Source organism: Marinobacterium maritimum, assembly GCF_039523155.1.
Taxonomy (GTDB): Bacteria; Pseudomonadota; Gammaproteobacteria; order Pseudomonadales; family Balneatricaceae; genus Marinobacterium; species Marinobacterium maritimum.
This window is the reverse complement of sequence record NZ_BAAAET010000008.1, coordinates 57,357-100,329: the sequence shown is the minus strand read 5'-3', so window position 1 is coordinate 100,329 and position 42,973 is coordinate 57,357. Positions and strand designations below refer to the sequence as shown.

General features: G+C 58.5%; 44 protein-coding genes, 2 tRNA genes, 1 other RNA gene and 1 pseudogene (1 of these 48 running past the window's edge). 12 read left to right on the top strand and 36 right to left on the bottom strand.

The window, feature by feature from the left end:
• The 11 genes and pseudogenes from ABD013_RS18170 to ABD013_RS18120 form a co-directional block, all read right to left on the bottom strand.
• Window positions 1-181 (bottom strand): annotated as a pseudogene (locus ABD013_RS18170) (acetaldehyde dehydrogenase (acetylating)); the annotation flags it as partial.
• 15 nt (window positions 182-196) lie between these two features.
• Window positions 197-2,035: a feruloyl-CoA synthase gene (locus ABD013_RS18165; RefSeq protein WP_343809087.1), complete on the bottom strand. Its 1,839-nt coding sequence runs from the start codon at window positions 2,033-2,035 to the stop codon at window positions 197-199.
• Window positions 2,036-2,072: 37 nt separating this feature from the next.
• On the bottom strand, window positions 2,073-2,855 hold the full coding sequence (locus ABD013_RS18160) for a 2-keto-4-pentenoate hydratase (RefSeq protein ID WP_343809086.1): 783 nt from the start codon (window positions 2,853-2,855) through the stop codon (window positions 2,073-2,075).
• Window positions 2,856-3,794, bottom strand: a complete 939-nt coding sequence (locus tag ABD013_RS18155) for an NAD(P)H-dependent flavin oxidoreductase (RefSeq protein WP_343809085.1) — start codon at window positions 3,792-3,794, stop codon at window positions 2,856-2,858. It lies immediately after the preceding gene.
• A 36-nt stretch (window positions 3,795-3,830) separates the two neighbouring features.
• Window positions 3,831-4,613 (bottom strand): 3-(cis-5,6-dihydroxycyclohexa-1,3-dien-1-yl)propanoate dehydrogenase, encoded by a 783-nt coding sequence (gene hcaB, locus ABD013_RS18150; RefSeq protein ID WP_343809084.1) that lies wholly within the window; start codon window positions 4,611-4,613, stop codon window positions 3,831-3,833.
• An 8-nt stretch (window positions 4,614-4,621) separates the two neighbouring features.
• Window positions 4,622-5,161, bottom strand: a complete 540-nt coding sequence (locus tag ABD013_RS18145) for a 3-phenylpropionate/cinnamic acid dioxygenase subunit beta (protein WP_343809083.1) — start codon at window positions 5,159-5,161, stop codon at window positions 4,622-4,624.
• Window positions 5,161-6,507 carry an aromatic ring-hydroxylating oxygenase subunit alpha gene (locus ABD013_RS18140; protein WP_343809082.1) on the bottom strand — a complete coding sequence of 449 codons (1,347 nt, stop codon included), beginning with the start codon at window positions 6,505-6,507 and terminating at the stop codon, window positions 5,161-5,163. The genes ABD013_RS18145 and ABD013_RS18140 overlap by 1 nt, the downstream gene beginning before the upstream one ends.
• 19 nt (window positions 6,508-6,526) lie before the next feature.
• On the bottom strand, window positions 6,527-6,865 hold the full coding sequence (locus tag ABD013_RS18135) for a non-heme iron oxygenase ferredoxin subunit (protein WP_343809081.1): 339 nt from the start codon (window positions 6,863-6,865) through the stop codon (window positions 6,527-6,529).
• Window positions 6,866-6,871: 6 nt separating this feature from the next.
• Complete coding sequence (locus ABD013_RS18130) at window positions 6,872-7,714, bottom strand: DODA-type extradiol aromatic ring-opening family dioxygenase (protein ID WP_343809079.1); 843 nt, start codon at window positions 7,712-7,714, stop codon at window positions 6,872-6,874.
• A 5-nt stretch (window positions 7,715-7,719) separates the two neighbouring features.
• Window positions 7,720-8,004: a hypothetical protein gene (locus tag ABD013_RS18125; RefSeq protein WP_343809078.1), complete on the bottom strand. Its 285-nt coding sequence runs from the start codon at window positions 8,002-8,004 to the stop codon at window positions 7,720-7,722.
• Window positions 8,001-8,828 (bottom strand): alpha/beta fold hydrolase, encoded by an 828-nt coding sequence (locus ABD013_RS18120; protein ID WP_343809077.1) that lies wholly within the window; start codon window positions 8,826-8,828, stop codon window positions 8,001-8,003. Before ABD013_RS18120 ends, ABD013_RS18125 begins: the two co-directional genes overlap by 4 nt.
• Before the next feature lie 251 nt (window positions 8,829-9,079).
• On the opposite strand from ABD013_RS18120, the gene ABD013_RS18115 reads away from it, so the two are divergent.
• Window positions 9,080-9,817 (top strand): dienelactone hydrolase family protein, encoded by a 738-nt coding sequence (locus ABD013_RS18115; protein WP_343809076.1) that lies wholly within the window; start codon window positions 9,080-9,082, stop codon window positions 9,815-9,817.
• 118 nt (window positions 9,818-9,935) lie between these two features.
• On the opposite strand, the gene ABD013_RS18110 is transcribed toward ABD013_RS18115, so the two are convergent.
• Genes ABD013_RS18110 through alr form a run of 7 tightly spaced genes read right to left on the bottom strand, consistent with a single transcriptional unit; the run spans window position 9,936 to window position 16,067 of the window.
• Window positions 9,936-10,793: a D-amino acid aminotransferase gene (locus tag ABD013_RS18110; protein ID WP_343809075.1), complete on the bottom strand. Its 858-nt coding sequence runs from the start codon at window positions 10,791-10,793 to the stop codon at window positions 9,936-9,938.
• 55 nt (window positions 10,794-10,848) lie between these two features.
• Window positions 10,849-11,721 carry a DUF4392 domain-containing protein gene (locus ABD013_RS18105; protein WP_343809074.1) on the bottom strand — a complete coding sequence of 291 codons (873 nt, stop codon included), beginning with the start codon at window positions 11,719-11,721 and terminating at the stop codon, window positions 10,849-10,851.
• A gap of 23 nt (window positions 11,722-11,744) precedes the next feature.
• A complete protein-coding gene (locus ABD013_RS18100; protein ID WP_343809073.1) occupies window positions 11,745-12,698 on the bottom strand; it encodes a 5-oxoprolinase subunit C family protein in 954 nt (317 codons plus the stop codon).
• Window positions 12,688-13,374, bottom strand: a complete 687-nt coding sequence (gene pxpB, locus ABD013_RS18095; RefSeq protein ID WP_343809072.1) for a 5-oxoprolinase subunit PxpB — start codon at window positions 13,372-13,374, stop codon at window positions 12,688-12,690. The genes ABD013_RS18100 and pxpB overlap by 11 nt, the downstream gene beginning before the upstream one ends.
• Window positions 13,371-14,105 carry a 5-oxoprolinase subunit PxpA gene (locus tag ABD013_RS18090; RefSeq protein ID WP_343809071.1) on the bottom strand — a complete coding sequence of 245 codons (735 nt, stop codon included), beginning with the start codon at window positions 14,103-14,105 and terminating at the stop codon, window positions 13,371-13,373. The genes pxpB and ABD013_RS18090 overlap by 4 nt, the downstream gene beginning before the upstream one ends.
• A 30-nt stretch (window positions 14,106-14,135) precedes the next feature.
• Window positions 14,136-14,921, bottom strand: coding sequence for a putative hydro-lyase (locus ABD013_RS18085; RefSeq protein WP_343809070.1), 786 nt, complete (start codon window positions 14,919-14,921; stop codon window positions 14,136-14,138).
• 3 nt (window positions 14,922-14,924) lie between these two features.
• Window positions 14,925-16,067, bottom strand: coding sequence for an alanine racemase (alr, locus tag ABD013_RS18080; protein WP_343809069.1), 1,143 nt, complete (start codon window positions 16,065-16,067; stop codon window positions 14,925-14,927).
• Window positions 16,068-16,396: 329 nt separating this feature from the next.
• Between alr and ABD013_RS18075 the strand changes: the two genes are divergently transcribed.
• Window positions 16,397-17,377 carry a nucleoid-associated protein gene (locus ABD013_RS18075; protein ID WP_343809068.1) on the top strand — a complete coding sequence of 327 codons (981 nt, stop codon included), beginning with the start codon at window positions 16,397-16,399 and terminating at the stop codon, window positions 17,375-17,377.
• A 43-nt stretch (window positions 17,378-17,420) separates the two neighbouring features.
• Here the strand turns inward: ABD013_RS18075 and ABD013_RS18070 are convergent, their stop codons facing one another.
• On the bottom strand, window positions 17,421-18,077 hold the full coding sequence (locus ABD013_RS18070; RefSeq protein WP_343809067.1) for a DsbA family oxidoreductase: 657 nt from the start codon (window positions 18,075-18,077) through the stop codon (window positions 17,421-17,423).
• 144 nt (window positions 18,078-18,221) lie between these two features.
• Here ABD013_RS18070 and ABD013_RS18065 point away from each other — a divergent pair, with 144 nt between their 5' ends.
• A complete protein-coding gene (locus tag ABD013_RS18065) occupies window positions 18,222-18,935 on the top strand; it encodes a pseudouridine synthase (protein WP_343809066.1) in 714 nt (237 codons plus the stop codon).
• A gap of 76 nt (window positions 18,936-19,011) precedes the next feature.
• Here the strand turns inward: ABD013_RS18065 and ABD013_RS18060 are convergent, their stop codons facing one another.
• Window positions 19,012-19,533 (bottom strand): GNAT family N-acetyltransferase, encoded by a 522-nt coding sequence (locus tag ABD013_RS18060; RefSeq protein WP_343809065.1) that lies wholly within the window; start codon window positions 19,531-19,533, stop codon window positions 19,012-19,014.
• A gap of 92 nt (window positions 19,534-19,625) precedes the next feature.
• On the opposite strand from ABD013_RS18060, the gene ABD013_RS18055 reads away from it, so the two are divergent.
• Window positions 19,626-20,486, top strand: coding sequence for an endonuclease/exonuclease/phosphatase family protein (locus ABD013_RS18055; protein WP_343809064.1), 861 nt, complete (start codon window positions 19,626-19,628; stop codon window positions 20,484-20,486).
• 48 nt (window positions 20,487-20,534) lie between these two features.
• On the top strand, window positions 20,535-22,499 hold the full coding sequence (locus tag ABD013_RS18050; RefSeq protein WP_343809063.1) for a Clp1/GlmU family protein: 1,965 nt from the start codon (window positions 20,535-20,537) through the stop codon (window positions 22,497-22,499).
• A gap of 188 nt (window positions 22,500-22,687) precedes the next feature.
• Here the strand turns inward: ABD013_RS18050 and ABD013_RS18045 are convergent, their stop codons facing one another.
• From ABD013_RS18045 to rsmI, 3 genes are all read right to left on the bottom strand, one after another.
• On the bottom strand, window positions 22,688-23,017 hold the full coding sequence (locus tag ABD013_RS18045) for a TfoX/Sxy family protein (RefSeq protein ID WP_343809062.1): 330 nt from the start codon (window positions 23,015-23,017) through the stop codon (window positions 22,688-22,690).
• A 182-nt stretch (window positions 23,018-23,199) separates the two neighbouring features.
• An RNA gene (gene rnpB, locus ABD013_RS18040) (RNase P RNA component class A) lies at window positions 23,200-23,553 on the bottom strand.
• 41 nt (window positions 23,554-23,594) lie between these two features.
• Window positions 23,595-24,428 (bottom strand): 16S rRNA (cytidine(1402)-2'-O)-methyltransferase, encoded by an 834-nt coding sequence (gene rsmI / locus ABD013_RS18035; protein ID WP_343809061.1) that lies wholly within the window; start codon window positions 24,426-24,428, stop codon window positions 23,595-23,597.
• A gap of 35 nt (window positions 24,429-24,463) precedes the next feature.
• Between rsmI and ABD013_RS18030 the strand changes: the two genes are divergently transcribed.
• Genes ABD013_RS18030 through ABD013_RS18015 form a run of 4 tightly spaced genes read left to right on the top strand, consistent with a single transcriptional unit; the run spans window position 24,464 to window position 27,869 of the window.
• Window positions 24,464-26,299: a penicillin-binding protein activator gene (locus ABD013_RS18030; protein ID WP_343809060.1), complete on the top strand. Its 1,836-nt coding sequence runs from the start codon at window positions 24,464-24,466 to the stop codon at window positions 26,297-26,299.
• Window positions 26,300-26,311: 12 nt separating this feature from the next.
• Window positions 26,312-26,671 (top strand): YraN family protein, encoded by a 360-nt coding sequence (locus ABD013_RS18025; RefSeq protein ID WP_343809059.1) that lies wholly within the window; start codon window positions 26,312-26,314, stop codon window positions 26,669-26,671.
• Window positions 26,672-26,703: 32 nt separating this feature from the next.
• Entirely contained in the window at window positions 26,704-27,288 is a 585-nt protein-coding gene (locus ABD013_RS18020) for an SIS domain-containing protein (protein ID WP_343809058.1), read from the top strand.
• A 5-nt stretch (window positions 27,289-27,293) separates the two neighbouring features.
• Entirely contained in the window at window positions 27,294-27,869 is a 576-nt protein-coding gene (locus ABD013_RS18015) for a BON domain-containing protein (protein ID WP_343809057.1), read from the top strand.
• A 48-nt stretch (window positions 27,870-27,917) separates the two neighbouring features.
• On the opposite strand, the gene ABD013_RS18010 is transcribed toward ABD013_RS18015, so the two are convergent.
• The 10 genes from ABD013_RS18010 to ABD013_RS17965 form a co-directional block, all read right to left on the bottom strand.
• A complete protein-coding gene (locus ABD013_RS18010) occupies window positions 27,918-28,370 on the bottom strand; it encodes a ClpXP protease specificity-enhancing factor (RefSeq protein ID WP_343809089.1) in 453 nt (150 codons plus the stop codon).
• A 168-nt stretch (window positions 28,371-28,538) separates the two neighbouring features.
• Complete coding sequence (gene sspA, locus ABD013_RS18005) at window positions 28,539-29,171, bottom strand: stringent starvation protein SspA (RefSeq protein WP_343809056.1); 633 nt, start codon at window positions 29,169-29,171, stop codon at window positions 28,539-28,541.
• A 92-nt stretch (window positions 29,172-29,263) separates the two neighbouring features.
• Entirely contained in the window at window positions 29,264-30,028 is a 765-nt protein-coding gene (locus ABD013_RS18000; protein ID WP_343809055.1) for a cytochrome c1, read from the bottom strand.
• Window positions 30,028-31,284 carry a cytochrome b gene (locus ABD013_RS17995; RefSeq protein ID WP_343809054.1) on the bottom strand — a complete coding sequence of 419 codons (1,257 nt, stop codon included), beginning with the start codon at window positions 31,282-31,284 and terminating at the stop codon, window positions 30,028-30,030. Before ABD013_RS17995 ends, ABD013_RS18000 begins: the two co-directional genes overlap by 1 nt.
• A complete protein-coding gene (petA, locus tag ABD013_RS17990; RefSeq protein WP_343809053.1) occupies window positions 31,284-31,880 on the bottom strand; it encodes a ubiquinol-cytochrome c reductase iron-sulfur subunit in 597 nt (198 codons plus the stop codon). The genes ABD013_RS17995 and petA overlap by 1 nt, the downstream gene beginning before the upstream one ends.
• 263 nt (window positions 31,881-32,143) lie before the next feature.
• Window positions 32,144-32,536: a 30S ribosomal protein S9 gene (gene rpsI, locus ABD013_RS17985; RefSeq protein WP_217334816.1), complete on the bottom strand. Its 393-nt coding sequence runs from the start codon at window positions 32,534-32,536 to the stop codon at window positions 32,144-32,146.
• A gap of 13 nt (window positions 32,537-32,549) precedes the next feature.
• Window positions 32,550-32,978 (bottom strand): 50S ribosomal protein L13, encoded by a 429-nt coding sequence (gene rplM, locus ABD013_RS17980; protein ID WP_343809052.1) that lies wholly within the window; start codon window positions 32,976-32,978, stop codon window positions 32,550-32,552.
• Between the two features lie 176 nt (window positions 32,979-33,154).
• Window positions 33,155-34,261 carry a cell division protein ZapE gene (gene zapE, locus ABD013_RS17975; protein ID WP_343809051.1) on the bottom strand — a complete coding sequence of 369 codons (1,107 nt, stop codon included), beginning with the start codon at window positions 34,259-34,261 and terminating at the stop codon, window positions 33,155-33,157.
• 119 nt (window positions 34,262-34,380) lie between these two features.
• A complete protein-coding gene (locus ABD013_RS17970) occupies window positions 34,381-35,091 on the bottom strand; it encodes an LrgB family protein (RefSeq protein ID WP_343809050.1) in 711 nt (236 codons plus the stop codon).
• Window positions 35,088-35,453: a CidA/LrgA family protein gene (locus tag ABD013_RS17965; RefSeq protein WP_343809049.1), complete on the bottom strand. Its 366-nt coding sequence runs from the start codon at window positions 35,451-35,453 to the stop codon at window positions 35,088-35,090. Before ABD013_RS17965 ends, ABD013_RS17970 begins: the two co-directional genes overlap by 4 nt.
• 179 nt (window positions 35,454-35,632) lie before the next feature.
• Between ABD013_RS17965 and ABD013_RS17960 the strand changes: the two genes are divergently transcribed.
• From ABD013_RS17960 to ABD013_RS17950, 3 genes are all read left to right on the top strand, one after another.
• Window positions 35,633-35,709: transfer RNA gene (locus ABD013_RS17960), tRNA-Pro, on the top strand.
• Between the two features lie 22 nt (window positions 35,710-35,731).
• Window positions 35,732-35,808: transfer RNA gene (locus tag ABD013_RS17955), tRNA-Pro, on the top strand.
• Between the two features lie 102 nt (window positions 35,809-35,910).
• A complete protein-coding gene (locus tag ABD013_RS17950; protein WP_343809048.1) occupies window positions 35,911-37,203 on the top strand; it encodes an NCS2 family permease in 1,293 nt (430 codons plus the stop codon).
• 123 nt (window positions 37,204-37,326) lie between these two features.
• On the opposite strand, the gene aceF is transcribed toward ABD013_RS17950, so the two are convergent.
• The 3 genes from aceF to pdhR form a co-directional block, all read right to left on the bottom strand.
• Complete coding sequence (gene aceF / locus ABD013_RS17945; RefSeq protein WP_343809047.1) at window positions 37,327-39,294, bottom strand: dihydrolipoyllysine-residue acetyltransferase; 1,968 nt, start codon at window positions 39,292-39,294, stop codon at window positions 37,327-37,329.
• Window positions 39,295-39,342: 48 nt separating this feature from the next.
• The gene (gene aceE / locus ABD013_RS17940; RefSeq protein ID WP_343809088.1) at window positions 39,343-41,988 is read right to left on the bottom strand and encodes a pyruvate dehydrogenase (acetyl-transferring), homodimeric type; all 2,646 of its coding nucleotides are present in this window, start codon (window positions 41,986-41,988) and stop codon (window positions 39,343-39,345) included.
• 227 nt (window positions 41,989-42,215) lie between these two features.
• On the bottom strand, window positions 42,216-42,973 hold the 3' portion of the coding sequence (gene pdhR / locus ABD013_RS17935; protein ID WP_343809046.1) for a pyruvate dehydrogenase complex transcriptional repressor PdhR. Its footprint extends 7 nt past the window's final position; only the last 758 of its 765 coding nucleotides appear in the window; its start codon lies beyond the right edge, outside the window; its stop codon occupies window positions 42,216-42,218.

The following is a 42,973-nucleotide window of genomic DNA, read 5'->3' as shown; positions in this document are numbered from 1 at the left end:
CGTCCACACCGGTGGCGCAGGTCTTGATGCCCATCGCTTCAGCACGCTTGAGGCCTTCGGAGGTCGGGTCGATACCGACCATCCAGACCGGCTCGATCCACTCGGAGCGTTGCATCTTCATCAGCAGATCCGTGCCGATGTTACCCGGGCCGATAATGGCCGCTTTCAGTTTCTTGCTCATTGATTTCACATCCAATCAGATAATGCTCAGAACCAGCTCATCCGGTTTTTGCGCGTACAGGCGCTCAACATCCGCCTGCCGTGTCTCCAGCATCTTTCTCTGGTTCAGGTTGCCCTTGTCGGTGACTTCGCCCTTTTCGATCTCGGCGGGAGTGTCCAATACCAACAGGCGACAGACTTTCTGCGCCGATCCCTTGGAGACTTGCGCCATCAGCGTCATGGCTGTATTCAGCTCGTCACGCACATGCGGCTCCTGCATCAGCTCGGAACCGGTCATTCTGCCGTCCCGGTCTTCGGCCAGCTTGCGCATGCGCGGTCCCGGAATGACCAGCAGTCCAAGGTAATCCCGGTCATGACCGGTCAACACAACATCGGTGACAAGGTCGCCAAAAAACTTGTGCACATTGGCTCTAATACTGGCCACGCAGACCCAGGTACCGGTACTCAGTTTGAAGTCTTCCGATACGCGCCCGTCGAACAGAATGCCTGCAGACGCATCATCAGGGTCCTGCAACTTGCCGGCATCACCGATGCAATAGAAACCCTCCTCATCGAAGGCTTCAGCCGTTATATCCGGGTCATTGAGGTACTCGCTGAATACGATCGGCCCCTTGATGCGCATCTCCAGCTTGGAGGCATTGGGTACGAACTTGATCTCGACGCCGGGGAAAGGCACCCCGATATTGCCTGGCTGATCCAGACGCCAATGCACATTGGTAATCGCCGGCGCCGTCTCGGTTGCCCCCCATTCGGTGGTAAAGAAGACATCATTGCCGGTCGCTTCGCACAATTGGCGCAACTCATTCCAGACCGGACGCGACAAGGCGGCACCGGCGTAAAACAGCATATTCAGGTTGCCGAAGAAGGTGTTGCACAGTTCTTCGTCATCCCGCATGTGCTCCAGCAGTACCTCGTATCCCTTGGGCACATTGAAGAACAGGTTCGGTTTCACATGACGCAGGTTGCGAATGGTTTCACCAATCAGCCCCGGCAGCGGCTTGCCGCTGTCGATGTACAGGGAGCCGCCGTTACGCAGTACCAGGTTGAAGTTGTGATTGGTACCAAAGGTATGACTCCAGGGCAGCCAGTCCAGTACGCGCGGTGCCTGGCTCTCTACAAACGGCCAGTACTGAGCGATCATCTGCTGGTTGGAGCACATCATGCGCTGGGTATTCACCACCACCTTGGGGGTGCCGGTAGAGCCCGAGGTCAGCATGTACTTGGCATGGGTATCAGGCCCGATGGCCGCAAAGCGACGCTCAACCTCTTCGGATACCTCAAGCTCCAGCATTTTCTTGAGACTGTGGATAACGCTGCCGTCCTCAATATTGCGCGAGGCAATAAACACATCATTGATGCCTGTGCAGGCATCGAATGAGTCCCGGAACAACTCGGCATCATCAGCAAACACCGCACAGGGGTTCAGCTTCTTGATAATGGCCTGCAAGCGGTCATGCGAACGGGACATCAGCGAATAGGCGACGGAGACAGGCGTCACCGGCAGGCCGATATACATCGCGGCCATCTTGATCAGAGCATGGTCGACCGAGTTGCCGGACAGGATCACCAGCGGCCGCTGCTCTTCATTGAGCAGCCCCAGGTCGATCAAGCCTTGAGCGACGGCCCGGGTCCGAGTACGAAACTCGGCATAGCTCACCTCATCCCAGGTACTGCCGTGACGTTCGGCGATAAAGACCTGCCCCGGACGTTCCTCTGCCCATTTTTCCAGCCAGTCGCCGACACAACGATCATAGGTTTCCAGTTCTGTTTCAGATTTGACGATGAAAGCACCGTCAGCACGTGTTTCGACGGCCACGCGCGTGCTCGGCAGCTGTGAGAAAACATCAGCACCCATAATAAAAACCTTTTTATCTCTTATTGTTATCCGCTGGTTAGCCGGCATTCAGCACCAATTCGCCCAATTGGTCAAAACGGAACTTCACCTGCATGCCCGGTTTGAGACTCACCATGGGCGCCATGGCACCCGACAGCACCAGATGCCCCTTCCGGATCGGCGTACCCAGCTCGACCAGTTTTCGGGCCAGCCAGTATGTCGCGTTCAGAGGGTTGCCCAGGCAGGCGGCACCGGTGCCGCTGAGGGTGTCCATGCCTTCCGCCTCGATGGCGACACTCAGCCGGGTAAAGTCCACACCGGCAGGTTCAAAGCGTCGGCTGCCCACCAGATACAGGGCCGAGGAAGCATTGTCGGCAACCGTGTCGACGATATTGATCTTCCAGTCACGCACCACGGAATCGACAATTTCCACAACCGGCATGAAGCAATCGATTTCCGCCAGCATCTCGGTAAAGGTCAGACCCTTGCGGTCCAGATCATTCTTGAACACGAACCCGATCTCACCCTCGGCCTTGGGCGCAATCATCTGCGCACAATCGATCAGCTCGCCCGAACGACGCTCCATATCGGCAAAGAGGACACCGTAGTCGGGCTGATCCACGCCCAGCTGTTGTTGCACGGCTTCGGAGGTCAGGCCGATCTTGTAGCCGGTGATGCGCCCGCCCTTATCCAATCGGTCACGGTTGACCAACTGCTGTATGGCATAGGCATCGTCCATGCCAAAGTGGGGGTAATCCGCTGAAATGGGATTGGTCGCACTAGCGTCTGTTCTGGCTTTAATTATGCGCTGTGCTACAGCATTGAACTCTTCCTGACTCATTTACAGATATCCCTCTGACAGGTGTTTCATTCTTTTCAGTGCCGTCACATACTCGGCATGCAGCTCATCTACAACCTGACGGGCAGGCGCTGCCTCGAGGGTTGCGCCGACCCCCTGTCCCGCGGACCAGACATCCTTCCACGCCTTGTTGGCGGTCGAGATATTGCCGGAGAAGTCGATCGGCTTGGCACCTGCAGCCTGATCCGGATTGATACCGGCCTTGTCCAGACTGGCTTTCATCCAGGTGGCATTTACACCACTGACCGCCGTGGTCTCAATGATGTCTTCAAGGCCCGATGCCACCAGCATGTCGCGATACTCATCACTGGCGAAGCTCTCCCGTGCAGCTATGAAGCGTGTCCCGGCCACCACGAAATCCGCGCCGGCAACCTGCATCGCCAGCACATCCTCGCCGCGTGACACACAACCGGCGACACCCAGCGGACCATCCCAGAACTCACGTACCTCATGGATAAAGGCCAGCGGGTTGTAGCGCCCGGTATGACCACCGGCACCGCTGCATACCAGGATCAGACCATCCACGCCGGCGGCGATGGATTTCTTCGCCATCGCAGGCGTAATCACATCGGCAAAGACCTGACCGCCATAGGCCTTGACCGTCTCGGTCACCCGAGCCGGAGAACCCAACGCTGTGGTCACTATGGCCGGCTGATAACGACGTACCAGCTCCAGCTCCGCCTCGAAGCGGTCATAGGAGGAGTGCACGATCATGTTGAGCAGCCAGGGCAAGTGCTCACCCTGCAGCTCACTGTGTATCTGCGCCAGCCACTCGTCGAGAGTCTCAACCGTGCGTGCATTCGCCGCGGGCAGCGCACCAATAACCCCGGCGCGAGCGCTGGCAATCACCAGCTCCGGCGACGACACCAGAAACATCGGTGCGACCAGCAGGGGCAGACGCGTACGTTCGAAGATATTCATTATTGTTATGCTCCAGTTGTATGGCGGGCCGGCTCCTTACCTGGCGACCCAGCCACCATCACTGTGGATAACGCATCCGGTCGTCATCGGTGACTGCTCACTGGACCCCAGTACCACGTAGAGCGCGGCATGATCCGCCGGAGATGCCATGCGCTTCAGCGGTACCGCATTGGCCGCGTTCTCATGGAAGCCCGGGATATGATTGAGCGGCTGAGCACGGCCGGAGATCCCTTCTACCGATTTCATCTCGGTATCGGTGGCGCCCGGCGATACGCCGTTGACCCGCACATCCGGCGCCATCTCGTAGGCCAGCTGCTTGATCATGCCCACCACTGCATGCTTGGAGGTAACATAGAGAATGCCGCCGCCACCGGGATAGAAGCCGGAGTTGGACACCGTCAGAATCACGCTGCCGCCACTCGCTTTCAGCGCTTCCTGTGCCGCACGTACACCGTTCAGGTAGCCCATCACGTTGACGTGGAACAGCCGGTCGAAGTTCTCGGCCAGGCTTTCCGGCGCAATCTTGCGCAGCGGCACGAAGTAATCGAACAGCGCCGCGTTGCCGACGAAGATATCGAGCTTGCCGAAGGCGGCGACCGTCTCGGCCACCGCGCGTTCGTTATCTTCGTACCGGGTCACATCACCCTGCACCGTAATCAGCCCCTCGGGGAAATCACGTGCCAGCGACTCCAGCTTGTCGGCGTTGATATCGAACACCGCCACTCGAGCCCCCTCGGCCAGATAGCGCTCGACCACAGCCCGACCGATGCCATCGGCACCGCCTGATACCAGGGCAACCTTGGAATCCAGTACTGTCATGCTGCACCTCAGAGGAAGGTGTTGATGTTTTTGCAGGTCAGGGTCGCGTTCGGAATCAGGATCAGACGCTTCTTGATCTTGAAGCTGTCGCCATCCTGTACGATCAGATCCTGACGGCGGCCGTAGATGACATACTCTTCATCCAGGCCACGGCTGCGCACACTCTGGAAGGTGGAATGCACGATGTACTCGCCATCGGTTTCGCCGTAATAGACTTCCACGTTGGTCAGCTGGTGCACATTGCGCGTCGCCGGGTTTTCGGCCCAGGCTGACGGCTGCTGGAAGCGCGCCACACGGCGGCCCAGGTCACGCAGGCTGTCATCGAAATACGCCATGTGATCAGCGGCATAGAAACCGTGCTCCAGTCGATTTTCGCGGCGACGGTTTTCAATGCCCGGCATCCAGTAGTGGATCTCCTCATGCATCAGCGCCAGCCAGTCATCGAAGCGCTCATCATCGAGCAGGCGGTATTCGTAGTTCAGGAAATGGCTGACCCGGTAGTGCTGCTCAGCCGAAACAGGACGCAGTTCATCGTAGAGAGCGGTCATTATTCAGCCTCCTTCTTGCCAAGGTTACGATCAGGGACTTCGCTCCAGCTTTTCGCGTTGAGCATGTCAAACCAGTACTGGTAGAACGCACGGGAGTTGGCTTCGTTGAGCTGGCCTTCATAGACATTCGCCGGCAGCGGCGTATCGGTCAGCAGGGTATCCATGCCCAGACCCACGAATAGATCCTGCTGAGAGGTGACACGGCCCTTGGCGGTCTTGGTGCAGTACTCCCAGTTTTCACCATCGTCCATCTCGAACACACCGGTCGGCGAGAAGGTCATCATCGCGCCCTTGCGCCATTTCTCCTTCACATCCTCAGGTGCGCTCTTGTTCACTACCACCCAGGTGAACAGCTCGATCTTGTTCGGCCCACGCGGCTGCCATACACGCACGGTGTTCTGGCCCGGCAGGAAGGAGAAGTTCGGGAAGATGGTGCAGGAAGACACCGAACCGATCATGTTGGAGCGGAAGTCGCCCAGACGCTCGGCCACGGACGGCTTGATGGTGTGCAGGTACTTGTTCAGCGCGCTTTCGCCCAGCACCGCCACGTTGCCCACGGTATCCAGCGCGAATTCGTAGCCATGGCCATTCCAGTTGACCGAGTAGGACTCTTCGAAGTCGCTGACCTTGGCCACGGCACCGCCCAGCATGGCGCGGGCAGCGGAATCATGCGTCCAGCCGGCATGCAGGATATCGCCGACAAAGTTCTCAGCCGCAATCTTCCAGTTGCACTCATAGGTGGAGCGGATGCAGCCGCCGACAAATTCGGTGCCGCCTTCCTGGTTGTCGAACAGGGCGTCCAGATACCAGGTCATCGGCCCCAGATATTCCTGCAGCGACGGGCTTTCCGGGTCGAAGGTGGCGAATACCAGCCCTTTCCAGGAATCGACCTTGGCCACCTCCTTCAGCCCCCACTTGGACTTGTCGAAGTCGCTGTCTTCGTAAACGCCGGATTCGTGCTGGCCGACCAGGTTGCCTTCGACGTTGAAGGACCAGCCATGATAGTTGCAGATGAAACCACGGGTACTGCCGGACTCGGCAAAGCAGACCTTGTTGCCACGGTGCGGGCAGGCGTTCAGGAACACCTTGATGCCACCACTCTTCTGGCGAATCACGATGACTTCATCTTCGCCCATAGTGGTGGTGATGTAGTCACCGGTTTTCGGAATCTGGGACTCGTGCGCCACGAACAGCCAGCAGCGTGCAAATACCTTTTCCAGTTCCTGTTCGTAGATCGCCTTGTCGTAGAAGATCTTGCCCGAGATACGCCCGTTTTCCAGATCGCACGCATCCTTCAGATTGGTCAGCGAGTCCGTTACATCTATTGTTTTAATCATGTTACCCATGGTCTGACACCTTTAAACTTTAGCCTTTCGCAATTAACGCCTGATCCACCGCTATCAGGGCAAAAATCTCGTCACCCTCGACTTCGACCGGATAGGTCCGCAGATCGATCTCGCAGGGAAAGCCCTGCGCCTTGCCGGTCGGAATATGAAACTGTCCCCAATGCACGGGACAGGTGATCAGGTCGTCTTCGATATCGCCCTCGGCCAGGGATGCCGTGGCATGGGTGCACAGATCCGCCGTGGCATAGTACTGGCCACCCAGGTTGTACACGGCGATATCACCGTGATCGCTGTTATCGATTTTCTTGACCTGGTTTTCGGCAAGATCCGACACCTTGCACAGAAATACCTTTTCCATCACTGCTCAGCCTTTCTTCAATTCAATAAAGCCCAGCCCGGTCACCCACTCCGGCACCGGCTGATACTCGATCAGTTCGCCACGCGACGCATTCATCGCGGCCATGGCGCAGATGAAGTTGCGCACTTCCATGGCACCGTTACCACCGTTTTCCAGCACCTGTTCGTCGGTGAAAGCCACCAGCCCGTCCAGATTGGCATTGCAGCAGAGGTCGATGATCTGACGATCGAACTCCTCGTTGACCTTGCCGGTTTCCTTGACGCCGACCCAGTGACTGATACCGCCACTGCCGATGACGAACACCTGCTCGTCGCCGTCGAAAGCTTCAACCGCGTCGCGGATCTGCTCGCCCAGCTGACGGGCACGTGCCTTGCTGATGAACGGATCAACGGCACTGGCCAGGTAGACCGGAATGGCGCTGATGCTGCGGCCGCTGATCTCTTCGGCGCGACGCACGATCAGCTTGTAGGGAATGGAGAAGGCGTGATCAGTCGTGAACGAGCGGGCCACCGCCCAGTCAAAGCCGGTGTCGCAGCCATGCTGCGCAATGTGCTGCGCCAACACCTCGTTGTTCTGAACCTGCTCCTTTTTCAGTCCCGGCAGCTGATCCAGCGGGCCTTCCACATGCCCGGTGGCGATGCAGTACTTGGGCAGACAGGTGGTGCCGAACAGCATGTAGTGGTCGTTGCCGACGATGATGACACTGGACGCAGCGCTGTCCGCCAGACGCTGGGCGCAGGCTTCATAGGCATCCCACACCTTCTTGGCCTTATCGGCATCGGGCGCATCCGGGGCCACGAACATGACCGGGTCGTGCGGTACCAGAAAACCGCCAGTAATCTCTGCCATAGTGCTTACCCCTTGATCGATGCGGAATGGGCCGACTCGGAGCCCAGCTTGCGGTTGTAGGAGGAGACGCGACGATCCGGCGACATCTCGATCCAGTAGCCCAGGGTCAGCATCGGGTTAACACCCACCTCCTGCATCGCCTTGACGTCGAACTCCAGAATCATGCGCACGCCTTCCTCATCGATCGGAAAACGGCTGAGGAACTTCTGCGAGTCCTCACGGAATTTTTCTTTCGAGAAACGATCCACGGAGAGGCTCCAGAGGATGCGCTCCAGCACGTCCCGACTCATGCCTGCCCCCCGCCGATAAAGCTGTTCAGGATGCTGAGGAACTTCTGCTTCTGCTCGGTCTGAACCCAGTGGCCACACTGACCAAACACGTACAGATCGCTGTTGGGAATGTTTTCAGACAGTACGCGGCCACACTGCACCGGCACCACGTTGTCTTCACGACCGTGCAGCACCAGCGTCGGCGCCTGAATATTCTTCACCGCCTTCTCCGGGAAACCCTTCACCAGGGTTTCGCCCTCGGTGTTCGGCTGCGGGATCAGCTTGCGCAACGCATCCTGGGCACCGGCACGGGCGCTGGCTTCATAGCGCGACTGCACCAGCTCATCGGTGATCAGTGACTTGTCATACGGGAACAGCTCCATCAGGGAGCGCATGTTGTCGACCGAGGGCTCATACAACCAGGCGCCCGCAAGACCCTTGGTCTGCACGAAAGTGCCCGCCGGGGTACCCAGCAGCACCAGCTTGTCGAGGCGTTCCGGGTTGAACAGCGCCAGGCCGATACCGACCGCGCCACCGAAGGAGTTGCCGACCAGAGAAGCCTTGTCGAGGCCGATCGCATCCATGAATTGAACCAGGTGATTGACCCAGAACTTGATGTCGTAGTGAGTATCGTCCTTGAACTCGGTAAACCCGAACCCGGCGATATCCGGCACGATGACGTGAAAGTTCTCCGCCAGCTGGTCGATGACACCGCCCCAGTTGGTCCAGCCGGATACGCCAGGACCCGAACCGTGCAGCAGCAGCAGAGGTGCACCGGCACCGCATTCAAAGTAAGCCGTTTCATGACCGGCCGCCTGAACAAACTTGCGATCTGACTCTTTCATCACACCTCCGAACATACAGTTGTGTATTCGGATACTAGTGACAACATACAGAACCGTCAACTACCTTGCAGAAAAAGCATGTCGACCCACCGCAGCAAAAACACCTGAAACGCATCAGAAACAAACATAAGTAATTGATTTTTATTAAACAAAAAACCAGATATGCTACTTTATGCTAACGAATCAACTACGGGTGACATCAGCGTTCGAATAGGACAGAATCAAACCACATAAAATACACAGGTGTATTCATGGAAAATTCGAAACAGATTGTTGAACAGAAGATCAAGGGTAGTCTACACAGGCATGAGTGCTACAACCTGAGTGGAGCTCGCCACCAGGTCATGATTTATCCAACCTGGGCCGGCATCACCGATTTCGAACGTGGCGTGGCAAAACGTCTTAACAGTGCTGGACTCAGTGCCAGGGTTGTCGACTTCTTTGGCAGCGCTTATGACCTGACAACGATCGAGTCACGCCGAGAGGCAATGAGCACGTACACGCAGGACTTCTCACAGATGACACAGCATCTTGGCGTGTTGAATGAGGGTATTCGTTGTGATGCCGGGGGAAATACAGCCGCTGTATCGGTAATGGGCTTCTGCCTGGGCGGCATGTGCGCGCTCCTGTCAGGGCTGACCCAACAAGGCTTCGCAAGTGCCATCAGCTTTCATGGCCTGCTGTCGTTTCCTAAAGCGACACCACCGGCCGATCCTGCGACTCGATTCCTGATACTGAATGGCAATGCGGACCCGATGGTGCCTGGCACGGATATTCGCGAAACCCAGGCGTTTTTCGAAAGCCACCAGCTTGATCTGACATTCATCAATTTCAGCCGGACGCGGCATTCATTCAGCATTCCCGGGGCCGACAATCCCGAAGCCGGTGTGCAATACAACCCCAGGGCTGCAGAGCGCAGCTGGCGCTACGCGACAGACATGCTTGCACAAGCGATTGATTCACAAGCAACAGTTGACGCAGGTAACTGACTCCCCCATATCCCGAGATTTGACCAGCCCCAACAGGAGCCCGAATGGAGAAGTGGGGGCGAGAAATGGAGTGCCGGGACAGGACTGCCCCGGCGACGTGTACTGGCAATAGTAAGACTCAGTAGTTGTACTTCTGAGCCGTGTATAAAGTCTGGGCCTTTTCCCAGACCAGACCTGCCTGACCACTGCCCACCGGCTGGCCGTCGATTTCGGTCACCGGTACGATCTCCTTGCTGGAGCTGGTCAGCCAGACTTCGTCCGCATTGCGCACTTCATCCATGGTGACCACACGCTCTTCGACCGGGATGCTGCCATCCTTGCGCAGGATGTCGAGCAGCATCAGGCGGGTGATACCCGGCAGGATCTGGTGATCCAGCGGCGGCGTGATCACGACACCATCCTTGACGATGTAGGCGTTGCAGGCACTGCCTTCGGTCATCTCGTTGTTGGCGTTGTACAGAATGATCTCGTTGTGGCCCGCGGCATGCCCCTGCTGGAAGTGCATCACGTTACCGAGCAGCGCGGTGGACTTGATGTTGCAGCGCTGCCAGCGCAGATCCTGGGTAGATGAAACCTTGTACGGCTTCACCTTTTCGCGATCCGCCACCGGTGCCGACGGAATCTCGAACGCGAAGGCAAACACGGTCGGTTCAACATTTTCCGGGTAGGCATGAAAACGACGGCTGTCGGTGCCACGGCTGACATGCAGGTAGATCCCCAGGTTGCCGGCGCCATTCTTCTCGATCAGTGTTTCACAAACTTCGCGCCAATCAGATTCCGCATAACCAAACCTGATGCCGATCAGTTCCATTCCCTGATCCATACGTTCGATGTGCGGGCCAAAGCCGACCAGCTTGCCATCGTAGGACGGAATCACCTCGTAGATGCCGTCACCAAACAGAAAACCACGGTCCATCGGCGAGATGCGGGCTTGTTCCATCGGCATGTATTCGCCGTTGAGGTATACGATACTCATGTACAGTCTCCAGTAAGCTCAATATCGCTTGCCTGAAGCAGCCTGGCGGGCAGCTTCAGGCAAATTCAGTCAGCTGTCGCAGCGCCAGCAGCATGGCCTGTCCGTCTGCAGCAGGCAGGCTGTCTTCGGTCAATTCATTCAGGCGGGTTACGCCATCGACACTGCCGCGTGCGGACAGGTAGGCCAGCACCGCCATGTTGTCGAATTCGGCCAGCAGGTCGCGCCCGTTCAGCCAGCCCAGCAGGGCCACCAGCGCATGACCGCCCCAGTTGGACACATCCGCCACCACCAGCTCGTTGCAACGGGTAACGGCGGCCTTGATATCCAGGCTTTTCAGTGCCGGGCGCACGTTGCCCATGCCGATCTCGTTGCCGCCGTCACCAATGGCGATGGTCGGACAGCCGGCTCGATGCATGATTTCGTCGAAGCTGGCGGTGTGCTGGCCGATCGATTCGCCGCGCATGTTGTAGTAGTCGGCATCGTCGGACTGCCCCGGGCGTTCGATGGAGATCACCAGCGAGGGGTTGTACTCAGCCAGGATGTCATCAGCCTGCTGCAGGCGAACCGCCGGGTCGCGCTCGTTCAGCGGCAACCGTTGCACCCGGTAGTCAGCCTCCAGCACGCCTGCCAGCGGATCGCCACAGACCAGCACCGGCTCAGCGCCGCAGGCCTCGAGAGCCTGATAGAGGGAGATGGCACCGACGGGACCGTCAGTTTCGAAGGTACCCGCCACCGGGAAGCCGGTGCCGATCAGTACGCAGCCCCGCGCCTGCTGCAGCATCAGCGCCGCACGCAGGCAGTAGCCCGACAGCATGCTGTTGCGCACATGGGCCATGCCACGCAGGTTGCGCTCGACCAGCAGGGCTTCGATACGGTGACTGAGTGCGACCGCGTCCTGGATCCCGATCCGGGTCAGTGGTTGATTCATGATTGTCAAAACTCCGTCTGCACTCAGCAGGGCATCAGTTCGATGCGTTCGCGACGCGCCCGTCCCAGCCAGAGCAGGTTGTGGGCATCGTCAATGGTAATGGGTTCAAAATGCACCCGGGCGCCCTGCGTCAGTTGCGCCAGCCGGGCCAGATCTGGTGTAAAGACCGAACCCAGCTTGGGGTAACCGCCGATGGTCTGGCGGTCGTTGAGCAGGATGATCGGCTGGCCATCGGCCGGCACCTGAATCGCCCCCTGGCAGATCCCTTCGGACAGGATACCGTCGATATCGGCCCTGATCGCCGGCCCTTCGAGGCGGTAGCCCATGCGGTCGCTGCGCTCGGTAGTGCGGTACTCACTGCTGAAAAACAGCGCCTGCTGCACCGGGTCGAAATGATCCTTCTGGTAGCCGGGAATCACCCGTAGCTGCACATCGGATGCATAGGCCGGACGACAGGCTTCGGGCAGCAGCAGCCCCGAGCGGTCGCGGTCAACGGTGCAGGGCAGCCGGTCGCCCGGCTGCAACTTGCCGCCGTCGAAACCACCGATACCCTCACGCATCACGGTAGAGGCACTGTCGAACTGGAGAGCGATGTCGAAACCGCCACTGACCGCCAGATAGGCCCGGCAACCGGCGTCGGCATAACCCAGCTCAATCAGGTCACCCTCGGCTACGGCATGACTGCGCCAACGCTCGCACTCGTTGCCGTTGATGCTCAGCTTCATCTCGGCACCGGTCACGGCGATACGGGTCGCCACTTCGGCTTCCAGCACCAGGCCGCCAAAGCTGACCTCCAGCGCAGCCGCGCCGGCATCGTTGCCGCAGAGGCGGTTGGCCCAGAAAAACGCCTCTGCATCCAGCGGGCCGCCGGTGGTCAAACCAAGATGGTGCTGACCGAAACGGCCGGCATCCTGAATAAGGGTCATCAGGCCGGGCTGGCGCACGCGCAGGGCGCCGCTGTTGTGTTCAGTCGTCATCGAGACTGCCTCCCAGCGCGATGAACTCATCCCGCGAGATCGATTTGAAACGGACACGATCGCCGACACGGACCGGCATGGAGGGCTCGCGGTCAGGATCGAACATCCGCTCGGGGCAACGCCCGATCAGGTTCCAGCCGCCGGGCGACACCGCCGGATAGATCGCGGTCTGGCGATCGGCGATGCCGACTGCGCCTCGTGGCACCCGCTGTCGCGGCGTGGCCAGCCGAGGGCAGGCAATACGTGCATCAACATCACCGAGATAGGCAAAACCGGGGGCGAAACCGATGGCATAGACGCGGTACTCTCCCGCCTGATGCAACTCGACCACCTCTTCAGGTGTCAGCCCCACCCGCTCGGCCAGCGATTCCAGGTCAGCACCCGCCTCGCAGCCGTAATAGACCGGCAGAGTCACCAGGCGGCCCGACTCATCAGACCTGCAGTCACTGTTGTTAAGTACCTTGGCGATCATCTTTTTCACTTCCAGATGATCGGTACGGAAGGCGTCATAGATCACCAACAGCGACGCATAGGACGGCACCAGATCGACCAGTCGAAATCCCAGCACGGCTCGCAACCGCTCGGCTGCATGCGCCACGGCTGCCGCCACTCCGGGCTGACCATGCTCTCCGAAATAGATGATCAGGGCGCTTTCACCGGCAACTTCCACTCTCATCCCTGCAGCACCTCCCGGATCTCACGGATGGCGCGGATGCCCTCCTCGTTGTCACCGTGGACGCAGAGGGTATCCACTTCCAGTTCAAGCCGGTGACCACTGATCGTGGTGATGGTGCCGGTGCTGTGCAGCTGTTCGACCTGCTGCAGCATCGATTCACGGTTCAGCACGGCACCGGCACGAGCACGCGACAGCAAACGGCCGTCATCGTCGTAGCAACGATCGGCGAAGGCCTCGAACATCAGCTCCACGCCCCACGCTTTCGCCTCTTCGCGGTGCTGTTCAAATGACGGCGTGGCCTGCAGCATCAACGCGACCTGCGCCGGGTATTCAGCCAGGGATTGCATCACCGCTCGACGTACCTCGGCGTTGACCATCATGTCGTTGTACAGCGCGCCGTGCGGCTTGACGTAGCTGACCGCCATACCCTGCACCCGCGCCATGCCGTCCAGTGCCGCGACCTGGTAGTGCATCAGCGCCACAATCTCGTCCGACTGGCAGTTCAGTGAACGGCGACCAAAGCCAACCAGATCCGGATACGCCGGATGCGCCCCAACCGTTACCTGATGGTCGCGTGCCAGCGCCAGGGTACTGCGCATCACCTGGGGGTCGCCGGCATGAAAACCGCAGGCAACATTGGCCTGATCGATGTGAGGCATGACAGCGGAATCGAGCCCCATGCGCCAGGCACCGAAACTCTCTCCCAGGTCACAATTGAGCTTGATCGTCATCTGAACTCCTGAATTTGACGCTCAGCGCCTTTAGAACACGGACAGCTTGCTGTTGGGCAGATCGGTCACCAGCATGTGACCCGGGCTGTGGGTAATGCAGAACGGTGGACGGGCCTGCTCCAGTACCACCTGAGGCGTCACGCCACAGGCCCAGAACACCGGCACTTCGCCTTCGCGGATGCTGACCGCATCACCGAAGTCCGGCTGATTGATATCACCAATACCGATGGCCTCCGGGTCACCGAAATGGACCGGGGCACCATGTACCGACGGGAAGCGGCTGCAGATCTGAATGGCGCGAATGGCATCGGCCGGTTTCATCGGCCGCATGGACACCACCATGTCGCCACTGAAGCGGCCGGCCGGCTTGCAAGCCAGATTGGTGCGGTACATAGGCACGTTGACCCCCTCGCTGATGTTGCGCACTTCCAGTCCGTCCGCCAGCAACGCTTCCTCGAAGGAGAAGGAGCAGCCCAGCGCAAAGGTCACCAGATCGTCGCGCCAGTAATCGCGAATATCCTCGACTTCGCGCACCAGCTGTCCCTGTTCGAACACCCGGTAGCGCGGCACGTCGGTGCGAATATCCATGTCGGCGGCCAGCGTTTCGATCGCCACATCGCCTGGGCTGGCGGCAACACCAACCAGCGGGCAGGGCTTGGGGTTCAGCTGACAGAACAGCAGAAATTCGGCGGCCCATTCCGCCGGCAGAATTGCCAGATTGGCCTGCACGAAGCCACCGGCCAGACCGGAGGTGTTGCTGTTGTATTCGCCGTTGCGAATGGCGAGACGAATCTCACGCGGTGTCATCGACTGCATCGATTATTCTCCTTCAACATCCGGGCGAAAGCGTTCGTTGCGCTCACCGACGACACGACCACCCTGCTTGTAGACTCGGGGTACACGATCCGAAATTGAGCAGACGATCTCGTAACCGATGGTATCCAGATCGCGGGCAGCGGCTTCAACGGTCAGGGAGTCGTTGATCAGGTCAACCTGGTCACCCAGATGGACCCGGTCGTCGATCTGCACCATGCACTGGTCCATGCAGATGCGACCCACGATCGGATAAAGGGCACCGTTAATCTCGACCTGGCGCCCCTGGTGATAACGCAGCCAGCCATCGGCATAGCCGATCGGCATCACGCCCACACGAATCCGCTCACCGGCAACGAAAGTGGCGCCGTAGCTGACGGCACTGCCGGGATCGAGTGTCTTGATCTGGGTGATACGGCTGTGCAGCGAGAACGCCTGCTGCAACTCGAACGGCAGCTCGAATTCATGACTCGGCGGCAAACCGTACATGGAGATGCCAAGCCGTCCGGCATTGGCCATCGACTGACGACCAAAGCGCAGCAGCGCCGCACTGTTGGACAGGTGTACATAACGGAATTCGGCCAGATCGATGCCGGCGGTCAGCGCTTCGAGCCGGCGCACCTGGCTGTCATAGCCATCGCGGGTGGCCGCATCCGCGGTCGCAAAATGGGTAAACAGACCGGTACGCAGCAGACAGGGGTTGCTGTCGATCATCGCGCACGCCCTGGCTACGCTGGCGGCATCGGTCAGGCCGATGCGGTGCATGCCGGTATCGATCTTCAGATGCAGATTGACCGCCTTGCCGCTGTAGCCCAGCACGGCTTCAAGCCACTGCAGGTCGTGTGCCGTGACATGTATATCCTGCTCGGCGGCCACCGCCAGATCGGCCGGACGAATCGGGCCCATCACCAGAATAGGGACATCCTTGATCGCCCGGCGCAGGTGCAGCGCCTCATCCAGAAAGGCCACGCTCAGCATGTCGGCACCGGCGTCCAGCGCGGCTCTGGCCACCTGCAGATCACCGTGACCGTAGGCGTTTGCCTTGACCACCGCGAACAGATGCTCGAAGCCTGAATGACGCTTGATATTGGTTACATTGTGCCGAATTCGATCCAGATCGACCTCGACCCAGGTATCACGGTAGAACATCGTGCCGCTCTCGAAATTATTTATTGAAAAATTTTACCTATCAAAGACAACAGTTACAGTTTTATATCCTCAAATTTAAGCCAATTTACAGGCTATTATTTTGTTTTAATTATAAATACAGAATATTCAACCTATACGATCAAAAAACAAACAAAACATCTCAAATTCACTGTCCTCGCATCCATCGACACCTGCTCGACTCTCACCGGCCAGGCATCGCAGGCGGCGCATCCTGAACACCGTGGATACACCGGCACATGCATGGGCGTTTTCAGCACGCGGATTGTTTATAATCCCCGTCCCGTTCATAGCCAGCCCGGAGCCTGACCATGCCTGCCACAGCCGCCATCGCCCACCGCCTGACCCGCCGTACCGGCGACCAGTCCTTCAGCCTGCGCGATTCGCCGTTCGACCGTGAGGGCCTGAACAATCGCCTGCTGGCTGAGGTAAAACCGCTGTTCACCCGTCGTGCCAGCAAGCGCTACGGCTGTTTCGCGGATGAAGCAACGGTATTCAAGGGACTGCTGGTGAACTGGCGCGACCAGACACTGGGCTTTACCCAGTTCAGCACCAAGGTGATCGAACACCTGGCCATGCTGATGGAACAGGAGGACCTGGAAACCGACGGCCACTGGCTGTTCATCGAAGAGGAACTGGAGGCGGCCCACCGACTGTGGATCGCCCAGCTCAAGCAGAAGGACGGTCTGCTGCTCAACAGCGACAACGACCTGCAGGAAACCGGCTATATCGACTTTGCCAAGACCGGGCTCTGTGCCTGCATCGATCTCCATGAAATCGACAATCCCGACGGTAAACGCTACCTGACACTGAGCTTCGGTTTCGGCGACCGGCCCCTGCAGCAGCCGTTGATGGATTTCTTCGGTTTCACCGATACCGTGGACACTCAGGCGGATACCGAACGCTTCATGGAGGTTGTCAGCGACTACGCCGAGGCGATGCCGGAAGAAAATGCCAAGCGTTATCAGAAGGAGGTCGCCGAGTTCTGCATGGAACAGTCCAAGGAAGGCGCCGCCGTCAACTACCGCGAGCTGGCCGGCAACGTGGACTCGGTAGCCGAGGTCTCCCTCGACGACTTTATTGCCGAGCGCGCGCCCGAGCTGAAGGAAGAGTTCATCCCGGATCGCAGCAGCCTGAAAAAGTACATCCGTTATACCGGGCGTACCAAGGAGGTTTCGATCAGCTTCAGTAACGAATCCCTGGGCAAGAGTATCGTGTTCAACCCGGAAACCGGCACCCTGACTCTGAAAGAGCTGCCGTCATCACTGATCAAGCAGCTCAAGGGCGAGTAAGCCGGTCCAGCGTCTGGCGGTTCTGCGTCCGGCGAAGCTGTGCTCAGGAAGGCTGGGCCAGCAGATCCCGGATAGCCTCGACATAGGCCTCGACCGGCTGACCGCCGGTCAGGGCATAGCGTTCGTTGAATACGACTGTGGGCACCGAGCTGACGCCCCGCTGCTGCCACAGGGCCTCTTCGTGACGCACCTCTTCGGCATAGCGGCCTGACGCCAGCACCTCTCGAGCCACGTCCTCATCCAGTCCCGCCTCAGCCGCCAGTTCACACAACACCTGGGGATCAGACGGGTTGCGGTTGTCAGTAAAATAGGCGGCCAGCAGCCCCTTCTTCAGCGCCAGCTGCTGTTCTTCACCCTGCTCACCCGCCCAATGCAGCAGACGATGCGCATCGAAGGTGTTCCACTTGCGGCTGTCGTCACGAAAATCGAAGCGGAAGCCCAGCTGCGCCCCGCGCGCCGTGATCTGTGCCTGGTTCTGTCTGACCTGGGCTTCGCTGATGCCGTACTTGGCACTCAGGTGAGGAATGATGTATTCCCCGTCTGTGTCCATATCCGGCGCCAGCTCGAAAGGACGAAACCGGATGCTGGCCTCGACGTCGTCGCCGAGCTGATCCAGCGCCTGCAGCAGGCTGTGCAGCCCTACCGCACACCAGGGACACATGACATCCGAGATAAAGTCGATGGTAAGTGCGCGTGCCATGAAATCCTCCGGGTATTAAGTACAGTCGGCCCTGTGCCGACCGGGCCCTCACGCTACCCCATGGAACTCTGGATTTGAAGACTCCCCAGGCTTCACTTTCAGGTTCAGGGCGCAGCCGGTAAACTGCCGGGCTTGTATACCCACTTGCACACTCGAGACAAAACCGCCGTGCGCCTGGACCGCTTCATCTGCAAACACACCGAACACAGCCACCAGACCTCACGCCGACTGGTCGCCTCCGGTCGCGTCACGGTGGATGACCAGGTCCTGACCGACCCGCGCCATGCGGTTAGCGCCTTCAACACCATCCGGCTCGACGGGCAATTGCTGCAACAGCAGCAGGCCCACTACCTGATGCTGAACAAACCGGCCGGGTATCTCAGTGCCACCTCGGACCCCGAGCACACCACCGTGCTGGAACTGCTGCCCCCAGCGTTACGCCCTCTGCTGCATATTGCCGGCCGCCTAGACCGCGCCACCACCGGCCTGCTGCTGCTGACCAATGACGGCAGCTGGTCACGCCAGATCACGGCACCGGAACAGAAGATTCCCAAGGTCTACCGTGTCACCACCGCCGAGCCGATCAATCCAGAAGCCGAAATACGCTTCCATCAGGGCATCCACCTTGCCCGGGAAAACGTCACCACCTCCCCGGCACAGCTGGAGCGCCTGTCCGATTGCAGCTGCCGTCTCACCATTTATGAAGGTCGCCATCATCAGGTGAAGCGGATGTTTGCCGCCATCGACAACGAGGTGATCGCCCTGCACCGAGAAAGCATGGGGCTGATCCGGCTGGACGAGCAACTGCAGCCGGGCGAGTTTCGTGAACTGACCGAGGCCGAACGTCGATTGGTTTAATCGGCTTTCGTTTCCCGCCCTTGCGGTTAGCCGCGGCAGGTCAGCACGTTATTCCCCGATGCTTCCACATCCCAGCTCAGCCATCGAGCGGCTGCAGGGGTGTTTCCAGGGTCAACTGATAGAACGCCAGATCAAGCCAGCGACCAAACTTGAACGCGGCCTGACGGATAGTCCCGGCATGCACGAAGCCAAAGGCCTCATGCAACCGGATGCTGACGGCATTGTCTGCATCGATGGCGCCTACCATCACGTGATACTCCCGGGCTCGCGCCTCATCGATCAAACGTTGCAGCAGCATTTTGGCAACCCCCTTGCCACGATGCGCCGGGTCGATATAAACCGAGTGTTCAACGGTATATTTGTTGGCGGGATAGGGGCGAAAAGGCCCGAAGCTGGCAAACCCGAGCAGCTGTCCGCTGTCATCAAACGCCCCCAGTACCGGCCAACCGCCTTCGTCCTTGCCCCTGAACCAGTCCAGCACCTGCTCACGGGTACGTGCCCGGTATTCATAGAGGGCCGTAGTGTTGAGAATGGCATCATTGAAGATTTCGAGGATCGCTGTAGCTGAGCTATCCGGGTTACACGACTCAATACGCATCGAACACCTCAAAATTTCATGCGCAAAATCAATGGGGGCCGCCGATCATGCTGGACGCATTCAAGCCGGTCACTTAGGCTGAGCATAACCGGATGCAACGGATTCACGCCACTGCCATGCCGCATTACACCCAACCACGCCCCCATAGCATCGAAGGCCTGCACCAGGTTGCTGAGCGCGCTGTCGGTACAGTGCAGCGCGAGAGCCTGAGCTTGCTCAGCTTCAATATCCAGGTCGGCATCAAGACCCAGGCCTATCACCACTATCTGACCCGAGGCTGGCAACACCTGTTACCCCACCGCCAGCGCAACCAGACACTGGATCAGATAGGCCGCCTGCTGCGCCAGTATGACCTGGTGGCCCTGCAGGAAGCCGATGGCGGCAGCATCCGCAGCGGTTTCATCAATCAGGTGGAGTACCTGGCCGATGCCGGCCGTTTTCCCTACTGGTACCAGCAACTGAACCGCAACCTGGGCAAGCTGGCGCAACACAGTAATGGCGTGCTCAGCCGCCTTGAGCCCAGCTTCGTCGAAGACCACCCGCTGCCTGGCCTGATCCCCGGCCGCGGTGCCATTCTGGTTCGATTCGGCAGCGGTGAAAATGCGCTGCTGATCATCGTACTCCACCTGTCTCTGGGCGCTCGCACCCAGGACCGACAACTGCGCTACATCCGCGAACTGGTCGAGCATCACCCCCATGTGGTACTGATGGGCGACATGAACAACCCGCTCGAACACCTGCGCAGCCGACCGGCCTTGCGCGGGCTGGACCTGATCTCAGCCGAGGAAACCCTGCCCACCTACCCCAGCTGGCAACCTAAGCACGCGCTGGATCACATCCTGATCTCGCCGAGCCTGGAGGTTCGCAGTGCCCGAGTGCTGGACTGCACCCTCTCCGATCATCGCCCCATCGCCATGGAGATCGGCCTGCCGCCCTGCCTGCAGCACCTGTGAACCTGACAGCCTTACCGGGATGTTCATACTTAAAGAGAACTCACCGGTATGAAGGCACAGCCCATGCCCAACCAGCCTCTGCCCCATACTCAGGCCCTGTCAGTACTGCTTCAGGTGCTGACGCAGCCCCGACCACGCCTGCTGCTCTACGGTGCACCCGGCACGGGCAAAAGCCACCTCGCCGTTGCACTGGCCCAGCGACTGCAGGCCCGGAACATGGCCTGTTACTGCCTGAGCGCCGACCCGGGATCCCCCACGTTTGGCCTGCCAGGCGCGCTCAACCTGGGCCTCTGGCAGGACGACCAGTGGCAGCCAAAGGCATTTGAGCCCCTGTGCAGCCTCGACGCCGGACGATTTCGCCTGCCCCTGATCGACGCGCTGAGCCGCCTGTCAGCCAACATTCCCGAAGCTCCCTTGATCATCGATGCGCCGGGCGTCAGCCGCGGCATTGCTGCCGCCGAGCTGTTGCCCGCCCTGATTACCAGTTGCCGGATCAATCATCTGGCGGTGCTCTCCCGAAGCGATGAACTCCAGCACCTGCACCCTGAGCTCGACAGCCTGACCATCTCGGCACTGTGGATAAAGCCACATGAACTGGCCCGAGCCCCCAACCGGTCGGCCCGCATCAGCAATCGCTCTAGCCTCTGGCAGGCCTACCTGCTCAACCACCAGGAGGTCTGGCTACCACTGGATGAGATCGCATTACTGGGCACCCCGCCACCGCTGACCAGTCCCGAGCGCTGGGCGGGACTGATGATCGCCCTGCGCCGCGATAATGACACCTGGCTTATGGGTGAGGTACTTGAGCTGGCCGAAACACCCCAGCACCAGCTGCGCATACGCTGCCCGGCCGGTACCTGTCTTGAAGGGGCTGCAATGCCCAAGGCACTGCTGGTACGCGACGCCTGCCGGCAGGCAGATGGCTCGCTCGCCACCGTCAAAACACCCCAGGCCCAGCCGCCTGCTCCGGTCTCGGCCCCGTCCCTTATCCACCCGGTCGATACCGCCCCCCGGGCTCCCCTTCCCAGAATCGTGCGAGGCGATATTATCGCCGAGATGGTCAACGGGCTGTTCGATGACCCGCTGTTGCTGATCAAGACCCAGTGGAGCCGACGCTGCATGCTGTTTGATCTCGGCCACACCAGCCGTCTGCCGGTACGACTGGCGCACAATGTCACCGATGTTTTCATCACCCACGCCCATATCGACCATATCGGTGGATTCATGGGGCTGCTGCGCACTCGGCTCGGCGCGCCGGCACCCTGCAATATCTATGGCCCGCCAGGACTGGCCCGGCATATAGCCGGCATGCTTAGCGGTGTGCTCTGGGACAGGATTGGCGATCGTGGGCCGGTCTTTCGGGTCTTTGAACTGCATGGCTCGACCCTCAAGCCTTACCGCTTGCAACCCGGCAAAGCCGACATCAAGCCACTGCCGGAACGAGAGATCGAGGCCGGCATAATCCTGGCCGAGGAGCGTTTCAAGATACGGGCGGTGGAACTGGACCACCACACCCCGGTACTGGCCTATGCCTATATTCCCTGTTCAGCGCTGACCGTCGATACCGAAGCGATGCAGCGGCTAAGCCTGGCGGAAGGTCCCTGGCTGGCCGAACTGATTTCGGCCCTGAAGCATGAAAAGCCGTCACAGCTGATCACGTTACCAAACGGTGAAACGGCCTCCGCCGGTGTGCTGGCGGAACAGCTGCTGCACCGAAAGCCGGGGGAAACGCTGGTTTACGCCGCCGATCTGGCCGACACGGCTGACAACCGTCGCAAGCTGGTCGAGCTGGCATGGGGCGCCCAGACACTGATCTGCGAAGCGGCCTTCAATGAAGCAGACCGGGAGCGAGCGGATGAACATGGCCACCTGACGACGGCTGCCTGTGCCGAGATCGCATCTGAAGCCCAGGTGCAGCAGCTGCTGCCCTTTCATTTCTCGCGCCGCTATGAGGATCAGGCAGAGATGATGTATGCAGAGATTGAAGCGGAGTTCAGCCGGGTGCTGCGCTAGGCCTGCCACTGCTGGGCAAGGTAAACCGCTTCTGGTGCTGGCTTTGTCGATACTGGAAGTGGTTATCCTGCTTCATCGTCCTACAATCTCGGCGACAGACTGGTCTCGAACACAAACTCAACAATCAGTGCAAGACTGACCGAAACCTCTGGCTTGGACATTATTGCGTTTCGAAGCGGTCCTTTTGATTACTTGGGCGGCAGCCCCCTGACAAACGCCTCGCAACGCGCCAGCCAGGCGGCGAGATCGGCATCCTCGGCCACGCCTTCAGGCGCAACGTAGACAAGGCCTGTCAGCGCCTTGCCGGTAAAGTCCATTTCACGTGCAAAGGGCAGCTCCAGACAGGCCGCATACTGCTCAGGCCCGACACGCGCCATCAGGGTGTCACCTAGGATACCGCAGCACATATGGCCATGAAGCATATAGCAGAGCCCACCGAACATGCGCCTTGCGGATAACTCCGACCGCCCCTGAAAGTAGTCATTCACGCGTTCGGCCAGACCTTCGTCATACGCCATGAGCCCCTCCTGCTTCGACCTGTAGTAAAGACGCTATCCGGCCGTCATCTTTGTACGCCACAACGGGCAGCCAGCCATGCGAGGAATTCTGGTCGTTCGGGTCTAGGAGGGCAAGCGCGGAAAGGTTTGGCACCGTTGCGCGGCGCAACCGCTGAGGAGTGTAAAGGGAAAAACAGGGAGAAAGAGAGAGTCTGCCGATAAGCCGGGTTTTGTCGTGGACAATCATTCATCTAGGACCAGCGTCGCCACTGGCCTCAAGCGACCTACCCGGACCCGGCGCGGGCCACGCCTTAATGGGTCCCTATTTGGTCTTGCTCCGGGTGGGGTTTACCATCGCCGTGGAGTGTTGCCACCCACGCGGTGCGCTCTTACCGCACCATTTCAACCTTACCGGCATCCGAAGATGCTTAGGCGGTATACTTTCTGTTGCACTTTCCGTCGGCTCGCGCCGCCCAGACGTTATCTGGCACCTTGCCCAATGGAGCCCGGACTTTCCTCCCCTGCGCGAACGCAGCGACGATTGCCTGGCAGACTCTCGGCGCGAAGTATATAGGTCTGGCCCGGTTACGCAAGCAAATCAGTCGATCAGCAGCTGATAGAGGCGGTTTTTCTTGTAGCCGGTAATCTCGGCTGCCACGCCCGCGGCCTTTTTAGGGGGGAGTTCCTTGGCCAGAATACGCAGGATACGCTCGGACTCGGGGTCAATTGCGTCCTCGTCGACGGTCGCTTCAGCCCCCTGCACCAGCACGACGAACTCGCCACGCTGCTGATTGGCATCCGCCTCCATCCAGTCGATCAGGCCCGCCAGGGTATCGCCATGGATCGTCTCGAACGTCTTGGTCAGCTCACGCGCCACCACGGCATAACGCTCGGTACCAAACACCTCACTCATCGCCTTCAGACTATCAACGATCCGGTGGGTGGATTCGTAGAACACCAGCGTTTCAGTGTTATCCGCCAGTGCTTCCAGCGCCTGGGTGCGAGCACCACTTTTGGCCGGCAGGAAACCGATAAACTGGAAGCGATCGGACGGCAGTCCCGACGCCGACAGCGCCGCAATAAAGGCACAGCTGCCGGGGACCGGTGACACGCGAAAACCCGCTTCGCGAACCGCCCGCACCAGATGGAACCCGGGGTCGGAAATCAGTGGCGTACCGGCATCGCTGACCAGGGCGATCGAATGACCACTGCCCAGCAGGTTGATGATATGTTCACAACGTTGACGCTCGTTGTGGTCATGCACTGAAATCATCTGGCCTTTAATGTTAAAGTGGCCCAGCAAGCGCCCACTGTGACGGGTATCCTCGGCCGCGATGTAATCCACGCCGGCCAGAACCTCCCGCGCGCGCTCCGACAGGTCCGCCAGATTACCGATCGGCGTAGCTACGATATAGAGAACTGGTTCTGACATTAGGATATCCATCTGTTGGCAAGGATTGGGATTATATGACGAATTTACATCGGCTGTCTTTCAGCCTCCTGCTGGCCACTGCACTGCTGGCGGGGTGTTCCAGCCAGACCACACCGCCACAGGTTGTGGACAAGACGGCGACCACTACCGAACAGAGTATCGACAGTCTGCTGCGTCAGGCCCGCACGCAACCGGCCACACCCGCAGCTCAGCTGCAGCTGCAGGCGGCCCGCCTGCTGGTCCAGACAGGTAATGAGCCGCGTGCCATCGAAGTCCTTGACGGTATTGACCTGACACGTATTCCGCCCACCCTGGCGTTTGAGATTGCCAAACTGAAAACGCTGCTGGTTTCAGGCTCCGATGATCCGGCCGAAGCGCTCAAACTGCTTGATCTGGGCCGCTTCAGTTCCCTGCCGGCCGACCAGCAAGCCAAACTTGGCCAGCTGCGTGCTGACGTCTGGCTGCAGCAGGATAACCCTGTCGCCGCGGTACGCGAGCTGATCGTCAGCAGCCTGCTCACGCTGGACCCGGTGGAGCAGCAGCGCTATCACGACCAGATCTGGCGTCTGCTGCAGCAAGCCCCGCTGGAACAGGTCAAGGCGGCCGCCAGCGCCAACAATGATTACCAGGAACAGGGCTGGTTCGAGCTGGCCCTGATGTTGCGCTCCAGCCCTGACCTGGCGGCACGCCAGCAGGCACTGGACAACTGGGGGACACTCTGGGAGTCGCACCCGGCGCTGACGCTGCCGCCTGCCGGTCTGCTTGGGCTTGAGCTGAGTGGCGAGCAGCTGGTCGCATATCGCATCGGCGTGATCCTGCCGCTCAGTGGTGATCTGGCCAAGCCGGCTGCAGCCATCCGCAAGGGAATGGAAGCTCAGCTGGAGGTAATGCGCCGCGAAGGCAAACAGGTTCCCGAACTGGTCATGCTTGACTCGACCGGGCTTGACGATGTGAACCCACTACTGATGCAGGCCCGCCAGCAAGGCGTCGATCTCCTGATCGGCCCATTGAACCCGGCACTGGTTAATCAGCTGTCTGCCCAGCCACTGCTGGAAATCCCGACCCTGGCGCTGAACCCGGCCGAAGCCGGCCCCTCTCGCCCCTGGCAGCTCGAACTCTCATCCGAGCACGAAGCCCGCATGGTCGCCCGCCGTGCCATGGCCGATGGCCACATGCGGGTGCTGGTCATCACTCCCGCTGCCGAATGGGGTGACCGTGTCGCCAACGTCATGCGGGAAGAGATGGAAGCCTCCGGTGGCCAGGTTGTCGGCAACCTCCGCTACCAGGCGGCTGACAACTACAATGACCAGGTGGCCGAGCTGCTGCTGACCCGACAGAGCGCGGAGCGCGAAGAGCAGCTGCGCGAGCTGCTGCGCCATCGTCTCGAGTTCCAGGAACGCCGCCGCCAGGATGCTGACGCGATCCTGATGACCGCACTGCCGGACGCCGCTCGCCTGATCAAACCGATGCTGGATTACCACTTCGCCGCCGATCTGCCGCTCTATGCAACTTCGCACGTCTATCCGGGCTACCCTGACGCCACGCGCGATGTGGACCTGAACGGCATCACTTTCTGTGACCTGCCCTGGTTGCTGCAGCCACCCAGTGAAGCCCAACGACTGCTGAGCAGCAATGGTGAGGATACCCTGTCCCGCTTTGGCCGCCTGTTTGCACTGGGTGTGGATGCCATCAGGGCCTACCCCTGGCTACCGCAGCTGGAGCAGCGCCCGGGCAGCTTCCTGCTCGGCGAGACCGGCCAACTGGTCATGGATAGCAACAAACGCCTGCAGCGCGAACTGAGCTGCACCACCTTTACCGAGGGAGAGCCGGCCAGCCTGAGTCCGCCTCAGGCCGCCACTACCGAAAACTGAGAGGAAAACGCGATGGATCGCAATCGTATCGGCATGGATGCCGAACAGCGGGCCGAACACTGGCTCGGACAGCAGGGACTGACTCTGCTGCAGCGCAACGCCCACTGCCGTTTGGGCGAAATCGATCTGATCATGCAGGAAGGCGAGCAGATCGTTTTCGTGGAGGTACGCAGCCGCTCCAGCCGTCGCTATGGCGGCGCAGCTGCCTCGGTGGACTGGCGCAAGCAGCAGAAACTGATTCGAGCGGCCCGCTTCATGCTCAGCCGCAACCCTCACTGGAGCCAACGCCCTTGCCGGTTTGATGTGCTCGCCTTTGAAGGAGACTCGGAGAGCACCCCTCCAGTATGGTATAAAGATGCTTTTCGTCCCTGAACTCTCGCCCTGAACACCGGAAACGCTTTTAAATGGAACTCGAAGACCGCATTGTCAGTCAGTTTCACAACACCATGGAGATCAATGCGCTCACTATCGAGCAGCATACTCCGCTGATCGCTGAAGCCGGTGAACTCCTGCTGCAATGCCTTGTCAGTGAACAGAAGATCTTGTGTGTCGGCAACGGGGGCTCGGCTGCGCTGGCGCAGCATTTCGCCTCGCTGCTGCTGAACCGCTTTCGCCACGAGCGCCCCGGCTTGCCCGCCATGGCGCTCAACGATGCTGCCGCCATGAGCGGTATCAGCGAGGAAACCGGGTTTGCCGATGTCTACTCCAAGCAGATCCGGGCACTGGGACAGCCCGGTGATATTTTGCTGCTGGTATCAACGCATGGTCGCGCCAACAGTCTGGTTCAGGCGATTCAGGCCGCCCATGACCGTGACATGATGGTGATCGCCCTGAGTGGTGGCGACGGCGGCAACATGGCGGCCCTGCTGCTGCCAGACGAGATCGAAATCTGTATTCCTGGCACCGAAGACGCCCTGATTCATGGTGCCCATCTGCTGGTTCTGCACTGCTTGTGCGACCTGATTGAATATCAACTCTTTGGAGGCTGATCAACATGTTCAAACGCTCCCTGATCGTTATGGTTCTGGCATCCACTGCCCTGAGCGGTTGCTCTGGCCTCATCAGTGCCACCCGGGAAGAACCGATTCAGGAAGACCAGGGCAGCCGCACACTGGGCAGCTACCTGGAAGACGAGTCAATTGAGACCAAGACCCTGGTCAACATCAGCAAGGGCTCCCAGGCACTGGCGCAATCTCATATCAACGTGGTCAGCTACAACGGTCAGGTACTGTTGATCGGCCAGGTACCCGATGAGCAGGTCAAGCAGGAAGCTGAAAGCATCGCCCGCCAGATTCGTCATGTACGCAAGGTACATAATGAGCTGGATATCGCCGGGCCAACGTCAACCATCGTGCGCAGCAACGATGTCTATCTGACCAGCCGTATCAAGGTACAGATGCTGGCCGACAAGCGAATCTCCGGCGGTCGTATCAAGGTGGTTACCGAAAACGGGGTGGTTTACCTGATGGGACTGGTGAGCCCGGCCGAGGCAGACCTGGCTGTCGAGATCACCCGCTCAATTACCGGTGTACGCAAGATCGTCAAGGTGTTCGAGTACATCGGCGCCTGATATACCCTGCCGGGCAGTCAGCCATCTGCCCGGCATCATTGGACGAAGTTACTTCACCACGCGCAGTGTCGGCTTCTTGCCCTTGCTGCCTGAAACCTCGGCCTTTTCCTCAGCAGGCGCTTCCGCCTTGACCTCTTCCAGCACAGCACCCTGCTCCGCCTGTTCGACCTGTTCCAGCAGCGCCTCGATACCCGGCTCCATACCAAAGCCCATGCCCATGCCGTTTTCACGGGTAAAGATCGCCATCACCGCAACGATCGGAGCATAGACGTTCATCGGCACACCACCGAAACGGGCACTGAAACTGACGCCCTGATCATCGATCAACAGCCCTTGCACGGCACCCGGTGCAATATTGAGGGTGATCTGACCATCCTGCACAAACTGTTCAGGCACCTGTACGCCCTGCAAAGTGGCATCAACCGCAATGTGGGGGGTCATGTTGTTGTCCAGCACCCATTCATACAAGGCCCTGAGCAGGTAGGGGCGACTGGGTTTGATATCACTCATAACAGCTCCTGAGATCCCCGGCCTTCCGATACAAGACAGGGGTTTTGGCCCGGGACTGGAGCACGCCAGCGTGCCTCTGCATCAACCCCGAGTTCTGTATATAAAAAAGGGATGAAGTTGCCTTCATCCCTGTTTGGATTCGTACTGCCTGAGAACCGATCAGTCGCGAATTTCGCGCTCGTATTCCGACAGGCTGGCCTGGAAGGACTCACGCTCAAACAGACGCTGCATGTATTCCTGCAGCGGCTTGGTCTGCGCTTCCGGCAGTTCGATGCCCAGCTGCGGCAGGCGCCAGAGGATCGGAGCCAGGCAGCAGTCTACCAGGGTAAACTCGTCGCTCATGAAGAACGGCTTCTCGGCAAAAATCGGCGAGATGGTGACCAGGCTGTCACGCAGCTCCTTGCGGGCAGCATCCAGCTCAGCATCACTGGCTTCGTCAGCCAGAATGCGGTCAACCAGCACGCACCAGTCACGCTGGATGCGGTGCATGTAAAGACGGCTTTCAGCACGCGCAACCGGGTAGACCGGCAACAAGGGCGGATGCGGGAAACGCTCATCGAGGTATTCCATCATCACGTTGGGTTCATACAACACCAGCTCACGATCCAGCAGGGTCGGCAGGCTGTTGTAGGGGTTCTGTGCCGCTACATCTTCCGGCAGCTCGTTTGCTTTACACTCGACAATATCAACTGCCACGCCTTTCTCACAAAGCACGATACGTACTCGGTGGCTGTAATGGTCGGAGCCATCAGAGAAAAAGGTCATGGAAGAACGCTTGGCTACTACGCCCATCGAACTATCCCCATCAAAAGTATGCTGCTGAAAACAAAAAATCTACGCGGCCTCACGACCGCGTAGTTTCTGACTTAATCACCCGTGAGCGATCAGTGTACGTCTTTCCAGTACTCTTTCTTCAGAGCAAAGGCAAATACGAACAGAATCGCCAGGAAGATCAGGACCTTGGTACCCAGACTTTCAGACTCGAGTCGAGACGGCTCGGCCATGTAAGTCATGAAGTTGACCAGGTCGTAGACTGTCTTGTCGAACTCTTCGACAGACTGACTACCGGCTTCGTCAATGACCAGACAGCCGCCCATGGTCTTGCCGGTCAGCGGGTCAATCTCGTCATGACCGTGAGCCAGCTCTTCCGGGGTACAATGGTTGACCACCTTGCCCTGCAGGTCTTCCAGCACGTTGGGCATACCAACAGACGGGAAAACCACGTTGTTCACGCCCCAGGGGCGGGTCTCGTCCTGATAGAAGCTGCGCAGGTAAGTGTAGACCCAATCAGGGCCACGCAGACGCGCTTCCAGAGTCAGGTCGGGCGGCGGCGCACCGAACCAGCCGGCTGCACTGTCAGTCGGCATGGCGTTGGTCATGTGCTGGCCGATCTTGATTTCAGGATCGAAGATCAGGTACTGCTCAACTAGCTCATTCGGGATACCCAGATCCTGAGCGGAGCGCTCAAAACGCTGATAGCCCGCTTCGTGACAGCCCATGCAGCGGTTGACGAAGGTCTGCATACCGCGCTGCAGGGATGCCTTGTCAGTCAGATCGCCTTCAAATGAATCCAGCGGCACGGTGCCACCGGCGGCACTGGCGGTCATCGGTGCCAGCGCCATTAGCAGAGTAATTACGAACTTTTTCATTAGCCTGTAACCCTTTCCGGAACCGGTTTAGTGCTTTCCATGCGTGTGTAGAACGGCATCAGCAGGAAGAACAAGAAGTACAGTACGGTGCAGATCTGAGACAGCATGGTGCGGCCTTCAGTCGCCGGCAGTACGCCCAGCACACCCAGAATGACAAAGCTCACGGCGAAGATCACCAGCCAGATTTTGCTCAGCCAGCCCTTGTAACGGATAGACTTGACCGGGCTGCGATCCAACCAGGGCAGTACGAACAGGATAGCGATCGCCGCACCCATTACGACTACACCCCAGAACTTGGCATCCAGACCGAACATCGGGAAGGTGACCGCACGCAGCATGGCGTAGAACGGCGTGAAGTACCATACCGGAGCGATGTGTGCCGGCGTCTTCAGACCGTTAGCCGGTTCGAAGTTGGGCTTCTCAAGGAAGTAGCCGCCACCCTCGGGGAAGAAGAAGACAACCGTACAGAACACGAACAGGAAGACAACAACACCAACGATGTCTTTAACGGTGTAATACGGGTGGAACGGGATGCCGTCCAACGGTACGCCGTTTTCGTCTTTCTTGTCCTTGATTTCAACGCCGTCCGGGTTGTTGGAACCTACTTCGTGCAGGGCGATGATGTGCAGCACAACCAGCGCCAGGATCACGATCGGCAGTGCGATAACGTGCAGGGCGAAGAAGCGGTTCAGAGTGATACCGGAGATCAGGAAGTCACCACGGATCCACTGCTGCAGGTCCGGACCGATGACCGGAATGGCACCGAACAGAGAGATGATTACCTGAGCACCCCAGTAAGACATCTGACCCCAGGGCAGCAGGTAGCCCATGAAGGCTTCAGCCATCAGCGCCAGGTAGATGGTCATACCGAAGATCCACACCAGCTCGCGCGGCTTGCGGTAGGAACCGTACATGATGCCACGCAGCATGTGCAGGTAGACCACAACGAAGAAGGCGGAGGCACCAGTAGAGTGCAGATAACGCAGCAACCAGCCGTATTCCACATCACGCATGATGTATTCAACAGACGCGAACGCACCTTCGGCGCTCGGGTTGTAGCTCATGGTCAGCCAGATACCGGTCAGGATCTGGTTAACCAGCACCAGCAGTGCCAGGGAACCGAAGAAATACCAGAAGTTGAAGTTCTTCGGTGCGTAGTATTTGGACAGGTGATCTTCCCACATGGCAGTTGCCGGGAAGCGGTCGTCAATCCAGCCCATCAGGCCCGGATTACCTTTATTTCGTGTACCAGCCATTATGCAGTCTCCGGATCGACACCAATAATCAGTGTGTTGTCATCTTCATACTTGTGCGGCGGGATAACCAGGTTGGTCGGGGCCGGCACAGACTTGAATACACGACCGGAGAGGTCAAAGCGTGAGCCGTGGCAGGGGCAGAAGAAGCCACCCAGCCAGTCCGGACCCAGATCTTCCGGTGCCACTTCGGGACGGTAGGTCGGAGAGCAACCCAGGTGAGTACAGATACCGACCATTACAGCGAATTCCGGACGGATTGCACGGGCAGCAGTCTTCGGAATGTAATCAGGCTGCTGAGGCTTTTCGGACATCGGGTCAGCGACACGATCGTTCAGCTTCTCCAGGTTGGCCAGTACCTCTTCGCCACGACGGACAACCCATACAGGCTTGCCGCGCCATTCAACGATCATCTGCTGACCAGGCTCCAGCTTGCTGATATCCGCCTTGGCAGGCGCGCCGGCAGCTTTCGCCTTGGCACTCGGATTCCAGGAAGCCACGAACGGGACGGCCGCTCCTACAGCACCCACTGCACCTACTGCAGATGTGGCACCGATCAGGAGACGACGTCGACCCTTATTCACGCCGTCATTGCTCATTAACTTCATCTCCCCTCAATCGACCCGCCGCATTTTGCAGAGACACAAAAGGCTGACTGGCCGCTCAGTCATGAAAAAACACAAAACCGGTTTGTTCAAATGCGCCGAATGTTAAAGAAAATACCCTTTTTTTACAAGGTAAAATCCCCCCTCCATTCGGCGAACACCGCTTTTATTGACCTGACCCCAAAACGAAAAAAGCCTGCAACCACGCGGGCTGCAGGCTTTTTTGCATTGCCGTAATGCGGCCAGGCCGCAAGCAATTAACGCTTGGAGAACTGCGGACGCTTACGGGCTTTACGCAGACCCACTTTCTTACGCTCAACCATACGAGCGTCACGGGTAACGTAGCCAGCTTCACGCAGAGCACCGCGCAGAGTTTCATCGTATTCCATCAGGGCACGAGTGATACCGTGACGAATAGCACCAGCCTGACCGAAGCCACCACCGCCTTTAACGGTGATGTGAGCGTCAAACTTTTCAACGTTGTCGGTCAGTTCCAGCGGCTGCATCACGATCATGCGCGCAGTTACGCGACCGAAGTACTCTTCCAGAGTACGGTTGTTGATGGTGATCTTGCCAGTACCCGGGCGCAGGAAAACACGAGCAGTAGAGGTTTTACGACGGCCGGTACCGTAATACTGAGTAGTAGACATATTCGCCTTCCCCTTAGATGTTCAGTTCTTTCGGTTGCTGAGCCTGGTGCGGATGTTCAGCACCGGCGTACACTTTCAGCTTGGTGTACATGGCGCGACCCAGCGGACCTTTCGGCAGCATGCCTTTAACAGCCAGCTCGATAGTGCGCTCAGGGAAGGTCTGTACCATCTTGTTGAAGTTAGCTTCCTTCAGACCACCCGGGAAACCGGAATGACGATAGTACATCTTGTCGTTGCGCTTGTTGCCGGTCACGTTTACTTTCTCGGCGTTTACTACAACGATGTAGTCACCGGTATCAACGTGCGGAGTGTATTCCGGCTTGTGCTTGCCACGCAGACGACGGGCAATTTCAGTAGCCAGGCGACCCAGAGTTTTACCCTCTGCGTCCACAACATACCAGTCGCGTTTTACTTCGGCCGGTTTGGCGGTAAAAGTTTTCATGGATTTTTCACCTTACAATTTAAGTCTCGAATACGAGATTCCGACTTACCTTATAGTTATTGGTTAGCGACTAGGCACGTCACTAACGTACACTTTTTCGGCACCCTGTCTTCAGGGAGCGCGCATTATACCCGCACCCCTGAGAATTGGGAAGCTGAAACCCGGGTTTTCTGCAATCAGGCGCGGTGTTCACGCGCCAGATATTCATGTGACTGCATTTCCAGCAAACGGCTCTGGGTGCGCTCAATCTCGAAATTCAGGCGCCCCTCAGTATAGATCTCATGGATCGGCACTTCCGCCGAAATAATCAGCTTGACCCCGGAGTCATAGAACTCATCCACCAGGTTGATGAAACGGCGTGCCGCATCATCGTTTTTACGCCCGAGCTGTGGCACATTGCTCAGCAGCACAGCGTGATAGATCTTGCCCAGCTCAATATAGTCGTTCTGCGAACGTGCACCTTCACACAGGGCCGAGAAGTCGAACCAGGCCACATCCTCACACACTCGGCGCGCCCTGATCATACGACCATTAATTTCAACCTCAGATTCCTTCTGCTCTTCTTCAAGATCAGGCGCCAGGCTTTCAAAGCTGGCATTCAGGCTCTTGTCCGCTCCTGCATCCAGCGGCCAGTGATAAAGCTCTGCCTGCTCAAGCGTACGCAGGCGATAATCGATGCCGCCATCCACATTGACCACTTCGGTATAACGCTTGAGCATATCGATGGCCGGCAGGAACCGCTGACGCTGTAGACCATCCTTATAAAGACCATCAGGGACAATATTGGAAGTCGCCACCAGTGCCACACCGTTGTTGAACAGCTCCTGCATCAAGCCGCCCAGAATCATGGCATCGGTGATATCGGTCACAAAGAATTCATCAAAACAGATGATTCGCGCTTCATCCGCGTACTTGCGGCCAATTTCGACCAGCGGGTTCTTGGTACCGTCCAGCGCCTTCAACTCCTGATGCACGCGCTGCATGAAACGGTGGAAATGCGTACGCATTTTGCGCTCGAACGGCAGGCTATCGAAGAAGGTATCCATCAGGTAGGTCTTGCCGCGTCCGACACCGCCCCAGAAATAAAGCCCTTTGATCGGTTCCTGCTGCTGCCGCTTGATCTTGCCACCCAGGCGCTGCATGAAGCTCGGCTTGGGCGCACGCTCAGCTGCCACCAGGTCGTCATACAAGCGCTGCAGGTGACCTACAGCCATCTCCTGGGTCGGATCATGGGAGAAATCTTCACGTTTCAGATCCTGCTGGTATCGCTCAAGCGGAGTCATCTTCAGTTTGTACCTCTGGACGGTTTATGCACACCACAACGGGGGCGAACTTTACTGCTGAAGCCCATTTTTCGCAAATCAGGCAGCCCCAAAAAGACTTAATACTTGGTATGAGAGGCTCATAAGCCAAGCAGACGCACCAGCACCGGCACCAGGAAAGCGGTCATTAGTCCGGTCAACCCCATCGCCAGCCCGGAGAAGGCGCCGGCCAGAGTACTGAATTCGAATGCAAAGGCGGTTCCGAAACCGTGCGAAGACAAGCCCAGCGTAAACCCCTTGACGGCGTCATCTTCAATCTTGAGCCAGCGGAACAGCCAAGGGGCTGTCAGACAACCGATTGCCCCTGTAATCAGCGCAAAGCCGGCTGACAGTGAAGGATACCCCCCGATCTTTTCAGCAATACCGATTGCGATCGGTGACGTAACCGACTTGGGCGCCAGTGACAGCAAGGTGGTATCGGATGCCCCCAGCAGCCAGGCCACGGCTATTACCGATAACGCAGCCGTAACCGCACCACAGGTACAAGCCACCAGCAGCGGCACCAGCATCTTCTTGACCCGTTCAAAGTGATCATAGAGCGGCACCGCCAGTGCAACCGTCGCCGGCCCCAGCAGGAAATGAATGAACTGCGCCCCCTCGAAATAGGTATCGTAATCGGTTCCGGTCAACTGCAGCAGCACAATGATCAGCGACAGGGCCACCAGTACGGGGTGCAGCAGCGGTGTCCCGCCAACCCGGCGGTTAAACCATGAAGTGAACATGAAGGTAGCGATGGTGATAATGATCCACCACAGAGGCTTGGCTGCAAAATAGACCCAGAAACTTGTCATCGCTTATCTCCCGACAAATCCAGATCCAGATTACGCGTCAGGTATTTCAACACCAGCGCGGTCACCAGAATGGTAACAACCGTGCTGACGACCAGTGCCACCAGAATCACCAGCCACTCTGCTGCAATCAGCTCAGCATGTACCATCAAGCCCACACCGGCCGGCACGAACAACAGCGCCAGGTGACGCAGCAGCCCTTCTGCCGAAACACGCATGGCCTCCGGCACCCGCTTGGCAACGATCAAGCCAAGCAGCAATAGCACCATCCCCATGACCGGGCCAGGCACCGGGAGAGCCAGCGCCAGCACTATCCACTCACCTACCAACTGACACAGCAACAACAGCAACAGACCTGCCAACATACCTCATCTCCTGTGGCTCATATTTGTGGCAAGAACCGGAGTGTACTTATTTTCTTAACATTTTTCCCTTCAACTCTTGGCAAACGGGTTCAGCCTCTCTATAATTCGCCCCGTTCTTGATTGAGGCGCCCAAAACGCTAATCCACCAATCAGAACAAATACTTAGCTTTCAGCTTTGTCGGGGTGTAGCTCAGCCTGGTAGAGCACTGTCTTCGGGAGGCAGGGGTCGTAGGTTCAAATCCTGTCACCCCGACCATTTGCTGAGACTAAGTATGCGTCGGGGTGTAGCTCAGCCTGGTAGAGCACTGTCTTCGGGAGGCAGGGGTCGTAGGTTCAAATCCTGTCACCCCGACCATTTTCTTTTCCCGCTTTTCATGTTTTTTCTGATTTCCTTCACTGCTCAATCCATACGACTAAGGTAGAATATCGCCTTAGCTACTATCGATGGATTTTCACCATGCTGGAAAAGCTCTTCAAGCTCTCCGAGCACCAAACCACTGTTCGCACTGAAATCATTGCAGGCCTGACCACCTTCCTGACGATGGCCTACATCATCTTTATCAACCCTTCCATGCTTTCCGCTGCTGGCATGGACTCCGGCGCCGTGTTCGTTGCCACCTGCCTGGCGGCCGCCATCGGCTGCTTTGTCATGGGCCTTGGCGCCAACTACCCGATCGCCCTGGCCCCCGGCATGGGGCTGAATGCCTTTTTCAGCTTCACCGTGGTCGGCCAGATGGGTTACAGCTGGGAAACCGCACTGGGCGCAGTATTCATCTCCGGTGTCTGCTTCTTCCTGCTGTCGATCTTCCGCATCCGCGAATGGATCATCAACAGCATCCCCCTGTCACTCAAGGGCGGCATCGGCGCTGGCATTGGCCTGTTCCTTGGCTTTATCGGCCTGAAAAACGCCGGCATCGTTACCGATAACTCAGCCACCCTGGTCACCATCGGCGACATGAGCCAATGGGGCGCCATTATGGCCTGCCTGGGATTCGTCATTATCGCCGCCTTGTATCATAAGCGAGTCACCGGCTCGGTGATGATCGGCATTCTATCCATTACCTTGATCAGCCTGGCGTTTGGCCATGTCGAGTTCACTGGAATCGCGGCAGCACCTCCGTCTCTGACTCCCACACTGGGCCAGCTCGATATCCTTGGCGCACTGAACATTGGCCTGATCAGCGTTGTTTTCTCCTTCCTGTTTGTCGACCTGTTTGATACCTCAGGCACACTGATCGCTGTCGCCCAAAAGGGCAAGATGCTGACCCCTGACGGCAAGCTGCCGCGCCTGGGTCGCGCCCTGATGGCCGACTCCACCGCCACCATGGCCGGCTCGGTGATGGGCACATCCACCACCACCAGCTACATCGAATCCGGTGCCGGCATTGCAGCAGGCGGCCGGACCGGCCTGACCGCTGTCGTTGTCGGCCTTCTGTTCCTGGCCTGCCTGTTCCTGTCACCGCTGGCAGGCACCATCCCGGCTTATGCCACCGCACCGGCATTGCTGTTCGTGGCAGTCTTGATGACTCACAGCCTGGTACAGATCGACTGGGACGATATCACTGAAGCCGCTCCCGTCGTGATCGCAACCGTCAGCATGCCGCTGACATTCTCCATCACAACCGGCATCGCCTTTGGCATCATTTCCTACACGGCGATCAAGGCTCTCAGTGGCCGCACCAGCGAGCTCAACCCCGCACTTTGGGTCCTCTCAGCGCTGTTTGTCGTGAAAATGGCCTATTACGGCTAACCCGGCATTGCGACGCGCCTCATTGAGGCGCGTCTATATCCAGATTACAGGTCGCCAGTAAAATTCAGGCACAAAAAAAGGGTGAAGGCCTGGCCTTCACCCTTTTTTCATCCCCGTGCCCGGTCAGAGCAGCAGGCGACGAATATCACTCAGCAGACCGTTCAGGTCAGTCAGGAAGCGACCTGCATCACCGCCGTTGATGGCACGGTGGTCATAGGACAGACACAGCGGCAGCATCATGCGCGGCTCGAACTCCTTGCCGTTCCAGCGCGGCTTGATATCCGCTTTGGACACGCCCAGGATCGCCACTTCCGGCGCATTGACGATCGGCGTGAAGCCGGTACCGCCAATGCCACCAAGACTGGAGATGGTGAAGCAGGCACCCTGCATCTCGTTCGGCTTCAGCTTGCGATCCTTGGCTTTGCCAGCCAGCTCTATCGCTTCACGCGCCAGCTCGTATACGCTCTTCTTGTCCGCATCCTTGATCACCGGCACCATCAGGCCATTCGGCGTATCAACCGCCAGACCGATATTGACGTACTTCTTGTACACGATGTGCTCGCCATCATGGTGCAGAGACGCATTGAACTTCTGATGACGCTTAAGCGCAATGGCGGCCGCCTTGATCATGAACGGCAACGGGGTCAGCTTGACACCCTCTTTCGCCGCCGCATCCTTCATCTCCTTGCGGAACGCTTCCAGCTCGGTGATGTCCGCTTCGTCGAACTGAGTCACGTGCGGGATGTTGAGCCAGCAACGGGACATGTTGTCACGGGTGATCTTGTCGACCCTGCTCAGCTTGACCATCTCGGTTTCGCCGAACTTGCTGAAGTCCACCGCCGGGATCGCCGGAATGCCGCTGCCACCGGTCACGGTAGCCGGCCCCTTTTCGGCCAGCTGCTTGAGTGCTGACTTCACGTAGGCCTGGACGTCTTCCTTCAGGATGCGCCCCTTGCGACCACTCGCGGTCACATTGACCAGCTCGACACCGAATTCACGCGCCAGCGCACGCACCGCCGGACCGGCATGTACATTACGGTTTTTCTTTTCCAGTGCATTCAGATCGACGTTTTTATCCGCCGCAGGCGCCGCCTTGGCAGCCGGGGCGGCCGCAGGAGCTGCCGCTTTCGGCACTTCGGCAACAGGCGCAGAAACCGGTGCTGCAGCAGGCGCACCCGCCACTTCCAGCTCAAGAATCAGATCACCCTCATTGACCTGACCACCTTCACTGATCTTGACGGAAACAACCTTGCCACCCTTGGGTGCCGGCACTTCCATGGACGCCTTGTCGGTTTCCAGCGTGATCAGACTGTCACCCTCGGCAATTTCGTCACCAGCCTTAACCAGCACCTCAATCACATCGACATCAGTTGCACCGGACAGATCCGGCACGGTGACCGGCTCGATGCCGCCTGCCTGGGCGGGCGCCGCAGCAGGTGCCGCTTCAGCAACCGGCACCACAGCCGGCGCTTCAGCCACTGCCGTTACAGCCGGCGCAGGTGCCGCAGCACCACCGCTGACTTCCAGCTCCAGCAGCAGGTCGCCTTCGCTGACCTGGTCACCTTCCTTGATCTTCATGGAGACAACCTTGCCACCCTTGGGCGCCGGCACTTCCATGGAGGCCTTGTCGGTTTCCAGCGTGATCAGGCTGTCACCTTCAGCGATCTCATCGCCTTCCTTGACCAGCACCTCGATCACATCCACATTGTCGGCACCGGACAGATCCGGTACCAGTACCTGCTCAACAGTTGTCGCAGCAGCAGGTGCCGCCGGCGCAGCTTCAGCAGCGGGTGCCGGGGCTGCGGGAGCGTCTTCAGCCGGAGCCTCAGCTGCCGGCGCCGCTTCCGCCGCCCCCTCAACTTCCAGCTCGAGAATGGCATCACCTTCGCTACAGGTGCCGCCTTCGGATACGATGATGCTTTTCACCACACCCGCATGGGTGGACGGCACTTCCATGGAGGCCTTGTCGGTTTCCAGCACGATCAGTGAATCGCCCTCGGCGATGCTGTCACCAACACTGACACAAACTTCAACGATGTCGACGTTTTCGCTACCGCCGATATCGGGCACTGTAATGGTAGTCGTAGTCACAATAAATCCTCTCGCAATAAACCAGTCAGATGTTCACTCGCCTGCCACTTACAGTGTCCAGGGGGCCGGCTTTTCCGGGTTGATGTTGAACTTCTGAATGGCCTTGGCGACAACCGAAGCCTCCAGCTTGCCTTCTTCCTGCAGAGCCTTCAGTGCAGCTACTGCGACGTAGTAGCGGTTCACTTCGAAGAACTCGCGCAGCTTGCTGCGACTGTCGGAACGACCGAAGCCGTCGGTACCCAGCACCTTGTAGCGACGCGGGATGTACTCACGCAGCTGGTCAGCGTACATGCGCATGTAGTCGGTAGAAGCCACAACAGGACCTTCACGGCCTTCCAGGCACTCTTCAACGTAGGATTTACGCGCTTCCTGCTCCGGGTTCAGCAGGTTCCAGCGACTGACGCTCTGCGCATCACGACGCAGTTCGTTGATGGAGGTAGTGCTCCAGACGTCAGCTTCAACGCCAAATTCATCACGCAGAATATTCGCCGCTTCACGCACTTCGCGCAGAATGGAGCCACAGCCCATCAGCTGCACCTTGAGATCGGAGTCCTTGCCCTCTTCCAGCAGGTACATGCCCTTGATGATGCCCTCTTCGGCACCCTGCGGCATCTCCGGATGCTGGTAGTTCTCGTTCAGCGTGGTGATGTAGTAGAACTTGTTTTCCTGCTCCTGGTACATGCGACGCATGCCGTCCTGAACAATCACGGCCAGCTCGTAGCCGTAAGTCGGGTCGTAGGACACGCAGTTCGGGATCATCTGCGCCATCAGGTGGCTGTGACCATCCTGGTGCTGCAGGCCTTCACCGTTCAGCGTAGTACGACCAGACGTCGCGCCGATCAGGAAGCCGCGCGCCTGGGAATCACCGGCCGCCCAGGCCAGATCCATGATGCGCTGGAAGCCGAACATGGAGTAGAAGATGTAGAACGGCACCATGGTGCAGCCGTTGTTGGCATAGGAGGTCGCGGCCGCGATCCAGGCCGACATGGCACCCGCTTCGTTGATACCTTCCTGCAGAATCTGACCGTTCTTGGACTCCTTGTAGTACATGATCTGATCGGAGTCGTGCGGCACGTAGCGCTGACCTTCAGAGGTGTAGATACCCAGCTGACGGAACATGCCTTCCATACCAAAGGTACGGGCTTCGTCCGGCACGATCGGTACTACGCGCTCGCCCATCTGCTTGTCTTTCACCAGGGTGCTGAGCACACGGTTCAGCGCCATCTGGGTCGATAGCGTACGCTCACCACTGGACTTGAGCTGACCCTTGAAGGCTTCAAGCTCAGGCACCTGCAGCTGTTCGAACTCGGTACGACGCGCCGGGTAGAAACCACCCAGCTGCTTACGACGCTCGAACATGTACTTCATCTCCGCCGAGTCCGGAGACGGGCGGTAGTAAGGCACGCTCTTGAGCTGCTCATCGGACAGCGGGATGTTGAAGTGGTCGCGGAAGCCCTTGAGGTCATCCATTGCCACTTTCTTCATCGAGTGGGTATCGTTCTTGGCCTGGCCAGACTGACCGGTACCGTAGCCCTTGACGGTCTGCGCCAGGATCACGGTCGGCTGTCCCTTGTGGTGGAACGCCTGGTGGTAGGCCGCATACACCTTGTACGGGTCATGGCCACCGCGGTTCAGGTTCATGATCTCTTCGTCAGACATATCCTTGACCATCTCGGCCAGTTCCGGATATTTGCCGAAGAAGTGCTCACGGGTGTAGGCACCACCATTGGCCTTGTAGTTCTGCAGCTCACCGTCGCAGACTTCGTTCATGCGCTGCTGCAGCAGGCCTTTTTCATCTTTCTCGAACAGCGGATCCCAGTGACGGCCCCAGAGAACCTTGATCACGTTCCAGCCGGCACCCTTAAAGACGCCTTCCAGTTCCTGCACGATCTTGCCGTTACCACGTACCGGGCCGTCCAGACGCTGCAGGTTACAGTTGATGACGAAGATCAGGTTTTCCAGCTGCTCGCGGCCGGCCAGCGAGATAGCCCCCAGAGTCTCCGGCTCGTCACATTCACCGTCACCCAGGAACGCCCATACCTTGCGCTCGCCGCGCTTGACCAGGTCACGCGCCGACAGATAACGCATCACGTGCGCCTGATAAATTGCCTGGATCGGCCCCAGCCCCATGGAAACGGTCGGGAACTGCCAGAAATCAGGCATCAGCCAGGGGTGCGGGTAGGATGACAGGCCATTGCCGTCCACTTCACGACGGAAGTTGTCCAGCTGTTCTTCGGTCAGACGGCCTTCCAGGTAGGCGCGGGCATAGATCCCCGGGGAGATGTGTCCCTGGAAGAACACCATGTCAGACTCACGGCCTTCGGGACCGTGGAAGAAGTAGTTGAAGCCGATATCATAGAGGGTGGCAGAGGAGGAGAAGCTGGAGATATGACCACCGAGGGCATCCTCGTTGTCATTGGCACGCATTACCATCGCCATGGCGTTCCAGCGGATGAAGGAGCGGATACGGCGCTCCATGAACAGATCACCCGGCATGCGGACTTCGTCACGCGGCGAAATGGTGTTCACATAGGAGGTATTGATGGAGGTACCCGCATCAAACCCCAGTGTAGATGCCTTGGCACCCAGTTCGCGCAGCAGGTAGCGCGCGCGCTCATCTCCGTCATTTTTGGCGACGGATTCAAGAGCATCCATCCATTCCTGAGTTTCGATTGGATCGATATCTTCAATCATATCTCGCACTTTGCCTTCTCCGATCACTTGTAAGCGTGGATGTTCCGACACTAGCCAGTACCCCGCATGGATTGCACGCAGAGCACATCGAGCTGTCTCGGTTATTGTGGTTTTATGTGTAGTAATACTACATTTGCACCATACTTTTGTCTATAACCAACCCTTGGGTATGGGTTAACGCGTATAGAAACCCTTTATACTGTAGTATTTTGACACTTTTACTGTTCTCACCCTGATCCAAGGTTAGACCGCCTCAGCGCTCTTTCCAGCCGGGTACGCTCTCGCCCCTGCTCCAGCAGGACTTCCTCGACAAAGGCCAGGTGATCATGCGCCGCCTGTCGGGCCGCTTCCGGTTCGGAATCAAGCACCGCCTGCAGCAGCAGTCGATGCTGCTCGTGTATCCGGCTGCGCATCTCCCCTTTTGGGTAGATCTGCTCCAGGTTGTCCCAGATATGCTGGCGCAACAGCGTGAACAGCGCGCGCATCATATGCAGCAGCACCACATTATGAGTCGCCGCCGCAATCGCCAGATGGAACTCCACATCAGCAGCCACCTCCCTGTCGAACGCCTTCTCCTCGTGACACTGCTGCAACTTGTCATAACAGGCCTGTATCGTAGCCTTGTCGGCGGGCGTTGAACGCAGTGCCGCGTAATAGGCACTGACGCCCTCCAGGGCATGGCGAAATTCCAGCAGGTCGTACTGGGACTCAGGATGCGACTTGAACAGCTCCAGCAACGGATCCGACAACCCGGCCCCCAGATCCTCGGCGACAAATGTTCCTCCCCCCTGTCGACTGACCAACAAGCCCCGGGCAGCCAGCTTCTGCATCGCCTCACGTACCGAGGGTCTGGAAACCTCAAACTGAGTCGCCAACTCCCGCTCCGGCGGTAGGCGCTGGCCGGGCTTTAGCGCTCCTTCAAGGATCATGGTTTCCAGCTGCTGCATGATCACATCGGATATGCGGGGCTGTTTGACGCGTTTAT

Coding starts and splice junctions, on each gene's coding strand:
- ABD013_RS18165 (WP_343809087.1), bottom strand. CDS start 2,035: ATGGGTGCTGATGTTTTCTCACAGCTGCCGAGCACGCGCGTGGCCGTC.
- ABD013_RS18160 (WP_343809086.1), bottom strand. CDS start 2,855: ATGAGTCAGGAAGAGTTCAATGCTGTAGCACAGCGCATAATTAAAGCC.
- ABD013_RS18155 (WP_343809085.1), bottom strand. CDS start 3,794: ATGAATATCTTCGAACGTACGCGTCTGCCCCTGCTGGTCGCACCGATG.
- hcaB (WP_343809084.1), bottom strand. CDS start 4,613: ATGACAGTACTGGATTCCAAGGTTGCCCTGGTATCAGGCGGTGCCGAT.
- ABD013_RS18145 (WP_343809083.1), bottom strand. CDS start 5,161: ATGACCGCTCTCTACGATGAACTGCGTCCTGTTTCGGCTGAGCAGCAC.
- ABD013_RS18140 (WP_343809082.1), bottom strand. CDS start 6,507: ATGGGTAACATGATTAAAACAATAGATGTAACGGACTCGCTGACCAAT.
- ABD013_RS18135 (WP_343809081.1), bottom strand. CDS start 6,865: ATGGAAAAGGTATTTCTGTGCAAGGTGTCGGATCTTGCCGAAAACCAG.
- ABD013_RS18130 (WP_343809079.1), bottom strand. CDS start 7,714: ATGGCAGAGATTACTGGCGGTTTTCTGGTACCGCACGACCCGGTCATG.
- ABD013_RS18125 (WP_343809078.1), bottom strand. CDS start 8,004: ATGAGTCGGGACGTGCTGGAGCGCATCCTCTGGAGCCTCTCCGTGGAT.
- ABD013_RS18120 (WP_343809077.1), bottom strand. CDS start 8,828: ATGAAAGAGTCAGATCGCAAGTTTGTTCAGGCGGCCGGTCATGAAACG.
- ABD013_RS18115 (WP_343809076.1), top strand. CDS start 9,080: ATGGAAAATTCGAAACAGATTGTTGAACAGAAGATCAAGGGTAGTCTA.
- ABD013_RS18110 (WP_343809075.1), bottom strand. CDS start 10,793: ATGAGTATCGTATACCTCAACGGCGAATACATGCCGATGGAACAAGCC.
- ABD013_RS18105 (WP_343809074.1), bottom strand. CDS start 11,721: ATGAATCAACCACTGACCCGGATCGGGATCCAGGACGCGGTCGCACTC.
- ABD013_RS18100 (WP_343809073.1), bottom strand. CDS start 12,698: ATGACGACTGAACACAACAGCGGCGCCCTGCGCGTGCGCCAGCCCGGC.
- pxpB (WP_343809072.1), bottom strand. CDS start 13,374: ATGAGAGTGGAAGTTGCCGGTGAAAGCGCCCTGATCATCTATTTCGGA.
- ABD013_RS18090 (WP_343809071.1), bottom strand. CDS start 14,105: ATGACGATCAAGCTCAATTGTGACCTGGGAGAGAGTTTCGGTGCCTGG.
- ABD013_RS18085 (WP_343809070.1), bottom strand. CDS start 14,921: ATGCAGTCGATGACACCGCGTGAGATTCGTCTCGCCATTCGCAACGGC.
- alr (WP_343809069.1), bottom strand. CDS start 16,067: ATGTTCTACCGTGATACCTGGGTCGAGGTCGATCTGGATCGAATTCGG.
- ABD013_RS18075 (WP_343809068.1), top strand. CDS start 16,397: ATGCCTGCCACAGCCGCCATCGCCCACCGCCTGACCCGCCGTACCGGC.
- ABD013_RS18070 (WP_343809067.1), bottom strand. CDS start 18,077: ATGGCACGCGCACTTACCATCGACTTTATCTCGGATGTCATGTGTCCC.
- ABD013_RS18060 (WP_343809065.1), bottom strand. CDS start 19,533: ATGCGTATTGAGTCGTGTAACCCGGATAGCTCAGCTACAGCGATCCTC.
- ABD013_RS18055 (WP_343809064.1), top strand. CDS start 19,626: ATGCAACGGATTCACGCCACTGCCATGCCGCATTACACCCAACCACGC.
- ABD013_RS18050 (WP_343809063.1), top strand. CDS start 20,535: ATGAAGGCACAGCCCATGCCCAACCAGCCTCTGCCCCATACTCAGGCC.
- ABD013_RS18045 (WP_343809062.1), bottom strand. CDS start 23,017: ATGGCGTATGACGAAGGTCTGGCCGAACGCGTGAATGACTACTTTCAG.
- rsmI (WP_343809061.1), bottom strand. CDS start 24,428: ATGTCAGAACCAGTTCTCTATATCGTAGCTACGCCGATCGGTAATCTG.
- ABD013_RS18030 (WP_343809060.1), top strand. CDS start 24,464: ATGACGAATTTACATCGGCTGTCTTTCAGCCTCCTGCTGGCCACTGCA.
- ABD013_RS18025 (WP_343809059.1), top strand. CDS start 26,312: ATGGATCGCAATCGTATCGGCATGGATGCCGAACAGCGGGCCGAACAC.
- ABD013_RS18020 (WP_343809058.1), top strand. CDS start 26,704: ATGGAACTCGAAGACCGCATTGTCAGTCAGTTTCACAACACCATGGAG.
- ABD013_RS18015 (WP_343809057.1), top strand. CDS start 27,294: ATGTTCAAACGCTCCCTGATCGTTATGGTTCTGGCATCCACTGCCCTG.
- sspA (WP_343809056.1), bottom strand. CDS start 29,171: ATGGGCGTAGTAGCCAAGCGTTCTTCCATGACCTTTTTCTCTGATGGC.
- ABD013_RS18000 (WP_343809055.1), bottom strand. CDS start 30,028: ATGAAAAAGTTCGTAATTACTCTGCTAATGGCGCTGGCACCGATGACC.
- ABD013_RS17995 (WP_343809054.1), bottom strand. CDS start 31,284: ATGGCTGGTACACGAAATAAAGGTAATCCGGGCCTGATGGGCTGGATT.
- petA (WP_343809053.1), bottom strand. CDS start 31,880: ATGAGCAATGACGGCGTGAATAAGGGTCGACGTCGTCTCCTGATCGGT.
- rpsI (WP_217334816.1), bottom strand. CDS start 32,536: ATGTCTACTACTCAGTATTACGGTACCGGCCGTCGTAAAACCTCTACT.
- rplM (WP_343809052.1), bottom strand. CDS start 32,978: ATGAAAACTTTTACCGCCAAACCGGCCGAAGTAAAACGCGACTGGTAT.
- zapE (WP_343809051.1), bottom strand. CDS start 34,261: ATGACTCCGCTTGAGCGATACCAGCAGGATCTGAAACGTGAAGATTTC.
- ABD013_RS17970 (WP_343809050.1), bottom strand. CDS start 35,091: ATGACAAGTTTCTGGGTCTATTTTGCAGCCAAGCCTCTGTGGTGGATC.
- ABD013_RS17965 (WP_343809049.1), bottom strand. CDS start 35,453: ATGTTGGCAGGTCTGTTGCTGTTGTTGCTGTGTCAGTTGGTAGGTGAG.
- ABD013_RS17950 (WP_343809048.1), top strand. CDS start 35,911: ATGCTGGAAAAGCTCTTCAAGCTCTCCGAGCACCAAACCACTGTTCGC.
- aceE (WP_343809088.1), bottom strand. CDS start 41,988: ATGATTGAAGATATCGATCCAATCGAAACTCAGGAATGGATGGATGCT.